The sequence below is a fragment of the Rhodoferax sp. GW821-FHT07F03 genome (genome assembly GCF_059418745.1).
This window is the reverse complement of record NZ_JBWKQM010000013.1, coordinates 1-57,671: the sequence shown is the minus strand read 5'-3', so window position 1 is coordinate 57,671 and position 57,671 is coordinate 1. Positions and strand designations below refer to the sequence as shown.

Here is a 57,671-nt window from a genome sequence, read left to right as displayed (position 1 = left end):
CCGTTGGTCATCACATCCAGGAACACGTCTTCCAGATCGGCCTTGCGAATTTCGACATCTTCTGCTGTCAAACCTGCCTCACGGACAGCCGCCAAGTAGCGCTCGATCTCGGCCGCGTTGTGCGCGGGGAACTGTACGATTCGGCCGGTAATCCGGGCCTGCTGCGCAAGAGTGCTGGGCAGCTCGCTATCCACTTTGAAGCGCAACACATTGCTGGAGGCATTTTTCAGCAGCTCGCTGGTGCGGTCCAGCGCCACCACCCGGCCCTGCTTTAGCATGGCGATGCGCGAGCACAGGGCCTCGGCTTCTTCCAGGTAATGGGTGGTCAGCAGCACCGTATGGCCCTGCTTGTTGAGTTTGGCGATGAACTGCCACAGGGTCTGGCGCAGCTCCACGTCAACGCCGGCCGTGGGTTCATCGAGCACGATCACCGGCGGCTTGTGCACCAGGGCCTGGGCCACCAGCACGCGGCGCTTCATGCCGCCAGAGAGCTGGCGCATATTCGAATTTGCCTTGTCGGCCAGGCCCAGGCTTTCCAGCAATTCATCGATCCAGGCGTCGTTGTTCTTCACGCCAAAGTAGCCCGACTGGATGCGCAGCGCCTCGCGCACATTGAAAAATGGATCGAATACCAGCTCCTGCGGCACCACGCCCAGCTGGCGACGCGCGTTGGCGTAGTCGCTCACCACGTCGTGGCCGTGCACCAGCACCTTGCCTCCGGTGGCACGATTTAGTCCGGCCAGGATGCTGATCAGCGTGGTCTTACCCGCTCCATTCGGCCCGAGCAGGCCAAAAAATTCCCCCTGGGCGATATCGAAGCTGACGCTGTCGAGGGCGGTGAGGGGGGGATTTTTAGCGCCGCGGGGGCTGGCGTAGGTCTTGGAGACCTGCTGGAAGGAGATGGCTGGCATGGGCCGGTGATTTTAACGGCTAGGCCCGGCCGCCGTCGGAGCAGGGCTTTCCGCCCGGCGGGGCAATTTAGGACGTGTTCTTAGGCCGCCGGCAACAAGCCCGCTACGCCGTACAGTCCCGCCAAGTCCGCCAAGCGTTGGGGCAACCCGCGTACCGCGAAAGAACGGCCCAGACTGAAGCTCTCGCGGCGGCATTCCAGCAGCACGGCCAGGGCGGACGAATCGAAGCTGGTCAGTGCCGTGGCGTCCACGACCACCGCACCGGGCTGCGAACGCAGGCCCTGCAGCAGCATGTGCAGGGATGCGGTCGCCTGTGCGTGGGTCAACTCAACGGGCAAGACCAACACGCTCAGCCCTTTTTGGCGTTGGTCTGGTTGCGCGTGGTCAGCGTGGTGATCAGACCGTCAATGCCCTTGGCATTGATCTCGGACGCGAACTGGCTGCGGTAGGTTTCCACCAACCAGACGCCCAGCACGTTCAAGTTGAAGATCTTCCAGCCTGCGCCGTCGCCAGGGGTCTTTTCCAGGCGGTAGTCCAGTTGAATAGGATCACCATGGCCTTTGACCTCGGTGCGCACGACGACTTCCTTGTCGTCCGCAGCCGCGCGGAAGGGTTTCAGGCTGATTTCCTGGTCGTTGGTGACCTGGGCCAGGGCGCCGGAATAGGTACGCACCAGCAAAGTCTTGAACTCATCCTGCAAGCGCTTTTGTTGCTCGGGCGTGGCTTGGCGCCAGCCGGGGCCGACGGCGGCGGCCGTCATGCGCTGGAAGTTCACGTTGGGCATGATCTTGGTATCGACCAGGCCCATGATCTTGTTCACATTGCCCTGCTGCAGGCTTTTGTCCGCCTTGATGGTGTCCAGCACATCGGTGGAGATGCGCTTCACCAGGACGTCTGGCGCCTCATCGGCGGCAAACACCTGCATAGACGTGGCAGACGCCACAGCCAACACTACACCAGCGGCCCAATGGCCCAAAGAACGACGTTTCATACACTCTTTCTCTCAGCGGGAAAAGCCCGCACCTCAATAATGGAACGGCCTACCGATGGGTTGACCCAGACGGCGGCAGCGGCGTGCAATTTGCACAAGGCTTACATAGCAAGCCTTAAAAAATACCTAATACCTATTTGGGCGCATCCGCCGACGCATCTGGCGGATTGCCGTCATACACCTCATTGGTGCGCAGCTGCAGGTAGAAATCGCGGGTGAACGTGTATTTGTCCAGCGCGGCATCTTCCAGTGCAGCGGTGGCACGCAACAAATTGGCCCGTGTGTCGATCAGGCTCAGACCATACAAGCGATCACGGTCACCCGAGTGCGGCACGGCGTTCAGCATATTGCCCTGGGCATCCACCGGCAAGGCAGCGGCATCACGTATCGTGGATGGGCCCAGCAGCGGGACCACCAGATACGGGCCGGACGGCACGCCCCAGCTGCCCAGGGTCTGGCCGAAATCTTCCTTATGGCGCTCCAGGCCCATATCGGTCGCCAGGTCAAAAACACCACCTATGCCGAACACGGTGTTGATGCTGAAGCGCATCCAGCTCTCCACCGCGTTCTGGCCCTTGCCCTGCAAGGCGTTGTTGGCCGTATTCCAGACTTCGCCCAGGTTGGAGAAGAAATTGCTCACCCCGGTGCGCACCAGTGGAGGCGTCACCTTGGTATAGGCCGTGGCCACCGGTTTGAACACCGCGTTGTCCACGACTTCATTGAAGCCATAGATCTTGCGGTTCATCGGCTCCAGTGGATCGCGTGGATTGGCCTGCGGGCCTGTGGCGCATGCAGACACCAAAGCCAACAGGCCTCCAGCGCAGCTATATCGTGCGTATCTAGCTATATTTTTCATAGTAAACAACCAAGCTTGTGTATTTTTATTTTTTAGGTGCGGACGCCGGAGCGGCTGCCGGCGTGGACGGGCCATCGGCTGCTTTGCTGTACAGGAACTGGCTGATCAGGTTTTCCAGCACCACGGCGGATTGCGTCGTGGAAATCGTGTCACCAGCCGCCAGCGTCTTTTCTTCGGCACCGGCTTCTATGCCAATGTACTGCTCACCCAGCAAGCCACTGGTCAGAATTTTCAGCGAGCTGTCTTTGGGAAAAGCGTAACGCGTATCCATGGACAAAGTGACCTTGGCCTGGAAAGATTTGTCATCAAAAGTAATGCTCTCGACCCGCCCCACCACCACGCCAGCACTCTTCACCGCTGCCTTGGGCTTGAGGCCGCCGATATTGTCGAACTTGGCACTCACGGTATAGCCGGTCTGGAAATTCAGCGACAGCAGATTGGCCGACTGCAGGGCCAGAAATAACAAGGCCACCGCACCCAGCAGCACAAAAAAACCTACCCACACATCGTTTTTCGAGCGTTGCATAAAACTGCCTTAAATAGAAAACATGGTGGCGGTGAGCAGGAAGTCCAACGCAAGCACCGCCAACGAAGCCACCACCACCGTGCGCGTGGTCGCACGCGACACCCCTTCGGGCGTGGGCTGGGCCTCATAACCTTGCAGCAGCGCGACAAAGCTTACGGTGAAGCCAAAAACCACACTTTTGATCACGCCATTGCCGACATCCTTGAAGACGTCTACGCCCCCCTGCATCTGGCTCCAGAAAGCCCCGGCGTCTACCCCAATCATCAGCACGCCCACAATCCAGCCGCCAATAATGCCCACCGCACTGAACAAAGCCGCCAGCAAAGGCAGGGTGATCACACCGGCCCAAAAGCGCGGCGCAAGAATACGCTGCACGGGGTCCACGGCCATCAGCTCCATGGCGCTCAGCTGCTCACCCGCCTTCATCAGGCCGATGCCGGCTGTCAGCGAGGTGCCAGCACGCCCGGCAAATAGCAAAGCCGTGATGACAGGCCCCAACTCACGCACCAGACTCAGGGCCACCAACAGGCCCAGGGCCTCCGAAGAACCGTAGCGCTGCAGCGTGTAATAGCCCTGCAAGCCCAGCACAAAGCCGACGAACAGACCGGACACACCGATCAGCGCCAGCGAATAATTACCCAGAAAGTGGATCTGGTCACGCACTAGGCCAAAGCGCTTGAGCGAGCCACCCAGCGACGCCAGCAGGCGCAGAAACAAACGCGTGCCGTGGCCGATGTCGGCCAGTTTGGAACGCACCGCGAAACCGACATCCGATGGCTTGTACCAAGTCATGGCCGGCCTCCTGCGCGCGGCACCGTACGCAAGCCGGCACCGAAATCCTGGTCCACCGTCGGGCCTGGGTAATGGAAGCGCACCGGGCCATCGGGCAAGGCATTGATGAATTGGTGTACCAGAGGGTCGGTGCTGGTACGCACCTCATCCGGCGTGCCCTGGGCCACGATTTTCCCGTTGGCCAGTACCACCACCTTGTCGGCAATATGGAAGGTTTCGTCCAGATCGTGCGAAACGATGACGCTGGTCAGGCCCATGGTGTCATTGAGTTCACGGATCAAACGGGCCGAGGTGCCCAGAGAAATCGGGTCCAGACCGGCAAAGGGTTCGTCATACATCACCAGATCCGGGTCCAGTGCAATCGCGCGGGCCAGGGCGACGCGGCGGGCCATGCCGCCCGACACCTCGCTGGGCATCAGGTCGCGCGCACCGCGCAGGCCCACCGCGTTAAGCTTCATCAGCACGATGTCGCGCACCAGCGCGTCGGACAAATCAGTGTGCTCGCGCAATGGGAAGGCCACGTTGTCGAACACCGTCATGTCGGTAAACAGCGCGCCGAACTGGAACAGCACACCCATGCGGCGCCGCGCCGCGTACCAACCCGCCTGGTCAAATGCGGCAACGTTCTGGCCGTCCAGCAACAGCTCGCCCGACTGGGCCTGGATCTGGCCGCCGATCAGGCGCAACACGGTGGTTTTACCGCCGCCGGAGGCCCCCATGAGTGCCGTCACCTTGCCGCGCGGAATGCTCAGCGTGATGCCGTCCAGTACCGGGCGCTCCCCATACCCGAAGGTGAGCTGGCGTATTTCAACGAGGTTGTCTGGTGTGGCTGTGGTCATAGAAAGGCAAAAGCCGGAACGCTTCCGGCTTTTGCATGATAAGGGATAGTCCTAGGGCTTGGCCTGTAGCGCCTAGCAAATCCATACATACTTGTATGTATGTATGTAAAGCCCAACACCCCGACATCCATAATGGAGTGCAGCCAATGGCTGCACTCCATCTGATTTTTTAGCGAGGCAGATCGCTGAAACCCATCAGGAACTCGTCAACGGCACGAGCCGCCTGACGCCCCTCGCGAATCGCCCACACCACCAGGCTCTGGCCGCGGCGGATGTCGCCGGCAGCAAACACCTTGGGCACATTAGTGGCATAGCCGCCGGTAAAGTCGGTATGCGCCTTGGCATTGCCACGGGCATCTTTCTCAATGCCAAAAGCGTCCAGCACGCTGGCGACGGGGCTTACAAAGCCCATGGCCAGCAGCACCAGGTCGGCCTTCATGGTGACTTCGGTACCGGGGATTTCGACCAGCTTGCCGTCCTTGAACTCGACGCGCACGGTTTTCAGGCCGGTGACCTTGCCTTTTTCGCCGATGAATTCCTTGGTGGAGATGGCGAATTCGCGCTCGCAGCCTTCTTCATGGCTGGAACTGGTGCGCAGCTTGATCGGCCAGTAGGGCCAGGTCATGGGGCGGTTTTCTTCTTCGGGCGGCTGGGGCATGACCTCGAACTGGGTCACGCTGACCGCGCCATGGCGGTTGCTGGTGCCCACGCAGTCGGAGCCGGTGTCGCCGCCGCCGATGACGATAACCTTCTTGCCATCGGCACGTAGCTGGCCTTTGACCTTGTCGCCGGCGTTGACCTTGTTCTGCTGGGGCAGGAATTCCATCGCGAAATGGATGCCGTCCAGATCGCGGCCGGGCACGGGCAGGTCGCGCGATTGCTCGGCGCCACCGGTCAGCACCACGGCGTCGAAGTCTTTTTGCAGCTGCTCGGGGGTGACGGTGTCCTTGGCCCAGTTGGTGACCTTGGAGCCCTTGCCCAGCGGGTCCTTGGCCGCGCCGACCATCACGCCGGTGCGGAAGGTCACGCCCTCGGCGGTCATCTGCTCGACACGGCGGTCGATGTGGCTCTTTTCCATCTTGAAGTCGGGGATGCCGTAGCGCAGCAGGCCGCCGACGCGGTCGTTCTTCTCGAACAGGGTGACGTCGTGGCCGGCGCGCGCCAACTGCTGGGCCGCGGCCAAGCCGGCGGGGCCGGAGCCGACCACCGCCACCTTCTTGCCGGTCTTGTGCTTGGCGACACGCGGTTTCACCCAGCCCTCATCCCAGGCGCGGTCGATGATGGCGTGCTCGATGGACTTGATGCCCACCGGCAGGTCGCTGACGTTCAGCGTGCAAGCCGCCTCGCAGGGCGCGGGGCAGATGCGGCCGGTGAACTCGGGGAAGTTGTTGGTGCTGTGCAGCACCTCGATGGCGTTTTGCCAGTCGCCGCGGTACACCAGATCATTGAAGTCGGGAATGATGTTATTGACCGGGCAGCCGTTGTTGCAGAACGGAATGCCGCAGTCCATGCAGCGCGCGCCCTGGATCTTGGCCTGCGATTCGTCGAGCCCGACGACGAATTCCTTGTAGTGTTTCAAACGCTCGGCTGGTGGCTTGTAGCCCTCTTCCAGCCGGCCGTATTCCATGAAGCCTGTGACTTTTCCCATGATTGAATCCTTGTTCTTTACTTAGCCGGCACTGCTTCATTTTTAATAGCTGCTTGCGCAGATGCCGCCTGCGCTAGAGCCACTTTTTTTGCATGCAATTCACCCAGGGCGCGCTGGTACTCCAGCGGGAACACCTTGATGAACTTGCCACGGGCTTCGGTCCAGTTGTCCAGCAGATCGCGGGCGCGCTTGCTGCCGGTCCAGCGGTTGTGGTCTTCCAGCAGCTTCTTCAGCTGGGCTTCGTCGGTCTGGCCGTTGTGCCATTGGTCGGCCACGCCCAGGCCCTGCTGTTCACCCGAAGGCAGCACTTTTTCCAGCGACACCATGGACATATTGCAGCGCTTTGCGAACTGGCCGTCTTCGTCGTACACATAGGCGACGCCGCCGCTCATGCCGGCAGCGAAGTTGCGGCCGGTCTTGCCCAGGATCAGCGCGGTGCCGCCGGTCATGTATTCGCAACCGTGGTCGCCCGTGCCTTCGACCACCGTGGTGGCGCCCGACAGACGCACCGCGAAGCGCTCGCCAGCGACACCGCTGAAGAAGGATTCGCCGCTGGTCGCGCCGTACATCACGGTGTTGCCGACGATGGTGTTCAGCGTGGCCGCGCCGCGGAAGTCGATGCTGGGTCGCACCACGATACGGCCGCCGCTCAGGCCCTTGCCGGTGTAGTCATTCGCATCGCCGATCAGGTACAGCGTGATGCCGTTGGCCAGGAAGGCGCCGAAGGACTGGCCGCCCGTGCCTTCCAGCTGGATGCGGATGGTGTCGTCGGGCAGGCCTTCAGGCCGCACCTTGGTCAGCGCGCCGGACAGCATGGCGCCCAGCGAACGGTTCACGTTGCGCGCCACTTCCATGAACTTGACCTTCTCGCCGCGCAGGATGGCGGGCTGCGATTTCTCGATCAGCACGTTGTCCAGCGACTTCTCCAGGCCGTGTTCCTGGTCTTGCACGTGGTAGCGCGGCACATCGGCCGGCACATTCGGCTGGGCGAACAGGCGGTTGAAGTCCAGGCCGCTGGCCTTCCAGTGGGCGATGCCCTTGCGGGTGTCGAGCAGGTCGGCACGGCCAATCAGGTCGTCGAACTTGCGGATACCCAGCTGAGCCATGATCTGGCGCACTTCTTCGGCGATGAAGAAGAAGAAGTTCACCACATGCTCGGGCCGGCCCTGGAATTTCTTGCGCAACACCGGGTCTTGCGTGGCCACGCCCACCGGGCAGGTGTTCAGATGGCATTTGCGCATCATGATGCAGCCCTCGACCACCAGCGGCGCGGTGGCGAAGCCGAATTCATCGGCGCCCAGCAGCGCGCCGATGGCGACGTCACGGCCGGTTTTCATCTGGCCGTCGGCCTGCACACGGACGCGGCCGCGCAGGCGGTTCAGCACCAGGGTCTGCTGGGTTTCGGCCAGGCCGATTTCCCACGGACCGCCTGCATGCTTGATCGACGACCAAGGCGATGCGCCGGTGCCGCCGTCATGGCCGGCGATCACGATGTGGTCGCTCTTGCACTTGGTCACGCCTGCGGCGATGGTGCCGACGCCGACTTCCGACACCAGCTTGGTGCTGATGCTGGCGTGCGGCGCCACGTTCTTCAGATCGTGGATCAGCTGGGCCAGATCTTCGATCGAATAGATGTCGTGGTGCGGCGGGGGCGAAATCAGGCCCACGCCCGGCACCGAGTGGCGCAGCTTGCCGATGTACTCGGACACCTTGCCGCCGGGCAGTTGGCCGCCCTCGCCCGGCTTCGCGCCCTGGGCCATCTTGATCTGGATCTGGTCGCTGGAGACCAAATACTCGGCGGTCACACCGAAGCGGCCCGAAGCCACCTGCTTGATGCGCGAACGCAGCGAGTCGCCGTCTTGCAGCGGATAGTTGGTGGCTTCCACCACCTCAGGGCCGATGATCTCGCGCAGGGTCTGGCCTTGCTTAATCGGGATGCCTTTCAGCTCTTGCCGATAACGGGCCGGGTCTTCGCCGCCTTCGCCGGTGTTGCTCTTGCCGCCGATGCGGTTCATGGCCACGGCCAGGGTGGTGTGGGCTTCGGTGGAGATCGAGCCCATGGACATGGCGCCGGTAGCGAAACGCTTGACGATTTCCTTCGCCGGTTCGACTTCTTCCACCGGAATCGCCTTGGCCGGGTCGATCTTGAATTCGAACAGGCCGCGCAAGGTCATGTGGCGGCGGCTCTGGTCGTTGATCAGCTGGGCATATTCCTTGTAGGTGTTCCAGTTGTTCGAACGCGCGCTGTGCTGCAGCTTGGCGATAGCGTCGGGCGTCCACATATGCTCTTCGCCGCGGGCGCGCCAGGCGTATTCACCGCCAGCGTCCAGCATGCTGGCCAGCACCGGGTCGTCGCCAAACGCGGCCTTGTGCATGCGCAGGGCTTCTTCAGCGATCTCGAACACGCCAATGCCTTCGACGCGGCTGGAGGTGCCGGTGAAGTACTTGGACACGGTGTCCTGGTTCAGGCCGATCACCTCGAACAGCTGCGCACCGCAGTAGCTCATGTAGGTGGACACGCCCATCTTCGACATGATCTTCGACAAGCCTTTGCCGATGGCCTTGACGTAGTTGTAGATGGCTTTCTCGGGCGACAGGTCGCCGGGCAGGTCCTTGTGCAGGTCGGCCAGGGTTTCCATCGCCAGGTAGGGGTGGATGGCTTCGGCGCCATAGCCGGCCAGCACGCCGAAGTGGTGCACTTCGCGGGCGGTACCGGTTTCGACCACCAGGCCGGTGGTGGTGCGCAGGCCATTGGTCACCAGGTGCTGGTGGATGGCGCTGCTGGCCAGCAGGGCGGGAATGGCGATCTGGGTGGCGCTGACGGCGCGGTCGCTGACGATCAGGATGTTCTTGCCACCCTTGATCGCGTCCACGGCTTCGGCGCACAGCGAGGCCAGCTTGGCTTCCACGCCCTCACGGCCCCAGCTTGCGGGGTAAGTGATGTCCAGCGTGGCACTCTTGAACTTGCCATGGGTGTGGCGCTCGATGTCGCGCAGCTTGGCCATGTCCTCGAAGTCAAGGATGGGCTGGGCTACTTCCAGGCGCATCGGCGGGTTCACCTGGTTGATGTCCAGCAGGTTGGGCTTGGGACCGATGAAGGACACCAGCGACATGACGATGGCTTCGCGGATCGGGTCGATCGGCGGGTTCGTCACCTGGGCGAACATCTGGCGGAAGTAGTTGTACAGCGGCTTGTTCTTGTCGCTGAGCACGGCCAGCGGGCTGTCGTTGCCCATGGAGCCAATGCCTTCTTCCCCGGCCTGGGCCATGGGGGACAGCAGGAACTTGACATCTTCCTGGGTGTAGCCAAACGCCTGCTGGCGGTCCAGCAGAGCCGTGTCGCTGCCTGGCGCGGGAGCCGCATCAGCAGGCACGCTGTCCAGCTTGATACGCAGGTTGTCGATCCACTGCTTGTAGGGCTTGGTGTTGACGATGTTGGCCTTGAGCTCTTCGTCGTCGATCATGCGGCCTTGTTCCAGGTCGATCAGGAACATCTTGCCGGGCTGCAGACGCCATTTACGAACAATCTTGTTCTCGGGCACGGGCAGCACGCCGGATTCCGAGGCCATGATGACCAGGTCGTCGTCGGTCACGCAGTAGCGAGAGGGGCGCAGGCCGTTGCGGTCCAGCGTGGCGCCGATCTGGCGGCCATCGGTGAAGACGATGGAGGCCGGGCCATCCCAGGGCTCCATCATCGCGGCGTGGTATTCATAGAAGGCGCGGCGGCGCTCGTCCATATTGGTGTGCTGCTCCCAGGGCTCGGGGATCATCATCATCACGGCCTGGCTGATGGGGTAGCCAGCCATGGTCAGCAGTTCCAGGCAGTTGTCGAAGGTGGCGGTGTCCGACTGGTTGGCGAAGCTGATGGGGTACAGCTTGGCCAGGTCGGCGGCCAGCACCGGCGAGGCCATCACGCCTTCGCGGGCCTTCATCCAGTTGTAGTTGCCTTTAACGGTGTTGATCTCACCGTTGTGCGCCACATAGCGGTATGGGTGGGCCAGTGGCCACTCGGGGAAGGTGTTGGTGGAGAAGCGCTGGTGCACCAAGCCGATAGCCGAGATACAGCGCTCGTCGGACAAATCCTTGTAGTACACGCCAACCTGGTCGGCCAGCAGCAGACCCTTGTAGATCACCGTGCGGCTGGACATGCTGGGCACGTAATACTCTTTGCTGTGTTTGAGCTTCAGATTCTGGATGTTGGCACTGGCGGTCTTGCGGATCACATACAGCTTGCGCTCCAACGCGTCCTGCACGATCACGTCGTCGCCGCGGCCGATGAACACCTGCTTGAGCAGCGGCTCGGTCTTGCGCACCGTGGGAGACATGGGCATATCCTTGTCCACCGGCACATCGCGCCAGCCCAGGAACACCTGGCCTTCGGCCTTGATGGCGCGTTCCATTTCCTGTTCGCAAGCCTGGCGCGAAGCATGCTCCTTGGGCAGAAAGATCATGCCCACGCCATATTCACCAGCGGCTGGCAGGGTCACGCCCTGCTTGGCCATTTCTTCGCGGTATAGCGCGTCGGGGATCTGGATCAAGATACCCGCGCCGTCGCCCATGAGCTTGTCGGCACCGACAGCACCACGGTGGTCGATGTTCTCCAGGATCTTCAGTGCCTGGGTGACGATATCGTGGCGTTTCTCGCCCTTGATATGCGCCACAAAACCCAAGCCGCAAGCGTCATGCTCGTTGCCGGAAGAATACAAACCGTGGTCGTTGAGATACTGGATCTCGGCAGCCGTTGTCATGGGCGCTCTCCTAAATGTTTTCGCGGGGATGGCAAGCATAAAGGACTGCAACAACAATGCCAAGCGCAACAATTGGGGTCAGATTCCAATTAAATTCTAAGTAAATTCATCAACAAATATTTAGGGACACATCAAAATACATAGCAAATAATGTACATTGAATAAGCGCAGGAAGCATTTTTCATGCTCCATTTTTTCGCGACACTGGACGGCCAGCGGCTGACTGGGTCAGCCTGCGATCGGTTCTCTTTTGTAAATTTGCAACAAAATCAACATCCCCCAACGCCCATCCCCGAAGCGCTGATTCAGTCAATTCGCGCTGCTGGGCCGCTGTAATGCCAACCTGCACCAAATTGGCGTAGGCCGCTTCGCGGGCAAAAGGCGTGTTGCCCAAGTTCCACCACAAGGGGTGGGGCGTCACCAGCTTGTCAGCACGCAGGCCGATCGCATGGCCGTAGCTGGACCACGGATAGTCGCGCGGGTCCTGTACCAGGCCAGCACGCACGGGATTCAGGTCGATATAGACCATGCAGGCCAACAGATAGCGCTCGGTCTGGACCAGCGTGGACCGGTAGCGCCCTTCCCACAGCGTGCCGCTGCGGCCCTGCCTATCATTGAAGTAACGCACATAGCGCCGCCCTACCGCCTGCATCATCTGGGGCAAGCCCTGCTCTGTTTCCGGCGTGGCCAGCAAATGGAAATGGTTGCCCATCAGGACGTAGGCATGCACCTGCACTTCAAAACGCTTGGCGTTCTCGGCCAACAGGTCCATAAAGAAGTCGTAGTCCGCAGCGTCCGCAAAGATGGCCTGGCGGTTGTTGCCGCGCTGGATCACGTGGTGAGGAACACCGGGCAAGGTCAGTCGGGGAAGGCGGGCCATACGGGGAAGGAAAGTTGGAACCAAGTTACGCCGATGGTAATTGGAATCTGACCCCCATTTTTCTTTACAAAAGATTACGGCAAAGGTTGTAGATGCCTGACGGCCATCAATTGTTATAGAAGGGTCGGCAACATGTGGCTTGCCGTGGAGAAACACACAATGCGTATTCGACTAGCGGCTCCGGTTCTGGTGGGTTTATTGGGCGCAGTGGCGCTGTCTGGCTGCGTAGTGGCGCCACCCAGGCAACAGATCGTCTACACCACGCCGGCACAGCCCGCCGGCCCGGTGGTGTACACCGAAGTAGCGCCTCCACCACCCCAGACCGAGGTGATTGGCGTAGCACCTGCTCCTGGCTACTTCTGGCTGTCAGGCGTGTGGATTTGGGAGGGCGGCCGCCATGTGTGGCACCCCGGTCATTGGGAGGCTCACCGCCCAGGCTATACCTGGACGCCTCACCGCTGGGTGCAGACCGGCCACGGCTGGCAACTGCACGGTGGTTTCTGGGCGCGTGGCTAGAAGCTAAACGCTGGCACTGGCTTCGGGCAGCTTGAAACGTGTGTCCGCCAGGCCAGCCAAGCCAAACTCGGCCAGCAGACTCGCCAAGCGCTCGGCAGCGGCACGCTTTTTCTGGCCGGTATATTTGGCGATGATGAGCTCGTTCTTCATGCTGTGCTCCCAGCCCACCAGCTCGGTCACGGTAACCTGGTAGCCCCAGGCCTCCAGGTACAGGCAGCGCAACACATTGGTGATCTGGCTGCCCAGTTCTCTGGTGTGCAACGGGTGGCGCCACAACTCCGCCAGCGGAGTTTTGGTGCCGTTCAAGGCCTTGTTCTGGCGCAGGCAGGCGGCCACCTCGGCCTGACAGCAGGGCACCAGCACCATGGCCTTCGCCTTTTTTTGCAGGCCGAAGGCGATGGCATCATCCGTCGCCGTGTCGCAAGCATGCAGCGCGGTGACCACATCGATGCGCGATGGCAGCAGGTCTGAGTCGGTGGATTCGGCAACACTCAGGTTCAAAAACGACATGCGGCCGAAGCCCAGGCGCGCCGCCAACTCCTGCGACTTCGCGACCAGCTCGGCACGTGTTTCTATGCCGTAGATATGGCCTGCCCCCTGCGCCTTAAAGAACAGGTCGTAGACGATAAAACCCAGGTAAGACTTGCCCGCCCCGTGGTCGGCCAGGGTCAAGCCGCCCTCGCCCGCTGGCATCTCTTTCAGCAGCTTTTCGATGAACTGGAACAGGTGGTAGACCTGCTTGAGTTTGCGGCGCGAGTCCTGGTTGAGTTTGCCGTCGCGGGTAAGGATGTGCAGCTCTTTGAGCAGCTCCACGGACTGGGCAGGATCGATTTCAGGCGGCAGCGCCGGGACTTTGGGTTCAGCCGCCGGCCTATTTTTGGGGGTCTTCATGCGGGGATTTTCCCACGCCAAGCGCATCCCAGCCGGCTTGCCCCAATGCTTCAAGAGTTTCCATATTGCGCTCGAAGATGGCTTCGGCCTCGGGGAAGGCAGCTACGGCACGGTCGATGCTAGCCTCGCGCAGCAAATGCAGGCAGGGGTAAGGAGCGCGGTTGGTGCAGTTGGTGATGTCGCCAGGCTCGGTTCCGCCAAACTGGAAGTCAGGGTGGAAGCTGGCGATCTGTACTATCCCTTCGAGTCCCATGCGGCGTAGCACGCGGTCGGCCTCGCCCAGGAAAGCATTGAAGTCCAGAAAGTCGTGCAGCACCCTCGGCGCTATCAAAAGAGTAGTATCTCGTGCAGACGGCTCCTGCGCCAGCAGCCCATTAAGCTCTTCAATCAGTTGCTCGCGCAAAGCCTCGGCATCCTGCGCCGAACTGACGGCATAGTGGATCTGCCCCTTGGTATGCACTGCCTTGGCAAAGGGGCACAGGTTCAGGCCAATCACGGCGCGCTCCAGCCAGCGGCGCATGTCATCCACCACGGTGGCGTCGCTGGGGACCATGGCTGTAGTCATAGAAACCGGTTCGGCTGGGCCAGCAGCAGGCGCGCCAGCTCGTCCATCAGGCCCTGATTGATGTTTGCGGCGGGCCGCTCGGCGTTCAATACATCAAAGCCATTAGCGTTGCTGATGCGGAATGCCAGCAGGGCCTGGTCATGGTCAGGCGTGATGCGCACACTACCCATCAGCTCGGTCATATATTCAAAACGAATGGACAAAAGTTTGCGCGACTCGGGGTGGCGTATCTCTTGCCGGTCGTGCTTCAGCCGGCCCAAGGTCAAGCGGGACTCGACACGCTCCAGATCGGGTGGAAAGTTGACGCTGACAGCCCCCTTTACCGGCGGCCCCTCCAGCGGCACCACACGCCAGCCCATGCCGATGTAATCCACCACATCGACACCACGCAGCCGCTTCTGGCGTACATCGCATCGGAAATCCACCAGGCGCATGGCGGGCCAGGGGGTCTTGCCGTCAAGCGAGAACGCCGGCGCGGGGGGCGTGATCACATTCAGCTGCTGGGCCAAGTCCACCAAGTAGCTGGCAATCGTCTTGCAGGCTGCCTCGGTCTGGGCCACACGGGTCTCGGCCGTGTGCTGCTGCGCACTGTGCTGATCGCGCAACGCATGGGCCTGGTTTTTGAGTTGGTTCAGAAAACTCATCGCGGCTCCAAATCACATAGGCATGGGGTCATCATCCCCACAATTTCTGGCCCGTCAGGCGTTCGTGCTCGCGGGCGGCGTAGCGGTCCGTCATGCCGGCGATGTAGTCGGCCACATTGCGCGGCACAGCTTCGGCCTGGCGCGTGGTAAAGCGCGCCGGCATCTCCTGTGGAGCCGCCAGATAGGCTTCAAACAGCTGGCGCACCATGGTCTTGGCCAATGCCATGGTGTCCACCACCTGGGGGTGGCGGTACAGGTTTTTCATCAAAAAGCGCTTCAGTTCCAACGATTGGACACGCATCTGCGGGCTGAACGACAACAGAGGTGGGCACAGCCGCGCGGCATCCGCATCGACGGGAGCCGCCGCCTGCACAGCGACTTGGGTAGCAGCAATCACGTCATACACCTGGGCGCTGAGCATGCGGCGGATGGACTCGTACAACAGGCGGCGGGCCGGCAGCTGTGGATATTCCGCCAAGGTTTGGTCATGAAAATGGGCTACCAGCGGCACCTCTTGCAGTTGCTCCAGCGTGATCAGGCCAGAACGCACGCCGTCATCAATGTCGTGTGCGTTGTAGGCGATTTCGTCCGCCAGATTGCACAGCTGCGCCTCCAGACTGGGCTGGGTATGCGCCAGAAAGCGCTGGCCCACGTCCCCACGTCCGTCGGGGTGCGCGGACGCCAAGGCCTCCAGCTTTTCAGCATTGGTGCGGGAGCAGTGCTTCAAAATACCTTCACGGGTCTCAAAAGTGAGGTTCAAGCCGTCGAACTGGGGGTAGCGCTCTTCCAGTGCATCGACCACGCGCAAGCTTTGCAAGTTGTGCTCAAAACCGCCGTAGTCGGCCATACAGGCGTTCAACGCATCCTGGCCCGCATGGCCAAACGGGGTATGGCCCAGGTCGTGCGCCAGAGCAATCGCCTCCACCAGGTCTTCGTTCAGCGCCAGCGCCCGGGCGATGGAACGGCCCAGTTGCGCCACCTCGATGGAGTGGGTCAGACGGGTGCGGAACAGGTCACCTTCGTGGTTCAAAAACACCTGGGTTTTGTAAACCAGACGCCGGAAGGCTGTGGAGTGGACGATGCGGTCGCGGTCGCGCTGGTATTCGGTGCGCGTGGGTGCCGCTACTTCCGGGAAGCGACGGCCCCGCGTAAGGGCCGGGTTGCAGGCGTAAGGGGCTAATTGCATCTTTCCAATCCAACAGGCCGCCAGCGCTTATATTTCCTGCGCAAGCAGCTACCAATTAAATAGCAAACAGACTCCTAGGTGCAGCAGAAGTCCACCACTTCACGCACCAGCGCATCGGGTGCACCGCGCATCACAGCTTTACCTGGCGGCTGTATGAGTACAAACTTGATTTCACCGGCCTCGGACTTTTTGTCCACCCGCATCAGCTGCAGGTAGCGGCCCGCGTTGTCGGCAGCATCCAGCACGGCGCCGCGCGTGGGCAAACCCGCCTGCTGCACCAGGCGGGTCAGCCGCTCAACAAACAGCATGTCCACGCCACCCAGGCGCTGAGACAAATGCGCAGCCATCACCATGCCGCTACCCACGCCCTCGCCGTGCAGCCAGGCGCCGTAGCCCATGCCCGCCTCGATAGCGTGACCAAAGGTGTGGCCAAAATTCAGAATCGCCCGCAGACCGGACTCGCGCTCATCCTGGCCCACCACATGGGCCTTGATCTCACAGCTGCGCTTGACGGCGTAAGCCAGAACGGTTGGATCGCCTGCGCGCAAAGCATCTATATTCGCCTCCAGCCAATCCAGCAGCGCCATGTCGGCAATGGGGCCGTATTTGATGACCTCAGCCAAGCCGGCGCTTAGCTCACGCGCAGGCAAGGTGGCCAAGGTATCCAGATCGCACACCACTTTGCAGGGCTGGTAGAAGGCGCCCACCATGTTCTTGCCCAGCGGATGGTTAATGGCCGTTTTACCGCCCACCGAAGAGTCCACCTGCGCCAACAGCGTAGTGGGCACTTGCACAAAAGGCACTCCGCGCATATAGCTGGCGGCTGCAAATCCGGTCATATCCCCCACCACACCGCCACCCAGAGCGAACAGCACCGTCTTGCGGTCACAGCCGTGGCCCAGCAGGGCGTCGAAAATCAGATTCAGGGTTTCCCAGGTCTTGTAAGCCTCGCCATCGGGCAGCACCACGGTATGGATAGCCGCGTAACGCCCTTGCAGTGCGACCTGCAACCGCTGGGCGTACAACGGACCCACTGTGGTATTCGTCACGATCAAGGCCGCAGCAGCGCGCGGCAGATCCGCCCAGGTAGCAGGGTTGTCCAGCAACTGGGTGCCGATCACGATGGGATAGCTGCGGTCACCCAGGCTGATGGAAACGGTTTGGGGGGTGATGGCTGAAGTAGCGGAAATGGCATGCATAGCCGCACAGTTTAAGGCGGAACGCCGGGCCTGCCTGCGGTACAACTCACTCAGTTGGAGGACGCGGCGTACCCAGCTCCAACTGCATCACGATCATGTTCACGAGACTGGCGACCGAGGGTCGACCGGTTTCAATCACGAAATGCGCCGTCTCCCGGTACAAGGGGTCGCGCACCGCAAACAGATCACGCAAACGGGTCAAAGGATCGTTCACCTGCAGCAAAGGGCGATTCACGTCATTGCGCACGCGGCGAAATACTTCTTCAGGCGTGGAACGTAGGTAGACCACCTGGCAACGCTCCTGCAAATGCAGGCGATTGGCCGGCCGCAAGGTTGCGCCACCACCAGTCGCCAGCACGCCATGCGGCTGCAGCGTCAGCTCATCCAATACAGCCTCTTCCACATCGCGGAAACGCGCTTCCCCCTCACGTTCAAAGAACTCACGGATAGAGCAGCCTATGCGCTGCTCGATGACGTGGTCTGAGTCGGTGAAGGGGACTTGCAGCCGTCGGGCGAGTTGACGCCCGACGGTGGATTTACCGGAGCCGGGGAGGCCTACGAGACTAATCAAAAGCTCACAGTGGTAGAAACAAGAGCGGGCGTTTTAACGGTGACCTTTACCGAAACCGTCGTGCAGTCAGAATCACCACTCAAAACAATATCATGCAAGTCACCATTCGGTGAGTTTGTTACTACGTTGGGACTAACTGCAGTTACCGTACAAGTCGCACCACTGGATGTAATAGCGGCAGTCACAGTTGAACCTGTAGGCATCGCGTTATATAGACCTGGCTGACCAAAGACAGTCCCTCGGGTAATAAGGCTGCTAGTTGTACTATCCTGCGTGTAGGGCGCAAACGTATTGGTGTCATGCACCCATACGGTGAATCCATTGACAGTCTTTGTAAATGTTGCTGTGGTAAAGCCCCTGACATCAGTCGAACTCCTGTCCACCCCCTGAATCGTAGCGTCAGAAGTAGCCAACGTAATAATGGTTTCTTTCCGCACACGAACAGCACTGCTCCAAGTCCCATCGCATGTGCCAGCAATCGCCGGATATGTATTCGTAGGGGTTACACAGGTTGACGAGTTGGTACTTGTATCAATTATCTGCTCGCCACTGACCCATGTCCCATCTTCTCGGATATCAAGGTAAGCCTTGCCTACGTCGTAAAAAGTCTCACCGGACTGCCAAACGTTATCACCATTCAGATCAACAAAGCTTTCCTCTCCATCAAGATACGCCAGAATCGACACGCGGCCATTGATAGGGCGCGTTCCCTGGCTCGTATATGTAACCGTACATGCTGACGATGTGGTGGTACAGCTACCAGTGACCAAACCCGCACTTGCCACAAAATTTACCGAGGTTCCATCTGGCACTGGGTTACCCAAGCGGTCAGCAAGACGCATGGTCAAAGAAGAAGTCACTCCATCGGTATTCCAGGCTTCAATACTCAACTTGGTAGCGCTCAAGGACGCGGCATTCTGCGTAGCAGCCCCCGTTGTAACAATCACTCCTAAGGAGGACGCGTAAACCGTGCTATCCGAGGCCAGCGTTGCCGTCACGGTTACAGTAGTCGGCAATGTTCCGGCAGCCACCGTAATAGAAGCATACCCACTGCTATCACTGCTTCCCGTCTGATCAGCCGTGCTAGTGCTACCGCTCAGCGAAAACTTTACGCCCGATGCAATAGACGCAGACGACAAGGAAAAAATCACGCTCTGAGAAGCCATTCCTGTCGAACTACTGTCTAAAACCTGAAATTTAATGACAGATGTTTTACTTCCGCTTGCCGCACTGGAGACATACATCGTAGTAGGCGTCGCGGACGTAAACACAATATTTGCAGCCTTGACCGCAGAAACGGCAATTGTCTTAGTAACCGAGGTAGCACCCGTAGCCGATGCAGTCAAAGTCACTGACGTAGAAGCACAGCCAGCCACAGATTGATAGGTAGAACTCGCAAGGCCACTGCTATTGGTGGTCGCGCTACTTGGGCTAAACGAACCACAACTAGCAGAGAAGGTCACCACAACACCAGAGGCAGCCGTACCGTCGACGCTGCCAACAACGGTAACCGCCGAAGTCTCCAACGCACCAATAGTCGAAGGAGACGTCGTCAAGCTGCTCAACACCACATTTGAAGAAGCGGTACTAAAGTTCAAGGAACCGGATATAGAGGTACTGCTTACCGTAGCAGAAGCAGTCAAAGTCGCCGCGCCAGTAGTTGTCAAAGTAAGGGGACTAATTGCAACCTTAGCTACGCCACTGCTATCAGTCAACGCCGTGGCCGCAGCGGCATTTCCCGCCAGCGTAGCAACGGTGTAATCCGTTGAGAATGTCACCAACTGATTTGCCAAAACTACACCATTTGCATTAGCAACAACCGCTTTGGCATAGTAAGTACTGCTCTTGCTAATCGAGTTCGCACTCAACGTAGTACCTGCAGCATTAACCAACGAGACTGCAACAGTGGGCGTACTTGTAGTTGTCGTAGTTGTTGATGAAGAGGTTCCTACGTCGCCCCCCCCTCCGCATGCAGCCAGCATAGCCGTTACCACCAACCATACCCAATACTTTAGATAACGCATACTTCTATTTCCTACTTTCTAATTCAGTACCTGTTAACGTGCCGCCGAGCGCTCAATAATCATCTTAGGTGTAATAAATACCAACATTTCCTTCTTGGTACTTGCCTGGGTTTTTGTTTTGAAAAGGTTGCCCAAATAAGGAATATCACCCAACACCGGCACCTTGGTCACGCTGTCCGACTCGTCCAGAGTAAAGATACCGCCGATTACCACCGTACCGCCGTTTTCCACCAGCACTTGGGTTTTGATGTGCTTAGTGTCAATGGCAATACCGGCCGCAGTCGTCTCACCACGGCTATCCTTGTTGATATCCAGGTCCAAAATAATGTTGCCTTCAGGCGTAATCTGCGGAGTGACTTCCAGCTTCAGATTTGCCTTGCGGAAGGCGACAGATGTTGCACCGCTAGATGTTGCCTGCTGATAGGGGAACTCGGTGCCTTGCTCAATCAAGGCCTTGGTCTGGTCGGCCGTCACGATACGCGGGCTTGATACCAGCTTGCCTTTGCCATCGTTTTCCAAAGCCGATATCTCCAAGTTCAAGAAGCGATTCGCTGCACTGCTAAAAATGGACAACGCAAAAGACGCTGCGTCATACCCCCCTTGCCCTACAGCCCCCAGATTCACAAAATTGCTACTGGTATCCACGGCTGACCCGCTTGAACCATTGCTGGCCGTCACATTGCTGTAACTCGTGCCGACCGTAAAGCGGGTATTGCCAGAAAGTCCATAGCTGCCAGCAGCAGTTCCTGACGTTGTTGAACTTCCTGCCGTTGAACCCAGCTTCACGCCCAGCGATTTACCGAATGTATCCGAGGCCTCGACAATCCGCGCTTCAATCAAAACCTGACGCACTGCAATATCCAGCTTTTTGATGAGCTCCTGAACGGCCACCAAGCGACTCGGGATATCTGTTACGAATAACTGATTTGTACGTGGTTCAGAAATAGCCGTACCTCGTACGCTGAGGAAGCGTGGACCTGCGCCAGAGCCAGAGCCGCCGGTCGCTGAGCCACCCAACTGCGTCACGATGTCAGAAGCCTTGGCATAGTTCATTTGGAACGACTGGGTCTGCAAAGGCTCTAATGCTTGCATCGACGCAATGGATTCCAAGTCCTTCTTGGTACGCGCATCAATTTCGTCCTTGGGTGCAATCCACAGGACAGAGCCCGACTTGCGCATGCCCAAGCCCTTGGAGTCCATGATGATTTGCAACGCCTGATCCCAAGGCACATCTTTCAGGCGCAGGGTAACCGAACCCGTCACAGAGTCAGAGGTCACCACATTGAAGTTAGTAAAGTCGGCTATGACCTGCAACAGCGCTCGCACTTCAATGCTTTGGAAATTCAGCGACAGCTTCTCACCCGAGAACCCCGGCGTTTGCACCAGCTTGGTGGTGTCCACTTTTTGTTGACGAATCTCGACCACAAACTGACCATCGCTTTGATAAGCGCTGTGATCCCAAGCCCCCTTAGGCTCAATAACCATGCGCACACGATCACCCTGTTGGGTTGTGGTAATGGTTTGAACAGGGGTGCCAAAATCAGCAACATCCAAGCGGCGACGCAAACCCTCTGGCAGGGTGGAACTCAAGAACTCCACCACCAAACTCTGCCCTTGCTGGCGTACATCCACACCAACCTGGCTGTTTTGCAACGACACGATCACACGCCCAGCATTGTCATCCGCGCGGCGGAAATCAATATCCTTTAGCGGAGCCTTATCTCGACTGCCGTTATCCGCAAAAGTAGGCGCCGCAGCCATAACCGGAGCCGAAGCCACAGGGTCAAGCACTACCAGCAATGAGTTGCCCTTGATCTCTGCCTTGTAGGAAGTAGCCTGCTTCAGATTGAGCACCACGCGCGAACGCTCGCCCACTTGAACCACATTGACTGAACGCAAATTACCCTGGTTGACATCGATAGACGAACGGCCAATGCCGTTAGACACGCCAGGAAAATCCAATGCAATACGGGCAGGAGACTGAATGGACACTCCGGATGGCAAGGCTGCCAGTGGCGCAGAAAGATCAATACGAATGACCTCTGAGCCCCCTTGCAGGGAACCAGTCACAGATTCGATCGCAGTTTGGGCATGGGCAGCAACCGAGGCCACAGCCACCACCAACGCGATTACCAGACGGTCTAGCATGTGCCACCCCTTCAGATTTTGCTTTTTCATTTCGCTCCCTCTTGTAGCACCAAACTAGCCGGCCGCTCGACCCAATCACCCGTGGCGTCTTGCACGATTTCCCGCAAACTCATTTCAGACTCGTCAATCTTGGTTACCAAGCCGTAGTTCAAACCTAAGTGGTTGCCTACGCGAACTTGGTACAGCAAGTTGTCGATACGTACCAATGCCACAGGCTGACCAGCTTTGCGCAAGCTACCCACCATGACCATGGAGTCCACAGGATAGGCCTCAAGCGCCTCCTTGCGCCGGGCCAATTCTGGTGCAATCAATGCTGTGTTGGCCACACTTTGGGTGGAATCGCGCTTCAGTGCCTGAGTCAACTTCTGCAAGTTGAAAGGATCGACAGCGCCTTCTTGAGTATAGGCTTGGGGGATGAATTTTTTAGGCTCAACCAAAGGGGTGACACGTGGATGAACCGTACTGCGCTGCTCACTCATCCATTGACGCAACTCATCTTCGCCGGATGCGCCACACCCCGCCAGCATCGCAATCGAACACCCAACAAACGCATACGAAAGGAACCTCATTTTTTGGCTCCTGGCTTCTGCGCAGCAATTTCATCGGCATCCAGATAGCGGAAAGTGCGCGCAGTCACATCCATTGCCAAATTGCCATCAGCCAAAGGTTGAATGGAAAGATTATTTAACGTCACGATGCGCGAAAGATTTGCCACGTCGGAAGCGAAAGAGCCCATATCGTGATAGTGCCCCGTGACTTTCACGGCAATAGGAAGCTCGGCGTAATAGTCTTTGACGACCACTTGCCCGGGGCGAAAAACTTCAAACTGCAAACTACGCCCCAAACCAGCCTGATTGATATCTGACAACAATGCTGCCATTTCTGCCTTACTGGGCAATTGCTTTTCTAGCTGCGTCACATATTGCTGCACCTGTTCACGCTGCTTCTTCAGTGCGTCCAAGTTCACAGCCTTGGCAAATTTTTTCTGGTACGTATCACGCAGCTCCACCTCTTTAGCACGCTCAGCATTGAGGTCATCCTCGTAACTGTTAAGCCAAGCAAACCAAAGCGCAAAGACTACCGCCAAAATCACCGCCAAAAACAATAGCGCACGAGGAACGACTGGCCATTGCGATGGATCACTAGGGTGCAAATTGCGGAACTGCTTTTGCACACTCTCCTGTACCGCAGGAAAGTCAATATTGAATGAAAGTTTTTTAGCCATGACAGTCTTGCTATGGGCGAGCGGGAGCAGAAGCGGGAGCTGCACCGGAACCATCCGCAGCCTTTTGCACCTCGCTGGATCGCATCAAGCGCACGCGCAAATTGAATTTAGCAACGCGCCGTTGATCTCGTGGCGTCAAAGCCACACTGCCGGCCACGATTTCCGTCAACTCGGGGCGAGACAACCAAGGGGTGTTGTTTGCCAGGTTCCGTAATAACTCGGAGATACGCTCGTTCGATTGCGCCACTCCTTGTATCGTGACACTTTGATTCTCCTGTTTGAGGCTGGTGATATAGGTGCCATCCGGCAGCTGTTTCACCAACTCATTCAGCAGGTACACCGGCAGATTTCTATCCGATTGCAAGTCTTCCACCGCCTTTTGACGTTCTGTCAAAGCCTTAATTTCCGCCTCGATATTGGCGATTTCCTTGATCTGCTCATCGAGCACGGCAACTTCTTTAGTCAAAAAAGCATTGCGTTCTTGCTGATCAGATATCTGGTTTTCATACCAGAGGAATCCCACGCCTATCAGCAAAGCGCCAAACACAGCGGACAGCGCCAAGGTGGCGTTAAAAGTCTCGCGCCTGCGCTTTCTGGCCGCCTCACGGTGCGGCAATAAATTGATAAGAATCACTGCAGAAACCTCCGCATGGCCAGACCACAAGAGGTCAGATACGAAGGCGCTTCGCGCATCACCTTGTTCAGACGCACGTCACTACCCATTTCCATACCATCGAATGGATTGACCAAAGTGCAGGCAAAAGAAGAAACCTGGGTCACCGCCTCGACAAGGCCAGGCAAGGAGGCAGAGCCCCCAGCCAGAAACACCATGTCTACCGAGTTATACGGCGTACTGGTAAAGAAGAACTGCAGCGCCCGGCCTACTTCCTGGGCCAGGCTATCCACAAAGGGCTGCAGTACGACACTGGCGTAGTCCTCCGGCAGTTCACCACTGCGCTTTTTGGACTCCGCTTCCTCCGGGGAAAATCCATACTGCCGCACGATCAGCTGCGTCAGCTGAGCACCACCAAACGCCTGGTCACGCTCATACAAGACCTCATCGTTGCAGATAATCTGCATACTGGTGGTCAAAGCTCCGACCTCAAACAGCGCCACCTTGAGATTGACACCCTGGTTAGGCATGCGCTCAATCAACCGCGAAGTGGCCAAGCGGGAAGAGTACGACTCAATATCCAGAACCACTGGATTCAGGCCTGCGGCTTCCGCCAATCCTTGTCGATCCTGAACTTTTTCTTTGCGTGACGCGGCAATCAACACATCCACATCGCCAGCGGAACTTGCACTCGGCCCCACCACACAAAAGTCCAGACTTACCTCTTCCAGAGAAAACGGTATGTATTGGTTGGCCTCTGACTCGACCTGGACTTCCAACTCCATGTCCGACATGCCGCCTGGCAACACGATTCGCTTGGTTATCACGGCCGATGGGGGCAAAGCCATGGCTACATTTTTTGTGCGGGTACCGCTTTTCTTCACTAGCCGACGCACAGCTTCCGCTACTTCGTCGAATTTTTCGATATTTCCGTCGGTGATCCAGCCGCGCTCAAGCGGCTCAATCGCGCACCGCTTCAAAACCAAATTCCCGGCAGCATCATGGTCGAGCTCGACCAGCTTCAGACTGGATGAGCTAACGTCAATACCCAATAGCGGCAAAGGTTTACGGCTGAATAACGATCCCAATGAGATCAAATCCTTCTCCTGGTAGTGAGCAAGACGCTACAAAATCTAACAAATTTTGGGGATGCTATCAGCAAGATTGGGGCCGGCAAAGCATATTTCTCAATACGCTCACCCCATTCGTGGCTGAAAAACACCGCTGCTGCCGCATGGTATCCGGTCAATGCGCCAAGTCTACTGCGTGAGCCATACCGAGCGTAAAGGCAAAATGAGGGCAATTTACGTAGCTTTCATTCCTATCGGCCCTATTTGGCACTCTGTTTGTTATGCCCACAAAACCCACGTCCAGTGCCCCATCTCCCGCTCCCAAGTCCCGCTCCACTCTGGCCGTCTGGTCTTTACGCTTGCTGCTCTGGGGTGTAGGCACCGTTGCGGCAAGCGTGCTGGCTATTGCATTGGTTATCGGCATTGCGCTTGCAGTGGCGTACCCCAATTTGCCCGATATTTCGGATCTTTCCGACTATCGACCCAAGCTTCCCTTGCGGGTGTTCTCGTCCGAAGGCATCTTATTGGGCGAATACGGTGAAGAACGCCGCTCCTTGACGCCCATCAAAGAAATCCCGCAAATAATGAAAGATGCGGTTCTGGCCATCGAAGATGCGCGCTTTTACCAGCACGGCGGCGTAGATTACAAAGGTATGGTGCGAGCCACATTGGCAAATCTGGGGCACGTAAAAAGCCAGGGTGCCTCGACCATCACCATGCAGGTGGCACGTAACGTCTATCTGACCGCTGAAAAAAGCTATACCCGCAAGATCTACGAAATCCTGCTGACTTTCAAGCTGGAGCACGCCTTCAGCAAGGACCAGATTCTGGAAATCTATATGAACCAGATTTTCCTGGGCAACCGTGCATATGGCTTTGCGGCAGCAGCAGAAACCTATTTCGGTAAACCACTGAAAAATATCTCGATTGCCGAGGCCGCCATGCTGGCAGGTCTGCCCAAGGCGCCCTCTGCCTACAACCCGATCACCAACCCGTCCCGCGCCAAGGTGCGCCAGCAGTACATCATCAGCCGGATGGAAGAAAACGGCTTCATCACCGAGGAACAGGCCAATGCGGCACGCAAAGAAGAGCTGAAAGTCCGCTCCGGCGCCAGCAATGACCGCGTCCACGCCGAATACGTGACCGAAACAGTGCGCCAGCTGATGTTCAACCAATACGGCGATGAAACCTACACCCGGGGACTGAATGTGTACACCACGCTCAAGGCCGACGACCAGGATGCGGCCTATAAATCCCTACGCAAGGGCTTGATGGACTTCGAACGGCGGCAGATCTACCGCGGCCCGGAAAAATTTGTCACCCTGCCTACCAAGGCCGACGAGCTGGACGATGCGATTGACGACGCTCTAACCGACCACCCGGATAACGGCGACGTGATGTCGGCCATCGTGTTGGACGCAAACCCAAAGAAAATTACGGCCGTGCGCCAAAACGGTGACGCAGTGGAAATCACCGGCGATGGGCTCAAGCCGGCCCAATCCGGCCTGTCCGACAAAGCCCCGCCTAATATCAAAATCCGTCGCGGAGCCATCATCCGCGTCACCAAGACACCGAAGAACACCTGGGAAATCACCCAGCTGCCCGAGGTCGAAGGCGCTTTCGTGGCCCTGGACCCACGCGACGGAGCCATCAAGGCACTGGTCGGAGGCTTCGACTTCCAGAAGAACAAGTTCAACCACGTCACCCAGGCCTGGCGCCAACCCGGCTCCAGCTTCAAGCCTTTTATTTACTCCGCGGCGTTGGAAAAAGGCTTCACGCCTGCCACGGTGGTTAACGATGCACCGCTGTTCTTTGATGCCGGCGTGACTGGCGGCCAGCCCTGGGAACCCAAGAACTACGACGGCAAGTTTGAAGGCCCGATGCCTTTGCGCACCGCATTGGCCAAGTCGAAAAACATGGTGTCCATCCGCATCCTGCAGGCAGTAGGAACACAAACCGCCCAGGAATGGATCACACATTTCGGCTTCGAGGCAGAAAAGCACCCGGCCTACCTGACCATGGCACTGGGCGCGGGCTCGGTCACGCCCATGCAGATGGCCGCGGCTTATTCGGTATTTGCCAACGGCGGCTACCGTATCAACCCCTGGCTGATTACCAAGGTCACTGACCAACGCGGCAAAGTGCTAGTAGAAACAAAGGCCCCTGGGCTGAACGAGGCCATGCGCGCCATCAGCCCGCGCAATGCATTCATGATGTCCAGCCTGCTCAATGAAGTCACGCTGCGCGGCACTGCCGCCTCGGCCCAGCGCATCTTGAAGCGCCCCGACGTATACGGGAAAACCGGCACCACCAACGACTCCATCGATGCCTGGTTCGCAGGCTACCAGCCCACACTCACCGCCATCACCTGGATTGGCTACGACACACCGCGCAACCTGGGCGCTCGCGAAACCGGCGGCGGGCTGAGCTTGCCTGTGTGGATCAGCTTCATGGAAAAAGCCCTTAGCGGCGTGCCTGTGGCCGAACTCGTGCCGCCCGAAGGCGTGACCAACGTGGGTGGGGAATGGTTCTACACCGAGTACAACCGCACCAGCGGGGTCTCCAGCCTGGGCCTGGACGACAAGGGAGCCGCTACCAATGGAGGCACGGCGCCCCCGGCACCGCCTGCGGCCGAGGAGCGCAACCGCATCCTCGATCTGTTCAAGAACTGATCAGGCGGAGAACACCAGCGGCAGGCCAGCCTGCACGCTGGCATCACGCGACAGGCTGGCAAAAAATTCGCCCTGGCCTTTGGTATCTCTCCACTGATCGCTATCAAACTTGTAGTGATAGCCGCCCGACTTGGCGGCCATCCAGACCTCTTGCAGCGGTTTTTGCAGATTGATGATGATCTGGCTGCGGTTGGGGAAGGTCAGTGTCACCATGCCGCCGGTGCGCTGGTTGTCGATATCGGCGTCGGTACTGTCGTTGATGCGGTCGCAGCTAGCCTCCACTGCCTGGAGCAAAATTTCTGCGCGGTCCATGAACTCGGGGTCGGTCATACAATTTCGCCATGTTGAAGTTAAGCCAAATTCTAGTCAGACCCGTTGTTGCTACCGCCTGTATGGTGATTCTGGGCGCCTGCGGCCAGAAAGGTGACCTCTACCACCCAACCGAACCAGCCGCGGCCAAGCGCGCCACGCTGCCGCAAACACTGACGCCGGAGATCCTTAAACCGGCGGAAAAACCAGCATCCGCCCCCTGAAAACCGCAACTTAAAGTGTTTTGCCAGACAAGCTTAGATCTACAGGCCTGACCGCCAAAACACCTTGTATTTGCCATAGCCTTTGCCCTGCTGGCGCAACTAACATGGCACAAACTTTTTGCCTGATCATTCTATGACCTCCACGCCCCTGCCCGGCCAGCCACATATTGCCTACCAAGACAACGTCCTCTGCGTGGAGGGCCAGTCGCTGACGGCGCTGGCGCATACCCACGGCACTCCCTTGTACGTGTACTCCAAAGCGGCGATGCTGGATGCACTGGCCGCCTACCAGCGCGGCTTTGCAGGGCGCAACGCGCAGATCTGCTATGCCATGAAGGCCAACTCATCCCTGGGCGTGCTGCAGGTCTTTGCCGAAGCGGGCTGCGGTTTTGACATCGTCTCCCAAGGTGAGCTGGAGCGCGTGTTGGCCGCAGGTGCTGTGCCGTCCAAGGTGATTTTCTCGGGTGTGGGCAAGACCCGGGCCGAAATGCGCCACGCCCTGCAAGCGGGTATTGGCTGCTTCAACGTGGAAAGCACGGCTGAACTGGAAGTGCTGAACGAGGTTGCCCTGTCCCAGGGGCTGCGCGCCCCCATCAGCATCCGTGTGAACCCGAACGTGGACCCCAAGACCCACCCCTATATCTCCACCGGCCTCAAAGGCAACAAGTTTGGTATTGCACACGAAGACACCCTCGCCACCTACCGGCGCGCCGCCAGCCTGCCCGGTCTGGAGGTGAAGGGCATTGACTGCCATATCGGCTCGCAGATCACCGAAGAAACGCCCTACCTGGACGCCATGGACCGCGTGCTGGACTTGGTGGATGCGATCGAAGCCGCCGGCATCCCCCTGCACCACATCGACTTTGGCGGTGGCCTCGGCATCAACTACCAGGGCGACACGCCACCCGAAGCCGACGCGCTGTGGCACAAGCTACTGGCCAAATTGGACGCCCGTGGTTACGGCCAGCGCCAGTTGATGATCGAGCCCGGCCGCTCCCTGGTGGGCAATGCCGGTGTCTGCCTGACCGAGGTGCTCTACCTCAAGCCCGGCGAGCAGAAAAACTTCTGCATCATCGACGCGGCCATGAACGACCTGCCCCGCCCGGCGATGTACCAGGCCTACCACCACATAGCGCCGGTCACGCCACGCACAGCAGCCAGCACAACCTACGACGTGGTCGGCCCGGTATGTGAAAGCGGCGACTGGATAGGCCGTGACCGCGATCTGGCAGTACAGCCCGGCGACGTGCTGGCGGTGCTGTCGGCTGGCGCCTACTGCATGAGCATGGCCAGCAACTACAACAGCCGAGGCCGTGCGGCCGAAATCCTGGTGGACGGCAACCAAGCCCACGTCATCCGCGCGCGGGAGACAATTGAAGACCAGCTGCGCCTGGAAAAGCGCGTCGGTTAGTCGCTACATATTTAATAGCTACGCCCGCTGGGTGGATGTGCGGCGCAGTCCGATTTTCTTTATAAACTGCTGCACCCGCCAACCCAGCAATACCCCGATGATGGCGGCATAGACCGCCACTTCGGCAAAGTTGTGCTTGCCGGCTCGCATCCAGAAAAAGTGCAGCAGCCCCAGGCCGGCAATCAGATAAACCAGCTTGTGCAGCAACTGCCAGCGCTTGGCTCCCATGGCCTTGATGGCGCGGTTGAAAGATGTGGCAGCCAGCGGCGTCAGCAACACGAAGGCCAAGAAACCCACCAGGATGAAAGGCCGCTTGGCGATGTCATGCGCGATGTCGCCCACGTCAAAACCCATATCAAAGCCGCTATAGCTCAGCAGGTGGAGCACGACGTAGAAATAGGCAAACAGCCCCAGCATGCGCCGAAACCGGGCCAAGGCGGGCCAATTGGCCATGGTGCGCAAGGGAGTTACTGCCAGCACGATGCAGATGAAACGCAGCGTCCAGTCGCCGGTGGAGCGGATCAGGTACTCGGCGGGGTTCGCACCCAGGCCGTTGGTGAAAGCGCCGTAGAGCAGCCAGGCAAACGGTAGCAAACACAGAACGAACACCAACGGCTTGGCCGCCGGATGCAACAGCAACTTTTTCATGGCTATGCCGCTCAGTAAAACTTCTTCAGGTCCATGCCGGCGTACAGCTGGCCGACCTGGGCCTCGTAGCCGTTGAACATCAGCGTTTTGCGCTTCTTGGCGAACAGACCGTCTTCACCGATGCGCCGCTCGGTAGCCTGGCTCCAGCGCGGGTGGTCCACATCGGGATTCACGTTGGAATAAAAACCGTATTCGTTGGAGGCCGCCTTGTTCCATGCGGTGGCGGGCTGCTTGTCGGTGAATCGGATCTTGACGATGCTCTTGCCGCTCTTGAAGCCGTATTTCCATGGCACGACCATGCGCACTGGCGCACCGCTTTGGTTGGGCAGCACCTCGCCGTACATGCCAAAGGTCAGCAGAGCCAACGGGTGCATGGCCTCGTCCATGCGCAAACCTTCCACATAAGGCCAGGACAACACGCGTGAGCCCACGAAAGGCATGGTCTTGGGGTCGGCCAGGGTGACGAATTCCACATACTTGGCGCTGCCCAGGGGCTCCACGGCCTTGATCAACGAACTGAGCGAATAGCCCACCCAGGGAATCACCATGGACCACCCCTCCACACAGCGCAAACGGTAGATACGCTCTTCCATGGGGCTGAGTTTGAGCAGGTCTTCCAGGGTGTACTTGGCCGGCTTTTTGACCATGCCCTCGATCTCGACCGTCCAGGGCTTGGTTTGCAGCGTGCCGGCGTTCTTGGCCGGGTCGGCCTTGTCGGTGCCGAACTCGTAGAAGTTGTTGTAACTGCTGGCGTCTTTGTAGTCGGTGACCTTCTCCATCACCACCGCGCCCGCCACGGACGACTTGGCGCCCACCAGCGGCGGCAGCTTGCCCCCACCTTGTCCAGCCCCCTGGGCCATCGCCTCACGCCCGGCCCAACCGGCCAAAGCGGCACCGGCGACGCCAGATGCCATCAGCTTGACCATGTCACGCCGGCCCTCGTAGATGCGCTGCGGCGTGATGTCGCTGGGGGTGGAATGGATGAAACCGTTAGCGCGGGACTTGATCAACATGGGGACTCCTTGGATACATGAGTATCAGTCGTCCGAGATGAAAAAACCTTACAAGGTTCCGTAGCTGTGCAATCCACTCAGGAACATATTCACGCCCAAAAAGGCAAAACTGGTCACGCCCAGACCGGCCAGCGCCCACCAGGCAGCGACCGTACCGCGCAGCCCCTTCATCAGCCGCATATGCAGCCAGGCGGCGTAGTTAAGCCAAACGATCAAGGCCCAGGTTTCCTTCGGGTCCCAGCTCCAGTAGCCGCCCCAGGCCTCGGCCGCCCACAAAGCCCCCAGCACAGTGGCAATGGTGAAGAAGGCAAAACCGACAGCGATGGACTTGTACATCACGTCGTCCAGAATTTCCAAAGCGGGCAAGCGCGAAGCGATGCGCTTACGCCCAGCCAGGATGCCGCCCATGATGGCCGCCGAAATCGCGAAATACACCGCCCAGTAGCTGCCGCCTGCCTCCGCCGTGGTCTTGCGGAACACCAGCGGCATGAAGCACAGCACAATGCCCAACAGCCACAGCGGCGTGAGCTTGTGCCAGCGGGTTTCCAGCGCCTGCTGCTTGACCAGATAAGCAAACGCCACCATGGCCGCCAACGAGAACGTGCCGTAACCGATGAAATTGGCCGGCACATGCAGCTTCATCCACCAGCTTTTCAGGGCGGGCACCAGGGGCTGGATTTCATGCGCTTCACGCACCACGGTGTACCAGAGCAGAAAGCCCACCGCCGCGCTGACCACCAGCATCACCATCGCCCCCAGGGCACGGGTCTGGTACTGGGCCTCAAAGTACAAGTAGAAGGTGGTCGTGAGCCAGCAGAACAACACGAACACCTCGTACAAGTTACTGACCGGAATATGGCCCACGTCGGCACCGATCAGGTAACTTTCATACCAGCGCACCATGGTGCCCACCAGGGCCATGGTCACGGCGGCCCAGGCGATGCGCGAGCCTATGGACTCCATGCTGGCGCTATTGCTACCCGAAGCCACCACGCCCAGCCAATAAAAAATGGTGGACATGAAAACCAGCACGCTCATCCACAGAATGGCCGACTGGCTGGACAAGAAATACTTCAACCAGAACACCGACTCCGAGCGCGGCAAACTGCCCTGCCCGTCCACCTGGTAGGACCAAATCGCCAGCAAGGACAAGGCGGCCACGGCCAGCATCAACACCCGTAAGGGGCGCCAAAACCAGCCCACCCAGATGGCGGCAGGCATGGCTGCCAGCAAGATACCTTTTTCATAGACATCCATAAAGCCCATATAGCGGCTGAACGCAAACAGACCACCTGCCAGCACCAGGGCGGCAAAAATCCAGTCCGCAGGGTTACGGCGCGAGAAATATCCCTCGTTCAACTGGATGGTGGTGGGTGCGGTTGCTGTATTCATATCGATTCCTTGGCCCCAAGCAACTTGCTCTTGAGGTGGTCAAATTCGCGGTCGCCGTCCATCGTCTTGCGGTTGGTGGACAACGCCATGGAAGCCTGCGTCTGGCCATCGCGGCTGCCGAGCCAGACCCATACGCGGCGTTCACGCACGTACAGCATGGCGAACACGCCCAGTATCAGGAAGGCGCAGCCAAGATACACGACTTTTTTACCGGGCGCGCGGGCCACCTGGAAGACACTGGCCTGTACTTGATGAAAGTCAAGCAATTCAAACACCATGGGCACGGGGTAGAGCTGCACATCGCTCAAAGCCAGCACCGCCTGCGTCATGAAGCCCTGGTTTTTGGCGTCGGGCTCCAGGGGCGGCAGACCGGCCTTTTCCTGGCTGATCTGTGCCAGCTCGAACAGCACGCCGTTCAGAATGCGCACCAGCACCTCGCCGGCCCGCGCTCGCTCGTCCTGCGGCACATTGGCTTCGATGAAGTCCGAGATGGCCTGCAAGCCACCGTTCGGCGTGCCCGCAGCCGTCGGCGCCTGGCTACCGGCGAACAAGGCCATGGCTCGGCCGGCAGAAACCATCAGCTGCTGTGCCAGTTCGGGCCGGCTGCGGTCTACCGCCTTGGCAGCGTAGCGCTGCACCGCCCGCTCGCGCAGCACCGGGTCGGCCAACGCCGCACGCAAGCGCGTGAAGCCCTCCATGCTGTCTTGTGCATCGGCAGGAATGCGCAGGTAACGGAAGGCATCAGCCGGATTCTCGCGCACGCCCAACAGAAAAGCCGGTACGCCGTCACCCGTGTCCACCGGCAGCATGTAATTGTGGAACTCGCGGGCCTGGCCCGCCGCATCCCGCAGTTTGTAGCTGATGCTGGGGCCTACATTGCGCAGCACCTTCTGGGTCTGCGTCTTGTTCGCCGCGCCCAGGCGCGAGTCGATGGAATGGCGCAGATCCACCTTGCGCACATCGGCACCAGAAGCGGCAGCGTCACCGAAATTCTCCACATTGATGACACGCAGTGCGGTGTATTCCAACGTCAGCTTATCGTCGCCCCCCCCCAGAGATACTGGCGCGCTACCACCAATCACACCGTCGATTTCAAAGGGCTTGACCCCGGCCACCATGGGCAGAGCCCGCAGCTTGACCGAGGAACCACCATCGTCAAAGCTGGACTGGTAAATCTCCACGCCCTTGTAACTGGCCGGGTGGTTCACCTCGACCCGCGCCGGAATCGCCGCACCGCTTTCCTTGTCGTGGATCACAATGTCGCTGGCAAACAGCTTGGGCATGCCGGTGGAGTAGTACTCGACGATGAACTTCTTCAGCTCGATGGCAAACGGCAGGTCTTGCAGCACCACACCATCCGACTGGTTCAAGATGGCCACGCTGGCCTGCGAGCCCTCGGCCACCAGCAGGTTGCCACGGAAGGTCGGGTTGTTCGGGCCCAGGCGGTAGTCTTGCGGTACATCGGCAATCAGTCCGCCGCCCTTGTAGACCGACTTGCCGTTGAGCAACATCTGCGCCTTCACCACCAGGTCGCCGTCAGACAAGCCCCCCAGGCAGATCAGCACGATGGCGCTGTGCGCGGCGATATAGCCCAGCTTGTTGGCCGCACCGGCTTTGGCGGCAACCATCCAACCGTTGTCACGTTGCTGCAGCTTGACCTTCCAGCCGCCGCTGACCAGGGTTTGCCCAATGCGACGGGCAGCAACTTCGGGTGCCTCGTCCAATACCGCCTCGGCGCGGTGGGCAAATGCCTTCAGGCTCTGCTCGCGGATGTTTTCCTTGTAGACGCGCAGCTCGGCCAAGATCTTGGGCGTGCTGCGCGCAATGCACAGCGAGGTACTGAGCACCAAAAACGCCAGGATCAACATGAACCACCAGGCACTGTAAATAGTGGTCAGGCTGGCCGCCGCAAATACCTGCGCCCAAAACGGGCCAAACTGGTTCACGTAGTTCACCAGCGGCTCCTGCTGCTTGAGCACCGTGCCGATGATGGAGGCAATGCAAATCACCGTCAGCAGCGAGATCGAGAAACGCATCGACGACAGCAACTCCACCGCGGAGCGCAGGGCCTGGGAGCCGGTTTTGACGCGAACGCCGTGGGTGGTAACGGTCATGGAAGGAAAAAAGATCTGCAATAGCAAGAATCAAAAAGGGCGGGCCATCAAGAATGGACCGCCCTTTAGTGTGTGAATATGGCGCTTGGTTCCATCACAGAACCCGCACCCTGGCCCCCTCAATGAAGGCCGGCCACGTAGTCGGATACAGCCTTGATTTCGCGGTCATTCAGTTTGGCGGCCACCTGCGTCATTTGCGGACTATTCTTGCGCGAGCCATCACGGAAAGTGGTCAGTTGCGCAGCCACATAGTCGGCATGCTGGCCACCCAGGCGCGGATACTGGGCTGGAATGCCGGCACCGTTCGGGCTGTGGCATCCAGCGCAGGCGGCGATCTGGCGATCGGCAATGCCGCCGCGGTAAATACGCTCACCCAAAGCAACCAGCTCCTTGTCCTTGGCGAATCCAGGCTTCGCCTTCTTGGAGGTAACCCAGTAGGCAATATTGCGCATGTCCTCGTCGCTGAGCGTGCTGGCAAAGCCCTTCATGATGGCGTTGTTGCGTTTGCCGGATTTGAATTCCTGCAGCTGCTTCACCAGGTATTGGGGATGTTGCTGGGCCAGCTTGGGGTTGGCCGGAACGCCTGAATTGCCGTCGGCGCCGTGGCAGGCTGCGCACACCGCCGTGAAACTCGCCTCGCCTTTAACCAAATCCGGCTTCGCTGCCGCCGATGCAGGAGCGGCCTCTTCGGCAGCCGTAGCTGAGAACATGGGTGCAGCCAGAGCGACGGCGGTAAGCAAGGAGACAAGAAGCTTCATATCGTGGTTCTTATTAATGTCTGTTCGTGTGCATACAACCCGATGATTCTACAATGCGGGTCCGGTTCTCTCCATGAGAACCTCTTGAAGATCGCATGATTCCTACCTCTACACCGCCCTCCGACGGCTCCGCGGCGAGCCCGTCCGGCGCGCCCCGCAGCCCTGCTGCACCTGCAACTCCCACCAAAAGCCAGGCCGTCATCGCCTCGGGCTGGATGCACACGGCCAAGTTCCTGACCACCGCACCACAGCTGCACCACCTGCCGCCGCTGACCGTGCCCGAGATCGCTTTCGTGGGCCGCTCCAATGCGGGCAAGTCCACCTGCATCAACACACTGACACAGCAAAAACAGCTGGCCTACGCCTCCAAAAAACCCGGCCGCACCCAGCACATCAACCTGTTCAGCCTGGGCAAACAGGGCGTGATGGATGCCGTGCTGGCCGACTTGCCCGGCTATGGCTACGCCGCCGTGCCCAAGGCCGACAAGATCCGTTGGCAACAAGTGATGGCCAACTACCTAGTCACCCGCGAAAACCTGGTGGGTATCGTGATGATGTGCGACCCGCGCCACGGCCTGACCGAGCTGGACGAAATCCTGCTGGACATCGTGCGCCCGCGCGTGGTGGAGGGTTTGAAGTTCCTGATCCTGCTGACCAAGGCCGACAAGCTGAACCGCGAAGAGTCCACCAAGGCCCTGTCCATCGCGCGCCTGCAGGCCGGTGGCGGCGAGGTGAAGCTGTTCTCGGCGCTGAAGAAGCGCGGCATAGACGAAGCCAGCCAACTGCTCTGGGACTGGGCCCATCCAGCCACACCGCAGGCATCCACACTGCCGCAAGAGTCAGCCAACGAAGAATAGTCTTTTAGGCCCCTGGCGCAGGCAGTACCTGCGCCAGTAGCTCCTAAAAACAGAGCGAACCTCAATACACCTCGGCCAAGCCTTCCGGCCGGGTCTTGAAGCGTTTGTGCACCCAGAAGTACTGCTCGGGCATGCGGAGGATGTAGTCCTGCAGGCGCTGGTTCATCAGTGCCGTATCGGCCTCCACATCGTTCGTGGGGTAGTCCGTCCAGGCGGGCAGTATCTGCACCTCGTAGCCCTGCGGCGTCATGCGCGTCAACACCGGCACCACCTTGGCCCGGCCCAAGCGTGCAAAGCGCGGCAGCGAGGGCACGGTGGCGGCCGGCACGCCAAAGAAGGGGACGAAGAACGCATCCTTGGCACCAAAGTCCATGTCCGGCAGCAGGTACAAAGGATTGCCGGCCTTTACCAGGGCCACAATCGGCTTCATGGGCCCGCCCCGGTCGAACAGCTCCGCATTGCCGAAGCGCTGACGGCCCTCGGCGATCCATGCGTCCATCACCACATTCGACTGCGGCGCAAACAAGGTACTAAATTGGCGTGGCACCTGCTGCGACAACGCAGTAGCGCCCGCGTCCAGCCCCACGAAATGCGGCACGAACAAAACCGTGGGCGCATCGCCCTGCAGTTGGGCCACATCACCGGTCAACTTCAAGCGCTGCAAGGTCCGCGCGGGCGGGCCGCTCCAGAGCCAACCACGGTCCAGCCAAGCCTGGGTAAAGTGCACGAATATTTTGCGCACCAGCGCACGCCGTTCCTGCACAGAGCGCTCTGGAAAGCATAGCGCCAAATTAGTCATCGCCACCGCGCGCCGGCCGGCCAGCAGCCCGTACAAAAGCATGCCCAAAGCCCAACCTATGGCGCGCAGCCAGGACAAGGGCAGGCGCGCCAGCAGGCGCATCACAACAATCACAGCATGGGACAACATCAACGCTCCAGAATCAAGCCGAGGGCGGGGTTTCTTTGCGCGGCTGTTTGTAGCGCGCGTAACTCCAGAGGTACATGCCGGGACGTTGGCGAATCAGCGCTTCCATCGCCTGGTTCAGCGCGGTGGCAGCCACTTCGTCACCCTGGTCCAACGGCAGTTGCAGGGAATGCACATGGATGACATAGCCACGCCCCCAGGGCAAACGGTCGCCCAAGGCTACCAGGATTGGTGCCCCGGTTTGGCGTGCCAAACGTAAAGCCAGGGTCATGGTGTAGGCCGGACGGCCAAAGAACGGAGCCCATACGCCCTGCCCAACGCCTGGCACCTGGTCGGGCAGCATCCCGACCACGCGGCCCTGCTTCAGCGACTTGAGAATCATGCGCACGCCAGCAGTGGTGGTGGGTGCAGCTTCCAGACCCGGCGCCGAACGCGCCTCTTTCAGCAGGCCGTCAAGCCATGCAAATTTGGACGGCTTGTACAAGATCGTCATGTCGCCGTACTGCGCGGAAAAGCGCGCAGCATGCGCCTGCGGGACGACTTCGAAGCTGCCCACATGCGGCGTCATGAAGACCAGACCTTTGCCTTGGGCCAGTGCGGCCTCCAGCAATTCCACGCCCTGCCAGGTGATCTTGGGTAGCTTTTGCGCCCGCGGACGCAGCCACAACCAGGGCAACTCGGTCACCAACTTACCAGCTTCGGCAATCGCGCGGCGTGCCTGGCGCGGGGCAATGCCGGCCTGGGCCACGTTCTCGCGAAAGCGCCTGCGGTAGGTGGGTGACGCCAGGTACGCCACCCAGCCCAGCAGTGCGCCTACCATGTGCAACACCGCCAGAGGCAGATAGGCAGACCATCGGAATATCAGGGACATAAAACTAGGCGGTAAAATAAAAGCTGTCGCTGAGTTAATTGAACTACTTGCAGGGCGACTTAAAACACATCTGCTAAAGCGTTCGCCGAGGCCCAAAGCTAGAAGCAACGCATCCCGTGTATTGTCTTCAAAACGAAGGAGCTTAATCAAAATGGCGAACGACTTCCTCTTTACCTCCGAATCGGTCTCTGAAGGCCACCCCGACAAGGTCGCCGACCAAATCTCCGACGCGATTCTGGACGCTATCTTCAAACAAGACCCGCTGAGCCGTGTCGCCGCAGAGACGCTGACCAACACCGGTCTGGTCGTGCTGGCCGGCGAGATCACCACCAACGCACATGTGGACTACATCCAGGTGGCGCGTGACACCATCAAGCGCATCGGCTACGACAACACCGAATACGGCATCGACTACAAAGGCTGCGCCGTGCTCGTCGCCTATGACAAGCAGAGCAACGACATCGCCCAGGGCGTGGACCACGCGAGTGACGACCACCTGAATACCGGCGCCGGCGACCAGGGCCTGATGTTTGGCTACGCCTGCGATGAAACTCCAGAGTTAATGCCCGCGCCCATCTACTACGCCCACCGCCTGGTCGAGCGCCAGGCCCAGCTGCGCAAGGACGGCCGCCTACCCTTCCTGCGCCCCGACGCCAAGAGCCAGGTGACGATGCGCTATGTGGACGGCAAGCCGCATTCGATCGACACCGTGGTGCTGTCCACCCAGCACAGCCCCGACCAAAGCGAAACCTCGACCAAGATGAAGGCCTCTTTCACCGAAGCCATCATTGAGGAGATCATCAAGCCGGTGCTGCCCAAGGAATGGCTGCAGAACACGCGCTACCTGATCAACCCGACCGGCCGTTTCGTCATCGGCGGCCCACAAGGCGACTGCGGCCTGACCGGCCGCAAGATCATCGTCGACACCTACGGCGGCGCCTGCCCGCACGGCGGCGGCGCGTTCTCGGGCAAGGACCCGAGCAAGGTCGACCGCTCGGCCGCCTACGCCGCACGCTATGTGGCGAAGAACATCGTGGCCGCCGGCCTCGCGCGCCAGTGCCAGATCCAGGTGGCCTACGCCATCGGCGTAGCCAAGCCCATGAACATCACGGTCTACACCGAAGGCACGGGCGTGATCTCCGACGACAAGCTGTCAGCCCTGGTCGCCGAACACTTCGACCTGCGCCCCAAGGGCATCATCCAGATGCTGGACCTGCTACGCCCGATCTACGAAAAGACCGCCGCCTATGGCCACTTCGGCCGCGAAGAACCCGAGTTCACCTGGGAACGCACCGACAAAGCAGCAGCACTACGGGCGGCGGCAGGCCTGTAAAGACCTCTGTGGCAAGCACAGCAGCACGCCGCTGGGGCGCGCTGGGTCCATGGGATGCCTTGCGGCAGTCCCTGCCCCTGCCGCGCAAATTGCTGATCCTGGGTCCGCAAGGCCTGGGTGATGTGATTGCCGTGCTGCCCGCGCTGCGTCTGCTGCAACGCAACGTCAAGGTAGACATCAGTTGGATGGGCAACCGCGCCCACCAGCCTCTGGTGACCATGATGGGCGTCAGCGATTTCATCCCATTGGATGCAGACCAGACCCTGGCCGGTTTTGACGCACTGCTTGCGTACAACGATATCCATCCAGCCAAGACCCCGGGGCGTTTGGACCTGGCTACCATCCCGGTCCGCATAGGTTCGGCCAGTGGCGCCGAATTGCCCCACTGGTGCAACCACATTGTGTTCACCAAACGCTATGGCTGGCCCCGCCACGAGGCGCAGCGCAATCTGCGCATGCTCATCCCGTTTGGCATCACCGCCAACGACACGCTGCCAGCCGTAGAAAAGTGGATGAACCTGCGGGCACCCGCAGTACGCATGCCAGTCGATCTGCCGCAGGACAGCTATGTCGTGCTGCACCCTTTCTCCGCCGGTTCGGCGCGCGAATGGCCCATCGCGCACTGGGTTGAACTTGCGACGCGGCTGGCCCACCAAGGCCGCTCCGTGGTGCTGACGGGATCACCAGCCGAAAGCCAACGCCTGGCACAACAGTGGCCAGCCATCAGCCGTCCAGCCGGGGTGTTCGATGCATTTGGTCGTCTGGACTTGCAGCAGCTCAGCCATTTGCTGCAACGTGCCGACGCCGTCGTGGCCGCCAGCACCGGCCCGCTCCACGTCGCAGCAGCATTGGGCACGCCGACCTTGGGTTTGTTCGTCCCGCGCAAGGGCCTGATGCTGGACCGTTGGGCACCTCTGGGTGCCCAGGCCGTAGGTGTGCAAGCCCACCGCAGTTGCCCCGGACGCCGCCGCTGCGACGCCCCGTCCTGCGCCTGCATGTACGACCTGTCGCCAGCACTGATTGCATCAGCGCTGCCAACGACATCGGGTGACAGCATCCAGCTGCAGGCCATTCCACCCACCTGCCTGCTGAGCAAAACCCAGCTCAACGATATTGCCAGCGACACCTCATGCTACGCGGGCAGCACCATCCCATCGCACCATGAACCCTAACGCCGCCCAACTGTGGGTCGCGCCCCGTTGGGCCCTGGCCATCTTGCTGGCGGTGCTGGGCATGCTGGGGCCGTTTTCCATTGACACATTCATTCCCGCATTCGACGGCATAGCCAGCTCATTGGGGGCCACGCCGGCACAGATGCAGCAAACGCTGTCGGCCTATCTGTTCGGCTTTGCCTTCATGAATCTGTTCCACGGAGCGCTGTCCGACAGCTTTGGCCGGCGTCCGGTCGTACTGACCGGGCTTGCCGTCTTTACCGTAGCCAGCATGGGCTGTGCGCTGTCGCAAAGCATTGGGCAACTGGTGTTCTTCCGCGCCCTGCAAGGCCTGTCCACCGGTGCTGGCATCGTGGTGTCCCGAGCCGTGGTGCGCGATATGTTTCCACCGGCACAGGCACAAAAGGTCATGAGCCAGGTCACCATCTACTTTGGCGTGGCGCCCGCCATCGCGCCCATCATCGGGGGGTGGCTATTTGTCCACCTGGGTTGGCACAGCATCTTCTGGTTTCTGGCGGGCATTGGCTTGCTGCTGTGGATCTCCAACTTCCGCTATCTACCGGAAACGCTGGACCCCGCCCAGCGCCAACCCTTCAATGCGCGGCACCTGCTGCAAGGCTACGGCGAGCTGTGCTCCAACCCGCGCTTTCTGTTGCTGGCGCTGGCCAGCGGCATTCCGTTCAACGGCATGTTTTTGTACGTGCTGTCCGCGCCGGCCTTCCTAGGGCAAATCCTGGCGCTACAGCCTACGGAGTTCTTCTGGTTTTTTGTGCTGACCATCAGCGGCATCATGACGGGCGCCTGGATCAGCGGACGCATGGCGGGCAAGGTGGCACCCAAGACACAAATCCGCCATGGCTTTGCCATCATGGTGCTGGTGTCTGTAGCCAACGTGGTCGCCAACTGGCTGTTCAAGGCCCATGTGGCTTGGGCCCTGATTCCGGTGGCGATCTTCGCCCTGGGCTGGGCCATGATGGTGCCAGCCGTCACCCTGCTGGTGCTGGACCTTTACCCGGCTCGGCGCGGCATGGCCTCGTCCCTGCAGGCCTGCCTGGGTTCCATTGCCAATGGCCTGGTGGCAGGCATACTCGCGCCGCTGGTCATGCACTCTGCGCAAGCCCTGGCATTGGCATCTCTGACCATGATGGGCATTGGCCTGGTAGCCTGGGTGTGGCTACACCGGCGCTGGCCTGACATCGGCCGCGCGGCCTGACGTGAAAAAGCAGCTTTAGGCCGCAAACCCACGCGGGTTGGCACTTTGCCAACGCCAGGCATCGGCGCACATGGCATCCAGTCCACGCTCGGCGCGCCAGCCCAACAGCTTCGCGGCAGCATGCGGTTCGGCATAGCAAGCCGCCACATCGCCCGGGCGACGAGCCGCCACTTGATAAGGCACAGGCTTGCCGCTAGCGCGCTCAAAGGCTTTCACCATGTCCAGCACGCTATAGCCGATGCCGGTGCCCAGATTCACCGTGAGGAAATCAGGCACAGACTGCAAACGCTCCAGCGCCTTCAGATGACCCACGGCCAGATCCACCACGTGGATGTAGTCACGCACACCGGTGCCATCGGGTGTGTCGTAGTCATTGCCCCAGACGTTCAAAAACTCACGCTGCCCCACAGCCACCTGGGCCACGAACGGCATCAGGTTGTTGGGAATGCCGCGAGGATCTTCACCAATTAGGCCGCTGATATGCGCGCCCACCGGGTTGAAATAACGCAAGATGCCAATACGCCAGGACGTGTCGCTGCGATGCAAATCACGCAGCAGATCCTCCACCATCAGCTTGCTACGACCGTAAGGGTTGGTCGCGGAAAGTGGGTGGTCCTCGGTCAGCGGCAGACGCTGCGGATCGCCATATACCGTGGCTGAAGAGCTGAACACCAGCGTCTTCACGCCGCACTCGCCCATGGCCTCCAGCAGGCGCAAAGTGCCCACCACATTGTTGTCGTAATAACCCAAGGGCTGCTGCACCGATTCGCCCACGGCCTTCAAACCCGCACAATGGATGACAGCAGTGGCGCCACTGCTGCGCAATGCAGTAAGCAGTGCCGCACGGTCCCGGATATCGCCCTCAATCACGTGAGGCTTCTTACCGGTGATGCGCTCCACACGCGCCAGGGACTCGGGCTGGCTGTTGCAAAAGTTGTCGAATACCGTGACGTCTTGCCCTGCATTCAGCAGTTCAACGCAGGTATGCGTTCCGATATAACCAGCGCCACCCGTCACGAGAATCATGGGAACCTTTTCATGCAAAAGATGAAATGGTAGGGCGTGAGTGACTTGAACACTCGACCAAAGGATTATGAGAACAAGGGAGCCCGGTCTCCAGGCTTCCGTACGCTCATGAATTCAAAGGTTTTTTCCCGCCCCCACCAACCTTTAGGTCCTAGAACCGAACGTATACCGAACTGTTATGGTGTCTCTGCTTTTTGACAGAGTTTTTCCCCATGCAGATCAACGAGTTACGCTCGATCAGCCGAACCGAAACCGAATGATCGGCCAAACTGACTTTGACACACCTCTTGGCGGTCAATCAGCAGCCTCACACTCTTCTTTTTATTCTACCTGCTGTGCCGCCTGCAGACTCTGCATAAGAAGAGCTACTTAAACCATGATGGATGCGCATGGACTACTGGCGCCATCATTAAATGTGCCGCAGATTGATTCGGCTATACGGCTTACGCAGGGGCAATCATCTGGGGAGTGAACAAGCCCCCACTTCACGGCCAATTTGTTAAGCAAATATCAATCACATTTTTTGAAAGCGACATCAAAAATGCACTTTCCCAAGAGTTCTGTGCCGCCACCTTTAATCGACCGGAAAAATACTCTGTGACTGCAGTAAACTTTCCAACAAAGGCTGGCTCAGCTTCTAATACCTTTTTTACTTCAGGAATAGATTGAGCAGTAGATTTTTGTATATAACGGATATTTAAATTCAAGTTATTGAAGTGCGACTCTATTAGGTTAAGTGAATCCAACACCTCACCAGTCCAAGGCCCAAATTTATCTATATAAAATCTAGCGGTAATATCCCCAGGACTCACTTGGGATCCGATGTTAACTTGAGTATCACATTTAAGGAATTGAACGGCTGGAATTAAATCGAAATATGGGTGCAGAAATTTTGAGTTTGGAGGCGCACCCCATTCAGTTAATTTATACAGTGTGTTGCAAGAAGTGCACGACGGCACCAAATTTCTTGTTGAAATAGAAAATTCTGGAAAAATGCTTCGAGGTAAAAAATGATCTAATGGCGAAGCCATATCGATACCGCAATACGGACAAAAATCAGCTCCAAATATTTCCAATATTTGCGCCTTGGCGAGTAAAACAGTCTTTGCTTTACTATCATAAAGATCATAAAAGGCTGAATGCTGCTCGTCGGTCAAAGGCAAAGGCGCCAGCGCACCATTCGCGGTTAAATTTTTGGCGTAATCTGCATATGACTGTGTTACCGCTAGTTGCCCGGCCATTAAATGTGTGCGCCTAGGCTTTCGAGAGGCCCCAATAATATCTCGCAAATACTTTTCATCATTATTTTTTAATGGACTAGTCTTGTTAAACACTGTTTTTTCCAATGCTCTTGAAGTAACTTCGAGCCTCAAAACTCAGTGGATTTTGCAAATCCCTATCAAGCTCTTCGATTGTCGTTTTTGTTTTTGCGAGATCATTTAAGACTGACACGTAGTTCCTCAGCTCTCCAGAAACTCCAAAAATATCGGTTATTAGCGTATCAATGCTCGTCCCAAAAGACTCTCTGGGCAGTCCGCAAGAGTATATAATACCCTCCGTCTTTTTAATGACTTGAACATATTTTGCAGGAACCTCCTGAACGACAAGTGGCGAATGCGTTGAAATAATAGCATTCGATTTATTTCTCTTGAGAATAGCTCTAAGCACGGTCATCGTCATAGATAGCAGAGCGGGATGAAGATGATTTTCAGGCTCATCTATTAAAACAAGACTTCCCTCTTTAATCTCAGAGAACAATCTCGTTAAAATAGACAAAGTCGCTTTGTGCCCCGCACCCAATTGAGAAAATCTTATTTGAAGAGCACGCTCCGTGATAGCTGGGGAGTTTATACCGGCATCAGACAAGATGGGCTGCATATCTAAAAACCAGTTATCATAAGAATTCTCACTTCTTATTTTTGTGATAGCGGCAGTGAATGTGCGACTGAGCGCAACTGGCCCGGCTATTCGAATGCCCCCACTGGCTTTATTTTCTTCGCGCAAGCCGATATATCTATACTTGAGCTCGTCTGTTAAATACGTTCGCTTATGACTTTTTACTGGTATCTTTATCCCAGAAGGCAGAAAAAATCTATCAAAAACGCTATAGGAAACAGCAATAACCAACGATATCTTTCTTCTGACCTTATCAACCTGCTCTGAGTTTTCAACTCCTATGATTGCGCCGGTTAAATTGGTCAAAAGTTGCGTTTTTCCTACTCCATTTTTTCCCACTAAAACGTTAATGTTTCCCGGGACAATTTCATCGCTGTTGAATTCAAAACTGAGCCTTGTATCAATTTTTGAATTGTTGAGTTGACAATGAAAATCAAATTTTAAATTTTTTTCGGCTGCAAAAGGAATTGCTCGTTCAAGAGAGCCTAGTGACCTAGCAAGCGATCGCACGAATACTGGTTCTTCATGAATTTTGTCGAGCTCAGTAACTGTACTGAGGTCACGCAAAGCACTGAGTGGTTTTATCTTTGAATTTTTAACCTTGTCCTTAAGGTTTTGGTAATATTCACTCGATTGACCCAATGAAAAATATAGGGGATCAAGTTTTGTAAATTTTACAGGTAGTATTGTGCGCCCTGACTTTTGCCCTAGTTGGCCAATTTTTATTTCCCCAATTGGAACTCGTGGCTTTTCATTTGACTCATAGTAATAAACATAAAACAATGTTTTAAATCCAAAATCATCCCATTTTGAATCATTTAGAACAATACATGGATATGAAAATACAACATTTGCCGCAGGACTAGAGTAATAGGTCAGCATTTATTTCTATTTTGATTATTTAAAACTCATCAATGGACTGGTACTATAGGCTTATCTAAAGAAGCCCAATCTTGACAGGATACTTTTAGTTGGCATTATTGCTTTAGAGCCGCACCAATCATGACCACTGGCGGATGCCAATTTATGAAAAAAGTGGAACCATCAACATAGCTATAACGTTTAACAACTATAAATCGTTAAAATTGATTGGCTTGCCCATTCTTATATCGATCCAGTATGATCTTACGCACATAGTGGAAGCCTCTCAAACCAGATCAACCACATCCCCATCAGCAAACTCATGTGTCATCATTACTTTAGACTGTGTAATTTATACGCTTCGACCTGAAAACTGGAGGCTTACAAAAAATATTTAATTAACGTACTCGCAATACATCCTCAAATAGATGGTTGCAAAAAAGATATATTTGAATTAGGGATTCATGCACTTTCGACACTAGGCCACCAGCGTCACAAGAAAACATCTTGAAAAAAAGAGAAATGAGATTTTTGCAAGAATGAAGAAACCGTGGAGCCCCTAAATGGAGGGACCCCACGACCTTCTAACCTTGCTTACACCGTTGCAGGCATAGCCCCCTTGATCATCGCGGAGGCCGTGTTTGCAGCATCCATCAATGACGTTGAGCTGAGATGGGCATAGCGCTCCGTCACGGAGTGGCTTGAATGGCCCAGGATCTTTTGCACCTCATATAGGCTACGCCCGTTGTTGACCAGGAACGATGCAAATTGGTGCCGAAGATCGTGCAACCGTAGATTCGGTAGCGCCGCCTTGATCCTCAGCCGATCCCACACCTTATGGACATTGCCAAGACGCTCACCGGTTCTGCCACTGATGAACAGGTGTGTGTGTTTCCGATCAGGATCTTGATTTCTCAAGACACCCAACAACTCGATGGCACTATCGTTCAGTGGTACCGACCGAACCCGCTTGCTTTTGCTGGTTGCAGCAGAGATGCGCCACACACGTGATTGCGTGTCAACTTGGTCCCATGTCGCATCCAGCGCCTCGTTCAATCGGGCCCCTGTACTCAGTAAGAACAACGCCACATTGCACACTGCTCGATTGTCATCAACCTGCAAGACATTCAACAGCCCCTGTAGTTGGGACGGCTCCATGTAATGCTCAAGCCGGTTGTCGGCATTGAACAGTTTGATCCGCACGATGGGACTCACGGCAATCACATCCCATTCCACTGCCTTGTTCATCATCTGCCGCAGCAGTTTGACAACATGGTCAGCAGATGCCGGTGACAGCTTTCTATCGAGCAAGCTCGCATGGAACTCCTGGACCTCTTGGCGACGTAAGTCACTCAAGCGCCGAGCACCAAATTTCTCCTTCACGTACTTCTCGAACAGTCCAACATCTTTTTTCCAGGACCGCTTGCGAGGCTTCACATAGGGTAGATATGAATCGTCGAAGAATGCTGTCAGGGTGGGCTCAGCCTTCTTTGCCTTTTCTTCACCCCGTGGATCTGCGCCCATGGTGATGGATGCCTTCACTAACTTGGCCTTCTTACGGGCTTCTGCCAAGGAGAATTCAGTGGTGCGCCCTAGCTTCTGGTGGCAGGTCTTGCTAGCGGCATCCTTGTAGCGAAGGTAATAGGTACCCTGCCCAGGACTACTTGCACGAACCTCGATATACAGGCCGGTCCGCAGGGGATCGACCAGCTCATCCTTCTGTTTTCCTGGGGGGCACGTGAGGTTGTTATCGATATAAGACTGGTCTAGATTTTTGATGATTGCCATGGTTTCCTTTCTTAATTGGTGGAGAGTGCTGACTGAATCGACTGCGTATTGCTACGTGTCGTGGTTTCTGGAAATCGGTTTTTCATAGAGGTGTTCCGTATGGGGGGAAGGAGTTGTTGTTGATGGAAGCTGTTGAACGAACGGCATAACTCCGCCCTGAAGCAAGAAGCTCCAGACGCAGATAGATTTCGACGAACGGAAAAGGAGACAGACGGACCCAGCACACGCACATAGATGGATGTGTCTGTGAGGTGGCCTGCTCTGGTCAGGACGCGTTACCGGTTGAGGGGCAACGGCAGCGAGGAGGAGGTGGTGGGAAAGGTGGGAAAAACCCACGCCAGGGGGCCCGCCCTAGAGGTTCTATGGAAGGAACCACCAGGACGGAACTACTTTTTCCTTTAGGAAAGGTTGTGGTCTAAAAAATCCACCTTTACCACCTCCCTAGGAGAGGCATCACAACCATTTCTGCGGTGTGAAGCTCCAGCGAAGATGATGGCCTTAGAAGCGGCTATCGATCGTCAGTTGCGCCGCCACTTCTGCTTCGGTGGGTTTGAACTTCACCCCTCGAAAAATCTCAATTCCATGCAGCGTGGCATGGCTGATGCCTAATGGAATGTTGTGCTCCAGCAAGCCTTTCACCTTAGCCTTGACATATTCCTTTCGGCCATTTTCACGGCACCACTCTCGATAGGCCTTATTTAGATCAGACCTGCGGACAAACTGGTCTTGAGGAACGAGGTCGCAACACTCGTCGATGAACTCGTTCAGCGAACTATTGCCCAAGCGCCATTTCTTCATAAGGCGGTCATGTGCTTTAGACGGAGAGAACTTCTTATTTTTAAGCAACCGGGCCGCCCCACCCAATGCCCAGTGGGCAATGCCGGGAATCTCGCACTCAACAATACGATCAGCGAGCGTCGTATCGGGTAAACGCCCTGACTTCAAGAGGCTATTCGGAAACTCAATGATCAGCCATCTAGCGAAGACAGCCTCCGTATGCTCACTGATGCGGACAAAATGATTCGACGTGAACACATGTGCCGCTTCATTTGTGAAATCCATAGGCCTGCCCCCGGGGTGACGCCCCGTGATGAGGTCGCCACCAATCACCGACTTGAATTCAGCTGCCGGGATAGAACGACCGTCATCAAGCTCACCAACGACATTCAAGCGTGAACCTTGCAAATTTGCGACGTAGTACTCTTCATTCCATTGGAATGGTGTGACAGCAGTAGTGAATTCCTTTGGTACCAGTTGCCGCAGTATTTTTTCGAGCGTGCCTTTACCTGCACGTCCAATCGGATCATAGAAGAGGAAGGCTTTGTGGTGCCGAGGTACCAGCCCAAGCATGATGGCCCCTGCAATCTCCTGCACCAATATCCGTTGCTGAGTTGCCTCATCGGCATCATTGGAGGCAAAAGTTTCCTGTAAAAACTCGTCGAATAGCGGGGTCGCCATTTCCGTTGGAGAGAAGGCTACCTGCACCCGTTGCCGAAGCGACGGTGTTAAAGGCTCCAGCCTAAAAGTATCACCAACAACTCGATAGAAACCATCCTTGCAAGCCAATCCGATATCAGCATTCTCAAAGAAATCCGAGCTATCGACTAGTGACACCGCATGCTTGGAAATGCCAAGGTAGTCACCATTGCGTTTGCAGTTGTCCTTGCCATCATGGGATACCGCAACTACCTTCGCTAGTTCGTCCAAAGTACATTTCCTCCAAAGCCTACTATGGCGCTCTACCACGTAAAGAAGGCCCTGATAGCTGACAGGGGAATGCCCATCAACGGTCAGCTGAATCAAGATTTCCTTTGCATAGCCATGGTGGGTTAACTTAGCAACCACGTCCATCATGCTCAAGTCACGGATAGCTTTGTCCAACTCAACGAGACTAATTAGCCTGTTCGATTGACGCAAGCCTAACCGCGCACGCTGAAATTTAGCCATATAGTGCTTCTTCAGATAGGCAAGCTCGACAAGCACGTGACGCTCGAAAGCAGCTGAGAAGTTTCCATTTTTGGCTTGTTGAGTAGCCTCTTGAATGACGGCCTGCGCCCTTGCGAGTTGCATGTCCACTGAATCGCCGGGAACAGCTAGCGCCTCTAGAGGTGTTGTGAACTGATGATCCTCAACAATAGGTCCAAGCTCAGATCGGGTGGACTGCTCAGAGCCGACCACAAATGCTCGACCAAGGGCACTGCTCGGATTCGTGACGGTTAGCACGGCACCCACGCCATTGGCAGCCATATCGTTGCAAACGGCGACCTTGAAGGTTGTAGGTGAGGGCAAAAGAAAACCCGAAGAGGTCCCTTCGGAGGGATGGGAAAAGTTAGATGAAGTGATCAAAGTAATAAATATAAAAAATTGCAAACAACTACCGATCCGTAGTGCACGACAAAGCGAACGTGCCGAACTGACCAGCCCTGGATCAAAAACCCACCCAGGAACGGTAGAGAAAAACGATTGAAGCTAAAAATATTGACGGATAGCCAAACCTCCCAAGCAATAGTAGAAGTACAAAAACGATAGCGAAAATTTCTTAGGGGACTTCATGAAGCAAGTTCATGAACGAAACACCGATGTACGAGATGACTCATGTATCGGCAAGCAAACTGGCTTTGCACCAGTGCGCTATTCCCACTTGGGTTTTTTAGAAACGAGGGCCGCGAGTGCCAACATTTCCGTTCTTGACTCGAATGACTCCGAGCCAAGCATATGCAACCTTTACTGATCGGAAACCAGTGATCCAGATGCACCTCAAATGTTAAACCAGCAACAGAAAAAATTCCAAGCTATTTCAGATATTTTTTATTGCGCTCCTGCACTTGAAAATAGGTGACGTACCCCCATCGGAGCACACAAGAAACGCTGAATAGACTGGCCACGAACTTGACGCGCTGCGCATCGGTCAAAAGCTCACGAGGTGCCGAAGTGGAAACGGTCATCAGAAACTCCTTGGATGAATTGGTGCCTCCCGCCCTCCCCTGAATCCAGACGTGGCAATGCCTCTGCACAAGGCAGAACCAAGCAATCTCAGTGGTCATAGAAACAGGGGATGGAGGAAGGCTAGGGAAATCAGCAGTCAGATGGTGAACGGAGCGTTAGCCATCCATGGTCAGATGCCGCCCATCTTGAAAGTCCTGCGATGTCATCGGTTGATTTCCTTTTCAAGCAGGAACAAAAGCACACCGATGCCGATGATGGCCAACAGCACCACCAGGACGGTCCTGGGAAATAGAGCACACAGGATTGCAATCACCACAGCGGCGATCCAGCGACCTCCATAGGGGACGACAACAGAAAGACAGGCGATCACGGTAATAGCGGTGATGGTTTTCATCAAGATCCTTTTTTGGGTGAAATGGGTCGGTTTTTGGTCGGCATTGCGCCAACCACCAGTACGAGAAAATAAAGTGCCTTGTGCTTCAACGACTTAGAAGCAATGGCATTGAGTGACCATGGGAAAGACACTCCCGCCCAGGGGATTTAGGCGGTGGGTTTGATTTCTTTGGATGCGCTAGGGGCAGGTGATGCTGCAACCTTCACAGGCGGCGTTTTGGATACTGGTGTTTGCTCTGGGTCCAGATCTACCCCTGCGTCCACCAGCAACTTCACCGAGGCCATAAAGGCTTCAGATGGGTTGCGGATGTATTGGCGTGGGTTCTCCGTTGAGCGGGCAACTAAGCCTTCCTGCTTCAGCGCCGCCAGCACGAAACCTGCGGTATTGGCCGACTTGCCCTTGCACACAGGCTGTATCGATACGCTGCTGATCAGGGTCTGCTTTCCCAGGGTACGTTCGATCTCGCTGACTGCAATCCAGTCGTTGCTATAAAAGCCGCCGCCGCTGTTGCCATAGATCCTGAAGAGCACCTCTGCGTTGGCCCTGTATCCGACGTGGTACGTCAAAGTGGACTTTGCAGACAAAGTGGGACAGGTTGCGATTTTGAGAACCCTTGTAGTGGTGGATCCAGCTACTGTGGTGTGTTTCGATTTCATATTTCATTTCTCCGTTGGTTGATGGTGGTTTTGAAGGCCCATGTCCTTCACTACAGATACGCGGTTTTCCTCAGTTTTTGATGCTTGCCAGTGGTGGCTAGGAGATTGCAGCCAACAAGCCCAATCAGGGCGCTATGCAAGGCCCAGAAACAAAAAAACCACCCGAAGGTGGCTGTTGGTGGTGATGTGTCGTGTCTCATGGCATGGACACCCTTTGTGAGCGAATCGCATACTGTTGGCACATCGATAACAGGTCGGGGTCGATACCTTCCGATTTGGGAATGAAGAGTTCTATGCCGTAGCCGTCATCACTGAGGACGAAGACCATCTCATAGAAACCTGTGTGATCTTCCACGAACTCAAAGCTAGGACAGAACCCCTGTTCTCCGAACCGAATGCCATCAAACCGGTTTTCCATAATTGGAAATCCCAACTGCCCATTCAGCTCGTCTTGGTGATCCCCGGCCTCCAGCAAAACAAAGTACCCGTTGATCGCAGGATCGTAGGCTTCGTCACAACTCAGCATCGCAAACCGGGCATCCGCAAACTGCGCAATATCCCGATCCCCAATTGAAGCAGTCAAGGTTGGATCATTTAGCACAAGCATAGGTGCCCTTGTGCATAGTTAACACGTACGCGATCATAGAAAACTCCTCTCTAGAAACAAAAAAACGCCCAGGGTATAGACCAAGGGCGTGGTGGGTTGAAATAGTGGTGAAGTAAAAGCAGTGGCGTGTGTGCCTCCTAGTTAGTTAATGAAAAGTAGCGAGTAATACCCGGCTTACCAAAAGTTGCCGAAGGGGCTCGGCTTGTATTCACTCAATTTGGCATGGAACTCGTTATCCGTCATGAGGATAAAGCGAACCACCTCGATCATCGTGGCAATGAATGGCATAAAAATAAGTATCGGAAGCGCGCCAAAAGCAAGACCGCCGAAACAAGAGATCAACAAGAAGATGATTCCCCACCCCCAAGCACCCATATAGAACTTGTGGGCACCGAATATCCCAAGGAACAATGCTAATAAGGTGATGGTCGATTTACTCCGACCACCTGCCTGCTTGGCTCCCTGAGCGAGTGCCGTATAGATTTCCGTGGCAGTAGTTCCGCTATGGACAAAGTCTACCCAGGCTCCCCGCGTAGGTGCATTGGAACTCTTCCACTCCGCACCTGAGAATTCAAATCGACTTCCATCCTCAGCAGATATGACACCTGAATTTGTCCTAACCGCATAATCCAAAATTTGACCGCGCAAAATATTCTCCCTCGTTGTTTATGATCCAAAAAACCAAGATTAACTCTTACACCCAACACCTTTCATAAATTAGTTAAAAATAATTTTAGCCAGAATAAATACAATGCGGAAATCCGTAATCACATAGAAACTCAAAAATCTCAACTAGATCTTTATTGGCAAATAATTGATTTATTTATCCCCAAAGATTAATTAACCAGAACCAATAACCAGCACCATATTCAAATCACTCCGCTGGCAAGAGCCCATCCGCCTCCACACCTGCGAAATGGCGCACCTCGGCAGCGCATAGGCTTGGGTTGACTGGAGGACTAAGAGTGATGAACGGCTGCAACTGATACTATAGTCTCTGGCACTATAGTGCGTAGACACGGACCATCGAAAGATGGGCGTAGCAGAAGAACACTTTGGCAAGCATGTGAAGAAGATGCGAATTGCCTGTGGGATTTCTCAGGAAGAGCTCGCCCATCGTGCTGACATTCACACGTCCTATGTGAGTCAGTTGGAGCGGGGGATGAAGTCACCGTCCTTCGGGGTGATTCTTCGAGTAGCGGTGGCCCTTGGCACCTCAGGATCAGAGCTGGTTAGGGGCGTTGAAGAGTCGATCGGCACTCAGCCCTGTTGATGTAGATGGCAAATGCGGGACGCATCGCCGCGATCTTGCTGCCGCGTAATAGAAGCGTGGGGGCTCTTGCTGTGCCATGGAAGCCTCGTCACAGTGCGAATACCGCTCGCTCATGTCGGCACTTCGTGGACTCAGGGAACAATAAGCCGCACAAATTTCATTTTCAGACTTAAAGTATGGAATTGCGACCATCTCTGCTCATCGCTTACGGTTCAATCGTGAAGGTGCTGGTAGCGCAATACCAACATATCGACCTGCAAAACAACGAGTCAAAGAGATAATTTTTATCTTCAATGTCAAACGAAATGCAGCAACCAACCAATTGCATATGCCCCTTATCAAAAAACTTCATGCCGCAACCGTATCGGGCGATCTCAATGAACCATTCACACAACAAGATTTTCGTGATTGGATAACCCGAGAAAAGATCACACAAGACAACAACAAAGAATATGCAGCCGAATCGATTAGATCCTTTCTCTACAACTCAACCAAAAGAGACTCCTCAACCTCCAACAAAAATATAAAAGCCTTATTCACCAAGAAAAATAATGCTGGAGATAGCGAATACTGGTTCGCCACAAAAATCTAGAGCACTAGAAAACTATATCATTCAGTGATGCCCTAGTGTGGGCAGTAAAACCCATCAAATAATCAACCATAGCCAATCTCGGCTTTAATTAATTCGGCACAAAAAATGCATGTTCACAGTGCAAAAGTAAAGAATTTCACAGCACTCGAAGATATCTACGTTGAGTTTGATGGCAAAGTTAATGTTGTTGTTGGACCCAATGCGAGCAGACCCAAGACATCAGCAGTATTAAATCGAAATTGTAGAAACGCCCCAGAACCCAAAATAGGCGCTGAGGCGCATGAATAAATGGTAGGGCGTGAGTGACTCGAACACTCGACCAAAGGATTATGAGTTTGCTCTTAAAGCACAGTGCCTAGGCAAATCAAGCATTCACGACCGTAACCAACAAAAATTAAAAGTACATACGCAACAGTAACTTAGCGTAATTTAGCGAAGCAAGCCAAACATGGTGACTGTACCGCATATGTACCGCGAACTCACACCTAACAAGTGACGAGACTCATAGCAAGAGGCCATGAGCACTTACCTTACCAACGGCAGCTCAAACTGCAGTCAAGGCAGATTGCAGTTTTTTATAAAAATCCAAGTGGATTCCTGCTGCCGCTTTTAGCCCATCGGCAACTACTTTCTTATGTACTTTAGATTTAGGTGGCTTTATCCAAATTCGACTTAAATCCTGAGGGTAAATTTCGACTTGTCCGCTAGAACCATTTATATATCGGTAAATTTGTCTCTGCCCCAAATCGGACAGCAAAAAAGCAGCTACATACCAGGCATCCTCGGGATCATCAAATCTAACAATTGAAATATGACCATCCACCATAGCGGGAAATGAAGTATTAAAAACCGCAACGCGTCCGATAGTCCCATCTCCAGTTGAATTAATTAAAATATCGTTGGGCAGAGCCTGTGCCTTTTTTTTGCTCCGATGAAACTCAGCAGAAACAGATCGCGCGAGACTAAAATCTACATATCCTCGCCTAATGCAATTTGATTTGAGAGCACATATATTCTCAACCTTGTCAAGTCCATTTACCACAGTCCCATCCGACCGTACCATACCCAAATACTCAAGTGAGTCGGGATCATTATCATCATCCACATACGCTGGCTGAGTTCCTCTTATTGGACCGAACTTTAAACCAGGCGCAGCTCCAAGCTGAAATGCACCAGGCATAGAGGCAACCATGGTGCATGCATCAACGTATTTCTCTTGATGATACTCAGGTTCAAAAATATGGTTTACGGTGAGCGCTGAAGCGTCTCCGACAGAAAGTAACCCATCGGCGATAGAACGAATTGCGAGCAGTGCCATTGATGCCTTAGTGAAATGAAATATTTTTCTTGACGTACTTAGTGATTTCACCCAAATCAGAGTCAATCTGTCCACTTTCGTCTCGAATTAAACGTCCACTACGATCTTTTCCGGGACGCTCGGTTACCGCATAAACAATTGGAGGATCCAATTTTGCCTGACCCATAGATTCCAGCGGCTTTATCCGTTTCTGCAAAAATAAAATGCACGTTTTTGTATTAGTGAACGGCTTAAACATTTCACCCCCGAGCCCAACAACGGCAACGACTCGAGTAAATTTGAGGACATACTGACGAACATACTCGTCCGTATAGTTTTTTAACGTACCACGGGGAAGAACTATTGCCATCCTTCCCGAGGGCGACAGCATTTTTATACACCGCTCAACAAACAACTTATCGCGAGCGACCTTCTGTGCTCTTACTGGACCATTTATACCAGGCTTCATTGATAGATCGTATTTTGCAATAGTTTCCTCCGCAGCATTATCTCCAGCAAAAGGAGGATTCGTTGCAATAATATCAAAAGTCTTTGGTTTACGACTTTTTCCACTGCCCGTTGTAAATTTTGACAGCGCATCATCCGACCAAGAGTCCTCATTCAAGCCGTCACAAACAGCAATATTTGAGCGCCCATCGCCCCATATCAACATATATGCTTTGGCAACCTTAGCAATAGTATGATCGTAATCCATTCCAAAAACATTTTGAGACGCGTAATCCTTTTGATTCTCCATCACCTCACTAGGATCATCTCTATCAACTTCAATTTTTTTAAAAACCTTATCCATTGCAGCAATTAAAAAACCGCCACTCCCGCAAGCCGGATCATAAATGGTCTCATGCTCAGTCGGATCAAGTATATCAATACACATTTGAATAACATGCCTTGGCGTAAAATACTGCCCCTTGTCTCCCTTCATGCCAGGGTTAATCATGACCTCAAATGCATTTCCCAAAACATCCGAGTCAGACTTCAACAAATAAGCCTTCTGAAGAGCCGACACGCAAAATGCGAGTGTTTGATCGGTCAATCCTATCTGATCGCCTTCCTTGAACACGCCACTCCATCGCTTTTTTGCTGGAGTAAACAAATCATCCTCAATTCGCCGCCGGGCTTCCTCAGGAGCCTCAAAGACTCCGACTCGAAATTGCGCAGGGGAATCATCATTTTTTAAATTGACGCGCTCATCGTACAACTTAGCAAATAGAAGTTTAAACAACTCCTCAAAGGGACTTACACCCTCGTGAGCTTTAATATAATCCTCACACTCTCGCAAAATATCTAAAAAATCGGTTACCGGGGCCAACTCTTTACGAGTTATTGGAGAGTCAACATCATCCAGTCGCTCTTTTTTCCGAGGTACATTCCTCAACTCACGCCAATCAGCCTCCTCTCGCGAACCAGAGGGCTCAAGACGTAAAAGGTAACTATGTGGAGGAGACCCGTTACTCCAGACTCCAAGACGACAACCCGTTGCGTTCATATAGACCTTCAGCTGATCTACACCATCTTTTCGAGAAGGTTTCTTTACCTCGATAAAAATCCTAGGCGTTCTTTTTGAGCTATCTGTATAAACAACAATATCAGCCTTCTTCTTTGCCTCAGTTGACCCCACCTTAACGGACACTTCAACAGATAGCTGATCAAACGAATACCCATAGTCATTCTTTAATCGATATAGCCACCAAAATCGCACTTTTTCTTCAGGTTTTGCGTTTACCTTATACGCCCGATTTCTAACGGGGCAATAGATAAACTCTTCACCAGAAACATCAAAAATCTTAAGTCCGCCGTTGGCGTTGTCCGGTTTGGAGGCGGATATTTCGAGTGGTATGTGCATGAGGGGATAAAGTTGTCGGACAGAAAATTGTTGCTATCGCATTCCAAACAGCGGAGGCCAAAGTACCTATGAACGAATAGCTAGGACACATTTCGCCAAAGAACGTCTTAGCTCCAGCGTGCCCATCAACCCAAACTCAAATCGCAGGAGGAAATGCACCGATAGGGCCGATGGATAGCGACATGCAACCCTCCATGATAGGGCACACGTCGCAGTTCTCGATGTGCGCGGAATCTTATCGAGCTTACAAATTGATGGGGCGTTGCACCGGCACAGACTGAACAGTCTGCCTCATTAGCCAAATGCCTAGCCTTGAACGTACGGACGCTAGCATCGCCCACGTCAATCTCCATCCGAAGATGGTCATATTGTTTTCCCTATGATGCAGAACATGAGCCGTTTGCGCAGCTGCACGAACGAACATCCCCGCTGCATCTTTTGGCCCACAGGTAGCCCAACACCATGAGAAGGAAAGGGAACTCCCGGGCTTGGAACTCTTAGACGTTTGTGGCCCGTATCACGGCTTCCAGCAAGGCTGAAAACTGGCAGCAAATCGCTCGATGTAGCCTCAGACAACGTTAGGTGGCATGCAGGCTCTGCGGCAGGTCCATTGTTACCTCCAGAAGGACTCCGATATGACTAACGAGGCTGTAAAAAAATCCGGTTCCCACACGCGCAACTATGGCGTTGCCCTGTGCGCAGATCGAGTTTCGTGA

At 56.3% G+C, this 57,671-nt stretch carries 52 protein-coding genes (1 of these 52 running past the window's edge); 10 read left to right on the top strand and 42 right to left on the bottom strand.

Features of this window, described 5'->3' with window-relative positions; translation table 11 throughout:
* From AC07R0_RS20025 to AC07R0_RS19980, 10 genes are all read right to left on the bottom strand, one after another.
* Positions 1–911, bottom strand: partial view of an ABC transporter ATP-binding protein gene (locus tag AC07R0_RS20025; RefSeq protein ID WP_495106146.1) — the 5' portion only. Its footprint begins 28 nt before the window's first position; 911 of the gene's 939 nt are visible here — the first part of the coding sequence; the start codon lies at positions 909–911; its stop codon lies off the left edge, out of view.
* An 80-nt stretch (positions 912–991) separates the two neighbouring features.
* Positions 992–1,258: an STAS domain-containing protein gene (locus AC07R0_RS20020; RefSeq protein ID WP_495075180.1), complete on the bottom strand. Its 267-nt coding sequence runs from the start codon at positions 1,256–1,258 to the stop codon at positions 992–994.
* Positions 1,259–1,260: 2 nt separating this feature from the next.
* Positions 1,261–1,902, bottom strand: coding sequence for an MlaC/ttg2D family ABC transporter substrate-binding protein (locus AC07R0_RS20015; RefSeq protein ID WP_495106145.1), 642 nt, complete (start codon positions 1,900–1,902; stop codon positions 1,261–1,263).
* Positions 1,903–2,035: 133 nt separating this feature from the next.
* The gene (locus AC07R0_RS20010) at positions 2,036–2,758 is read right to left on the bottom strand and encodes an MlaA family lipoprotein (protein WP_495106144.1); all 723 of its coding nucleotides are present in this window, start codon (positions 2,756–2,758) and stop codon (positions 2,036–2,038) included.
* Between the two features lie 25 nt (positions 2,759–2,783).
* Complete coding sequence (gene mlaD, locus AC07R0_RS20005; protein ID WP_495075177.1) at positions 2,784–3,284, bottom strand: outer membrane lipid asymmetry maintenance protein MlaD; 501 nt, start codon at positions 3,282–3,284, stop codon at positions 2,784–2,786.
* 9 nt (positions 3,285–3,293) lie between these two features.
* Positions 3,294–4,076 (bottom strand): lipid asymmetry maintenance ABC transporter permease subunit MlaE, encoded by a 783-nt coding sequence (gene mlaE / locus AC07R0_RS20000; protein ID WP_495075176.1) that lies wholly within the window; start codon positions 4,074–4,076, stop codon positions 3,294–3,296.
* A complete protein-coding gene (locus tag AC07R0_RS19995; protein ID WP_495075175.1) occupies positions 4,073–4,915 on the bottom strand; it encodes an ABC transporter ATP-binding protein in 843 nt (280 codons plus the stop codon). Before AC07R0_RS19995 ends, mlaE begins: the two co-directional genes overlap by 4 nt.
* A 169-nt stretch (positions 4,916–5,084) precedes the next feature.
* A complete protein-coding gene (locus AC07R0_RS19990) occupies positions 5,085–6,563 on the bottom strand; it encodes a glutamate synthase subunit beta (protein ID WP_495075174.1) in 1,479 nt (492 codons plus the stop codon).
* 17 nt (positions 6,564–6,580) lie between these two features.
* Positions 6,581–11,311 carry a glutamate synthase-related protein gene (locus tag AC07R0_RS19985; RefSeq protein ID WP_495106143.1) on the bottom strand — a complete coding sequence of 1,577 codons (4,731 nt, stop codon included), beginning with the start codon at positions 11,309–11,311 and terminating at the stop codon, positions 6,581–6,583.
* Between the two features lie 181 nt (positions 11,312–11,492).
* Complete coding sequence (locus AC07R0_RS19980) at positions 11,493–12,191, bottom strand: REP-associated tyrosine transposase (protein WP_495106142.1); 699 nt, start codon at positions 12,189–12,191, stop codon at positions 11,493–11,495.
* A gap of 159 nt (positions 12,192–12,350) precedes the next feature.
* Here AC07R0_RS19980 and AC07R0_RS19975 point away from each other — a divergent pair, with 159 nt between their 5' ends.
* The gene (locus AC07R0_RS19975; protein WP_495106141.1) at positions 12,351–12,707 is read left to right on the top strand and encodes a hypothetical protein; all 357 of its coding nucleotides are present in this window, start codon (positions 12,351–12,353) and stop codon (positions 12,705–12,707) included.
* A gap of 3 nt (positions 12,708–12,710) precedes the next feature.
* Here AC07R0_RS19975 and AC07R0_RS19970 read toward each other — a convergent pair whose 3' ends face one another.
* From AC07R0_RS19970 to AC07R0_RS19915, 12 genes are all read right to left on the bottom strand, one after another.
* Positions 12,711–13,598, bottom strand: a complete 888-nt coding sequence (locus tag AC07R0_RS19970; RefSeq protein WP_495106140.1) for a class I SAM-dependent methyltransferase — start codon at positions 13,596–13,598, stop codon at positions 12,711–12,713.
* Positions 13,579–14,163 carry a DUF1415 domain-containing protein gene (locus AC07R0_RS19965; protein WP_495106139.1) on the bottom strand — a complete coding sequence of 195 codons (585 nt, stop codon included), beginning with the start codon at positions 14,161–14,163 and terminating at the stop codon, positions 13,579–13,581. The genes AC07R0_RS19970 and AC07R0_RS19965 overlap by 20 nt, the downstream gene beginning before the upstream one ends.
* Entirely contained in the window at positions 14,160–14,807 is a 648-nt protein-coding gene (locus AC07R0_RS19960) for a hypothetical protein (protein WP_495106138.1), read from the bottom strand. The genes AC07R0_RS19965 and AC07R0_RS19960 overlap by 4 nt, the downstream gene beginning before the upstream one ends.
* Before the next feature lie 31 nt (positions 14,808–14,838).
* The gene (locus AC07R0_RS19955) at positions 14,839–15,993 is read right to left on the bottom strand and encodes a deoxyguanosinetriphosphate triphosphohydrolase (RefSeq protein WP_495106137.1); all 1,155 of its coding nucleotides are present in this window, start codon (positions 15,991–15,993) and stop codon (positions 14,839–14,841) included.
* A 74-nt stretch (positions 15,994–16,067) separates the two neighbouring features.
* Positions 16,068–17,192 (bottom strand): 3-dehydroquinate synthase, encoded by a 1,125-nt coding sequence (gene aroB, locus AC07R0_RS19950; RefSeq protein WP_495106136.1) that lies wholly within the window; start codon positions 17,190–17,192, stop codon positions 16,068–16,070.
* Positions 17,193–17,238: 46 nt separating this feature from the next.
* On the bottom strand, positions 17,239–17,763 hold the full coding sequence (locus AC07R0_RS19945; protein ID WP_495075165.1) for a shikimate kinase: 525 nt from the start codon (positions 17,761–17,763) through the stop codon (positions 17,239–17,241).
* Positions 17,760–19,787 (bottom strand): hypothetical protein, encoded by a 2,028-nt coding sequence (locus AC07R0_RS19940; RefSeq protein WP_495106135.1) that lies wholly within the window; start codon positions 19,785–19,787, stop codon positions 17,760–17,762. Before AC07R0_RS19940 ends, AC07R0_RS19945 begins: the two co-directional genes overlap by 4 nt.
* A 33-nt stretch (positions 19,788–19,820) precedes the next feature.
* Positions 19,821–21,965: a type IV pilus secretin PilQ gene (locus AC07R0_RS19935; RefSeq protein WP_495106134.1), complete on the bottom strand. Its 2,145-nt coding sequence runs from the start codon at positions 21,963–21,965 to the stop codon at positions 19,821–19,823.
* The gene (locus tag AC07R0_RS19930) at positions 21,962–22,504 is read right to left on the bottom strand and encodes a pilus assembly protein PilP (RefSeq protein WP_495075162.1); all 543 of its coding nucleotides are present in this window, start codon (positions 22,502–22,504) and stop codon (positions 21,962–21,964) included. The genes AC07R0_RS19935 and AC07R0_RS19930 overlap by 4 nt, the downstream gene beginning before the upstream one ends.
* The gene (locus AC07R0_RS19925; RefSeq protein WP_495075161.1) at positions 22,501–23,160 is read right to left on the bottom strand and encodes a type IV pilus inner membrane component PilO; all 660 of its coding nucleotides are present in this window, start codon (positions 23,158–23,160) and stop codon (positions 22,501–22,503) included. The genes AC07R0_RS19930 and AC07R0_RS19925 overlap by 4 nt, the downstream gene beginning before the upstream one ends.
* A gap of 10 nt (positions 23,161–23,170) precedes the next feature.
* Positions 23,171–23,794 (bottom strand): PilN domain-containing protein, encoded by a 624-nt coding sequence (locus tag AC07R0_RS19920; RefSeq protein ID WP_495075160.1) that lies wholly within the window; start codon positions 23,792–23,794, stop codon positions 23,171–23,173.
* Positions 23,791–24,870 carry a pilus assembly protein PilM gene (locus AC07R0_RS19915; RefSeq protein WP_495075159.1) on the bottom strand — a complete coding sequence of 360 codons (1,080 nt, stop codon included), beginning with the start codon at positions 24,868–24,870 and terminating at the stop codon, positions 23,791–23,793. The genes AC07R0_RS19920 and AC07R0_RS19915 overlap by 4 nt, the downstream gene beginning before the upstream one ends.
* Positions 24,871–25,124: 254 nt before the next feature.
* Between AC07R0_RS19915 and AC07R0_RS19910 the strand changes: the two genes are divergently transcribed.
* A complete protein-coding gene (locus tag AC07R0_RS19910) occupies positions 25,125–27,515 on the top strand; it encodes a penicillin-binding protein 1A (protein WP_495106133.1) in 2,391 nt (796 codons plus the stop codon).
* Here the strand turns inward: AC07R0_RS19910 and cyaY are convergent, their stop codons facing one another.
* Positions 27,516–27,845: an iron donor protein CyaY gene (cyaY, locus tag AC07R0_RS19905; protein ID WP_495075157.1), complete on the bottom strand. Its 330-nt coding sequence runs from the start codon at positions 27,843–27,845 to the stop codon at positions 27,516–27,518.
* 11 nt (positions 27,846–27,856) lie between these two features.
* On the opposite strand from cyaY, the gene lptM reads away from it, so the two are divergent.
* Complete coding sequence (lptM, locus tag AC07R0_RS19900) at positions 27,857–28,048, top strand: LPS translocon maturation chaperone LptM (protein WP_495075156.1); 192 nt, start codon at positions 27,857–27,859, stop codon at positions 28,046–28,048.
* A gap of 133 nt (positions 28,049–28,181) precedes the next feature.
* A complete protein-coding gene (lysA, locus tag AC07R0_RS19895; RefSeq protein WP_495106132.1) occupies positions 28,182–29,459 on the top strand; it encodes a diaminopimelate decarboxylase in 1,278 nt (425 codons plus the stop codon).
* A gap of 18 nt (positions 29,460–29,477) precedes the next feature.
* Here lysA and msrQ read toward each other — a convergent pair whose 3' ends face one another.
* The 5 genes from msrQ to AC07R0_RS19870 form a co-directional block, all read right to left on the bottom strand.
* Positions 29,478–30,107, bottom strand: a complete 630-nt coding sequence (gene msrQ / locus AC07R0_RS19890) for a protein-methionine-sulfoxide reductase heme-binding subunit MsrQ (RefSeq protein WP_495075154.1) — start codon at positions 30,105–30,107, stop codon at positions 29,478–29,480.
* 11 nt (positions 30,108–30,118) lie between these two features.
* Entirely contained in the window at positions 30,119–31,120 is a 1,002-nt protein-coding gene (gene msrP, locus AC07R0_RS19885; protein WP_495106131.1) for a protein-methionine-sulfoxide reductase catalytic subunit MsrP, read from the bottom strand.
* Between the two features lie 48 nt (positions 31,121–31,168).
* A complete protein-coding gene (gene ccsB / locus AC07R0_RS19880; RefSeq protein ID WP_495106130.1) occupies positions 31,169–32,512 on the bottom strand; it encodes a c-type cytochrome biogenesis protein CcsB in 1,344 nt (447 codons plus the stop codon).
* Positions 32,509–34,626, bottom strand: coding sequence for a cytochrome c biogenesis protein ResB (locus tag AC07R0_RS19875; RefSeq protein WP_495106129.1), 2,118 nt, complete (start codon positions 34,624–34,626; stop codon positions 32,509–32,511). Before AC07R0_RS19875 ends, ccsB begins: the two co-directional genes overlap by 4 nt.
* Positions 34,627–34,745: 119 nt before the next feature.
* A complete protein-coding gene (locus AC07R0_RS19870; protein ID WP_495098907.1) occupies positions 34,746–35,384 on the bottom strand; it encodes a c-type cytochrome in 639 nt (212 codons plus the stop codon).
* A 215-nt stretch (positions 35,385–35,599) separates the two neighbouring features.
* On the opposite strand from AC07R0_RS19870, the gene yihA reads away from it, so the two are divergent.
* Positions 35,600–36,241 carry a ribosome biogenesis GTP-binding protein YihA/YsxC gene (gene yihA, locus AC07R0_RS19865; RefSeq protein ID WP_495075480.1) on the top strand — a complete coding sequence of 214 codons (642 nt, stop codon included), beginning with the start codon at positions 35,600–35,602 and terminating at the stop codon, positions 36,239–36,241.
* 61 nt (positions 36,242–36,302) lie between these two features.
* Here the strand turns inward: yihA and AC07R0_RS19860 are convergent, their stop codons facing one another.
* Both AC07R0_RS19860 and AC07R0_RS19855 read right to left on the bottom strand, forming a co-directional pair.
* The gene (locus tag AC07R0_RS19860; protein WP_495106128.1) at positions 36,303–37,169 is read right to left on the bottom strand and encodes a lysophospholipid acyltransferase family protein; all 867 of its coding nucleotides are present in this window, start codon (positions 37,167–37,169) and stop codon (positions 36,303–36,305) included.
* A gap of 13 nt (positions 37,170–37,182) precedes the next feature.
* Positions 37,183–38,037 (bottom strand): lysophospholipid acyltransferase family protein, encoded by an 855-nt coding sequence (locus AC07R0_RS19855; RefSeq protein WP_495098908.1) that lies wholly within the window; start codon positions 38,035–38,037, stop codon positions 37,183–37,185.
* 151 nt (positions 38,038–38,188) lie between these two features.
* Here AC07R0_RS19855 and metK point away from each other — a divergent pair, with 151 nt between their 5' ends.
* Genes metK through AC07R0_RS19840 form a run of 3 tightly spaced genes read left to right on the top strand, consistent with a single transcriptional unit; the run spans position 38,189 to position 41,755 of the window.
* Positions 38,189–39,370, top strand: coding sequence for a methionine adenosyltransferase (metK, locus tag AC07R0_RS19850; protein ID WP_076201660.1), 1,182 nt, complete (start codon positions 38,189–38,191; stop codon positions 39,368–39,370).
* Between the two features lie 8 nt (positions 39,371–39,378).
* Positions 39,379–40,542: a glycosyltransferase family 9 protein gene (locus AC07R0_RS19845; RefSeq protein ID WP_495106127.1), complete on the top strand. Its 1,164-nt coding sequence runs from the start codon at positions 39,379–39,381 to the stop codon at positions 40,540–40,542.
* Complete coding sequence (locus AC07R0_RS19840; protein WP_495106126.1) at positions 40,532–41,755, top strand: multidrug effflux MFS transporter; 1,224 nt, start codon at positions 40,532–40,534, stop codon at positions 41,753–41,755. The genes AC07R0_RS19845 and AC07R0_RS19840 overlap by 11 nt, the downstream gene beginning before the upstream one ends.
* Before the next feature lie 15 nt (positions 41,756–41,770).
* Here the strand turns inward: AC07R0_RS19840 and galE are convergent, their stop codons facing one another.
* The 10 genes from galE to AC07R0_RS19790 form a co-directional block, all read right to left on the bottom strand.
* Entirely contained in the window at positions 41,771–42,781 is a 1,011-nt protein-coding gene (galE, locus tag AC07R0_RS19835; protein WP_495106125.1) for a UDP-glucose 4-epimerase GalE, read from the bottom strand.
* 485 nt (positions 42,782–43,266) lie between these two features.
* A complete protein-coding gene (locus AC07R0_RS19830) occupies positions 43,267–44,115 on the bottom strand; it encodes an HNH endonuclease (protein WP_495106124.1) in 849 nt (282 codons plus the stop codon).
* A complete protein-coding gene (locus AC07R0_RS19825; protein WP_495106123.1) occupies positions 44,108–45,559 on the bottom strand; it encodes an AAA family ATPase in 1,452 nt (483 codons plus the stop codon). The genes AC07R0_RS19830 and AC07R0_RS19825 overlap by 8 nt, the downstream gene beginning before the upstream one ends.
* 573 nt (positions 45,560–46,132) lie before the next feature.
* Complete coding sequence (locus AC07R0_RS19820; protein ID WP_495106122.1) at positions 46,133–47,326, bottom strand: site-specific integrase; 1,194 nt, start codon at positions 47,324–47,326, stop codon at positions 46,133–46,135.
* 498 nt (positions 47,327–47,824) lie between these two features.
* Complete coding sequence (locus AC07R0_RS19815; protein ID WP_495106121.1) at positions 47,825–49,696, bottom strand: DNA primase family protein; 1,872 nt, start codon at positions 49,694–49,696, stop codon at positions 47,825–47,827.
* Positions 49,697–50,118: 422 nt separating this feature from the next.
* Positions 50,119–50,271 (bottom strand): hypothetical protein, encoded by a 153-nt coding sequence (locus AC07R0_RS19810; protein ID WP_495106120.1) that lies wholly within the window; start codon positions 50,269–50,271, stop codon positions 50,119–50,121.
* 203 nt (positions 50,272–50,474) lie between these two features.
* A complete protein-coding gene (locus tag AC07R0_RS19805; RefSeq protein WP_495106119.1) occupies positions 50,475–50,666 on the bottom strand; it encodes a hypothetical protein in 192 nt (63 codons plus the stop codon).
* A gap of 146 nt (positions 50,667–50,812) precedes the next feature.
* Positions 50,813–51,322, bottom strand: a complete 510-nt coding sequence (locus AC07R0_RS19800; RefSeq protein ID WP_495106118.1) for a hypothetical protein — start codon at positions 51,320–51,322, stop codon at positions 50,813–50,815.
* 196 nt (positions 51,323–51,518) lie between these two features.
* Positions 51,519–51,905, bottom strand: a complete 387-nt coding sequence (locus tag AC07R0_RS19795; RefSeq protein ID WP_495106117.1) for a hypothetical protein — start codon at positions 51,903–51,905, stop codon at positions 51,519–51,521.
* A 198-nt stretch (positions 51,906–52,103) separates the two neighbouring features.
* Positions 52,104–52,577 carry a TM2 domain-containing protein gene (locus tag AC07R0_RS19790; RefSeq protein WP_495106116.1) on the bottom strand — a complete coding sequence of 158 codons (474 nt, stop codon included), beginning with the start codon at positions 52,575–52,577 and terminating at the stop codon, positions 52,104–52,106.
* Between the two features lie 385 nt (positions 52,578–52,962).
* Between AC07R0_RS19790 and AC07R0_RS19785 the strand changes: the two genes are divergently transcribed.
* Both AC07R0_RS19785 and AC07R0_RS19780 read left to right on the top strand, forming a co-directional pair.
* Entirely contained in the window at positions 52,963–53,202 is a 240-nt protein-coding gene (locus tag AC07R0_RS19785) for a helix-turn-helix domain-containing protein (protein ID WP_495106115.1), read from the top strand.
* A gap of 328 nt (positions 53,203–53,530) precedes the next feature.
* Positions 53,531–53,794 (top strand): hypothetical protein, encoded by a 264-nt coding sequence (locus AC07R0_RS19780; protein ID WP_495106114.1) that lies wholly within the window; start codon positions 53,531–53,533, stop codon positions 53,792–53,794.
* Positions 53,795–54,338: 544 nt separating this feature from the next.
* Here the strand turns inward: AC07R0_RS19780 and AC07R0_RS19775 are convergent.
* Positions 54,339–55,112 carry a restriction endonuclease subunit S domain-containing protein gene (locus tag AC07R0_RS19775; protein ID WP_495106113.1) on the bottom strand — a complete coding sequence of 258 codons (774 nt, stop codon included), beginning with the start codon at positions 55,110–55,112 and terminating at the stop codon, positions 54,339–54,341.
* 7 nt (positions 55,113–55,119) lie between these two features.
* Positions 55,120–56,955, bottom strand: coding sequence for a type I restriction-modification system subunit M (locus AC07R0_RS19770; protein WP_495106112.1), 1,836 nt, complete (start codon positions 56,953–56,955; stop codon positions 55,120–55,122).
* Between the last annotated feature and the right edge of the window lie 716 nt (positions 56,956–57,671).

Bases quoted from the DNA above. Each gene is read 5' to 3' on its own strand.
- AC07R0_RS20015 (WP_495106145.1), bottom strand. From the start codon at position 1,902: ATGAAACGTCGTTCTTTGGGCCATTGGGCCGCTGGTGTAGTGTTGGCT.
- AC07R0_RS20010 (WP_495106144.1), bottom strand. From the start codon at position 2,758: ATGAAAAATATAGCTAGATACGCACGATATAGCTGCGCTGGAGGCCTG.
- mlaD (WP_495075177.1), bottom strand. From the start codon at position 3,284: ATGCAACGCTCGAAAAACGATGTGTGGGTAGGTTTTTTTGTGCTGCTG.
- mlaE (WP_495075176.1), bottom strand. From the start codon at position 4,076: ATGACTTGGTACAAGCCATCGGATGTCGGTTTCGCGGTGCGTTCCAAA.
- AC07R0_RS19995 (WP_495075175.1), bottom strand. From the start codon at position 4,915: ATGACCACAGCCACACCAGACAACCTCGTTGAAATACGCCAGCTCACC.
- AC07R0_RS19990 (WP_495075174.1), bottom strand. From the start codon at position 6,563: ATGGGAAAAGTCACAGGCTTCATGGAATACGGCCGGCTGGAAGAGGGC.
- AC07R0_RS19985 (WP_495106143.1), bottom strand. From the start codon at position 11,311: ATGACAACGGCTGCCGAGATCCAGTATCTCAACGACCACGGTTTGTAT.
- AC07R0_RS19980 (WP_495106142.1), bottom strand. From the start codon at position 12,191: ATGGCCCGCCTTCCCCGACTGACCTTGCCCGGTGTTCCTCACCACGTG.
- AC07R0_RS19975 (WP_495106141.1), top strand. From the start codon at position 12,351: ATGCGTATTCGACTAGCGGCTCCGGTTCTGGTGGGTTTATTGGGCGCA.
- AC07R0_RS19970 (WP_495106140.1), bottom strand. From the start codon at position 13,598: ATGAAGACCCCCAAAAATAGGCCGGCGGCTGAACCCAAAGTCCCGGCG.
- AC07R0_RS19965 (WP_495106139.1), bottom strand. From the start codon at position 14,163: ATGACTACAGCCATGGTCCCCAGCGACGCCACCGTGGTGGATGACATG.
- AC07R0_RS19960 (WP_495106138.1), bottom strand. From the start codon at position 14,807: ATGAGTTTTCTGAACCAACTCAAAAACCAGGCCCATGCGTTGCGCGAT.
- AC07R0_RS19955 (WP_495106137.1), bottom strand. From the start codon at position 15,993: ATGCAATTAGCCCCTTACGCCTGCAACCCGGCCCTTACGCGGGGCCGT.
- aroB (WP_495106136.1), bottom strand. From the start codon at position 17,192: ATGCATGCCATTTCCGCTACTTCAGCCATCACCCCCCAAACCGTTTCC.
- AC07R0_RS19940 (WP_495106135.1), bottom strand. From the start codon at position 19,787: ATGCGTTATCTAAAGTATTGGGTATGGTTGGTGGTAACGGCTATGCTG.
- AC07R0_RS19935 (WP_495106134.1), bottom strand. From the start codon at position 21,965: ATGAAAAAGCAAAATCTGAAGGGGTGGCACATGCTAGACCGTCTGGTA.
- AC07R0_RS19930 (WP_495075162.1), bottom strand. From the start codon at position 22,504: ATGAGGTTCCTTTCGTATGCGTTTGTTGGGTGTTCGATTGCGATGCTG.
- AC07R0_RS19925 (WP_495075161.1), bottom strand. From the start codon at position 23,160: ATGGCTAAAAAACTTTCATTCAATATTGACTTTCCTGCGGTACAGGAG.
- AC07R0_RS19910 (WP_495106133.1), top strand. From the start codon at position 25,125: ATGCCCACAAAACCCACGTCCAGTGCCCCATCTCCCGCTCCCAAGTCC.
- cyaY (WP_495075157.1), bottom strand. From the start codon at position 27,845: ATGACCGACCCCGAGTTCATGGACCGCGCAGAAATTTTGCTCCAGGCA.
- lptM (WP_495075156.1), top strand. From the start codon at position 27,857: ATGTTGAAGTTAAGCCAAATTCTAGTCAGACCCGTTGTTGCTACCGCC.
- lysA (WP_495106132.1), top strand. From the start codon at position 28,182: ATGACCTCCACGCCCCTGCCCGGCCAGCCACATATTGCCTACCAAGAC.
- msrQ (WP_495075154.1), bottom strand. From the start codon at position 30,107: ATGAAAAAGTTGCTGTTGCATCCGGCGGCCAAGCCGTTGGTGTTCGTT.
- msrP (WP_495106131.1), bottom strand. From the start codon at position 31,120: ATGTTGATCAAGTCCCGCGCTAACGGTTTCATCCATTCCACCCCCAGC.
- ccsB (WP_495106130.1), bottom strand. From the start codon at position 32,512: ATGAATACAGCAACCGCACCCACCACCATCCAGTTGAACGAGGGATAT.
- AC07R0_RS19875 (WP_495106129.1), bottom strand. From the start codon at position 34,626: ATGACCGTTACCACCCACGGCGTTCGCGTCAAAACCGGCTCCCAGGCC.
- AC07R0_RS19870 (WP_495098907.1), bottom strand. From the start codon at position 35,384: ATGAAGCTTCTTGTCTCCTTGCTTACCGCCGTCGCTCTGGCTGCACCC.
- yihA (WP_495075480.1), top strand. From the start codon at position 35,600: ATGCACACGGCCAAGTTCCTGACCACCGCACCACAGCTGCACCACCTG.
- AC07R0_RS19860 (WP_495106128.1), bottom strand. From the start codon at position 37,169: ATGTTGTCCCATGCTGTGATTGTTGTGATGCGCCTGCTGGCGCGCCTG.
- AC07R0_RS19855 (WP_495098908.1), bottom strand. From the start codon at position 38,037: ATGTCCCTGATATTCCGATGGTCTGCCTATCTGCCTCTGGCGGTGTTG.
- metK (WP_076201660.1), top strand. From the start codon at position 38,189: ATGGCGAACGACTTCCTCTTTACCTCCGAATCGGTCTCTGAAGGCCAC.
- AC07R0_RS19840 (WP_495106126.1), top strand. From the start codon at position 40,532: ATGAACCCTAACGCCGCCCAACTGTGGGTCGCGCCCCGTTGGGCCCTG.
- galE (WP_495106125.1), bottom strand. From the start codon at position 42,781: ATGATTCTCGTGACGGGTGGCGCTGGTTATATCGGAACGCATACCTGC.
- AC07R0_RS19825 (WP_495106123.1), bottom strand. From the start codon at position 45,559: ATGCTGACCTATTACTCTAGTCCTGCGGCAAATGTTGTATTTTCATAT.
- AC07R0_RS19820 (WP_495106122.1), bottom strand. From the start codon at position 47,326: ATGGCAATCATCAAAAATCTAGACCAGTCTTATATCGATAACAACCTC.
- AC07R0_RS19810 (WP_495106120.1), bottom strand. From the start codon at position 50,271: ATGACCGTTTCCACTTCGGCACCTCGTGAGCTTTTGACCGATGCGCAG.
- AC07R0_RS19805 (WP_495106119.1), bottom strand. From the start codon at position 50,666: ATGAAAACCATCACCGCTATTACCGTGATCGCCTGTCTTTCTGTTGTC.
- AC07R0_RS19800 (WP_495106118.1), bottom strand. From the start codon at position 51,322: ATGAAATCGAAACACACCACAGTAGCTGGATCCACCACTACAAGGGTT.
- AC07R0_RS19785 (WP_495106115.1), top strand. From the start codon at position 52,963: ATGGGCGTAGCAGAAGAACACTTTGGCAAGCATGTGAAGAAGATGCGA.
- AC07R0_RS19780 (WP_495106114.1), top strand. From the start codon at position 53,531: ATGCCCCTTATCAAAAAACTTCATGCCGCAACCGTATCGGGCGATCTC.
- AC07R0_RS19775 (WP_495106113.1), bottom strand. From the start codon at position 55,112: ATGGCACTGCTCGCAATTCGTTCTATCGCCGATGGGTTACTTTCTGTC.
- AC07R0_RS19770 (WP_495106112.1), bottom strand. From the start codon at position 56,955: ATGCACATACCACTCGAAATATCCGCCTCCAAACCGGACAACGCCAAC.